At 38.7% G+C, this 57,153-nt stretch carries 63 protein-coding genes and 1 pseudogene (2 of these 64 only partly in view); 20 read left to right on the plus strand and 44 right to left on the minus strand.

The window, feature by feature from the left end; translation table 11 throughout:
- A protein-coding gene (locus tag A6E04_RS02290) for a LuxR family transcriptional regulator (RefSeq protein WP_017021700.1) crosses the window boundary here: on the plus strand, positions 1-304 show its 3' end. 443 nt of this gene lie to the left of the window's left edge; the window shows 304 of its 747 coding nt (coding positions 444-747); its start codon lies off the left edge, out of view; it ends in the stop codon at positions 302-304.
- Positions 305-408: 104 nt separating this feature from the next.
- Here A6E04_RS02290 and A6E04_RS02295 read toward each other — a convergent pair whose 3' ends face one another.
- Positions 409-1,254 carry a mechanosensitive ion channel family protein gene (locus tag A6E04_RS02295; protein WP_026025428.1) on the minus strand — a complete coding sequence of 282 codons (846 nt, stop codon included), beginning with the start codon at positions 1,252-1,254 and terminating at the stop codon, positions 409-411.
- A 165-nt stretch (positions 1,255-1,419) separates the two neighbouring features.
- Positions 1,420-1,602: a hypothetical protein gene (locus tag A6E04_RS02300; protein ID WP_017021698.1), complete on the minus strand. Its 183-nt coding sequence runs from the start codon at positions 1,600-1,602 to the stop codon at positions 1,420-1,422.
- A gap of 464 nt (positions 1,603-2,066) precedes the next feature.
- On the opposite strand from A6E04_RS02300, the gene A6E04_RS02305 reads away from it, so the two are divergent.
- The 6 genes from A6E04_RS02305 to A6E04_RS02330 all read left to right on the plus strand — a co-directional run bounded on the left by A6E04_RS02305 (position 2,067) and on the right by A6E04_RS02330 (position 9,348).
- Positions 2,067-2,591: a hypothetical protein gene (locus A6E04_RS02305; RefSeq protein WP_065609710.1), complete on the plus strand. Its 525-nt coding sequence runs from the start codon at positions 2,067-2,069 to the stop codon at positions 2,589-2,591.
- Positions 2,592-2,733: 142 nt separating this feature from the next.
- Positions 2,734-3,705, plus strand: a complete 972-nt coding sequence (locus A6E04_RS02310) for a hypothetical protein (protein ID WP_065609712.1) — start codon at positions 2,734-2,736, stop codon at positions 3,703-3,705.
- A gap of 338 nt (positions 3,706-4,043) precedes the next feature.
- Positions 4,044-6,596 carry a dermonecrotic toxin domain-containing protein gene (locus A6E04_RS02315; RefSeq protein WP_065609714.1) on the plus strand — a complete coding sequence of 851 codons (2,553 nt, stop codon included), beginning with the start codon at positions 4,044-4,046 and terminating at the stop codon, positions 6,594-6,596.
- A gap of 413 nt (positions 6,597-7,009) precedes the next feature.
- Entirely contained in the window at positions 7,010-7,747 is a 738-nt protein-coding gene (locus A6E04_RS02320; protein WP_065609716.1) for a nucleoside recognition domain-containing protein, read from the plus strand.
- Positions 7,747-8,214: a YjiG family protein gene (locus tag A6E04_RS02325; RefSeq protein WP_065592729.1), complete on the plus strand. Its 468-nt coding sequence runs from the start codon at positions 7,747-7,749 to the stop codon at positions 8,212-8,214. Before A6E04_RS02320 ends, A6E04_RS02325 begins: the two co-directional genes overlap by 1 nt.
- 9 nt (positions 8,215-8,223) lie before the next feature.
- Positions 8,224-9,348 (plus strand): M20 family metallopeptidase, encoded by a 1,125-nt coding sequence (locus A6E04_RS02330; protein WP_065609718.1) that lies wholly within the window; start codon positions 8,224-8,226, stop codon positions 9,346-9,348.
- 58 nt (positions 9,349-9,406) lie between these two features.
- Here A6E04_RS02330 and A6E04_RS02335 read toward each other — a convergent pair whose 3' ends face one another.
- The 3 genes from A6E04_RS02335 to A6E04_RS02345 all read right to left on the minus strand — a co-directional run bounded on the left by A6E04_RS02335 (position 9,407) and on the right by A6E04_RS02345 (position 11,431).
- Positions 9,407-9,976 (minus strand): cytochrome b/b6 domain-containing protein, encoded by a 570-nt coding sequence (locus tag A6E04_RS02335; RefSeq protein ID WP_017021691.1) that lies wholly within the window; start codon positions 9,974-9,976, stop codon positions 9,407-9,409.
- A gap of 99 nt (positions 9,977-10,075) precedes the next feature.
- Positions 10,076-10,861 carry a helix-turn-helix transcriptional regulator gene (locus A6E04_RS02340; RefSeq protein ID WP_065609720.1) on the minus strand — a complete coding sequence of 262 codons (786 nt, stop codon included), beginning with the start codon at positions 10,859-10,861 and terminating at the stop codon, positions 10,076-10,078.
- Positions 10,862-10,909: 48 nt separating this feature from the next.
- A complete protein-coding gene (locus tag A6E04_RS02345; RefSeq protein ID WP_023602894.1) occupies positions 10,910-11,431 on the minus strand; it encodes a YbhB/YbcL family Raf kinase inhibitor-like protein in 522 nt (173 codons plus the stop codon).
- A 426-nt stretch (positions 11,432-11,857) separates the two neighbouring features.
- Here A6E04_RS02345 and A6E04_RS02350 point away from each other — a divergent pair, with 426 nt between their 5' ends.
- A complete protein-coding gene (locus A6E04_RS02350) occupies positions 11,858-12,073 on the plus strand; it encodes a hypothetical protein (protein WP_017021688.1) in 216 nt (71 codons plus the stop codon).
- A 168-nt stretch (positions 12,074-12,241) separates the two neighbouring features.
- On the opposite strand, the gene A6E04_RS02355 is transcribed toward A6E04_RS02350, so the two are convergent.
- A complete protein-coding gene (locus A6E04_RS02355) occupies positions 12,242-12,709 on the minus strand; it encodes a hypothetical protein (protein ID WP_017021687.1) in 468 nt (155 codons plus the stop codon).
- A gap of 235 nt (positions 12,710-12,944) precedes the next feature.
- Between A6E04_RS02355 and A6E04_RS02360 the strand changes: the two genes are divergently transcribed.
- The 3 genes from A6E04_RS02360 to A6E04_RS02370 are packed head-to-tail and all read left to right on the plus strand — an operon-like array spanning position 12,945 to position 15,061.
- The gene (locus A6E04_RS02360; protein WP_017021686.1) at positions 12,945-13,331 is read left to right on the plus strand and encodes a nitrous oxide-stimulated promoter family protein; all 387 of its coding nucleotides are present in this window, start codon (positions 12,945-12,947) and stop codon (positions 13,329-13,331) included.
- Positions 13,331-14,212 (plus strand): LysR family transcriptional regulator, encoded by an 882-nt coding sequence (locus A6E04_RS02365; RefSeq protein ID WP_017021685.1) that lies wholly within the window; start codon positions 13,331-13,333, stop codon positions 14,210-14,212. The genes A6E04_RS02360 and A6E04_RS02365 overlap by 1 nt, the downstream gene beginning before the upstream one ends.
- Positions 14,213-14,227: 15 nt before the next feature.
- Positions 14,228-15,061 (plus strand): SGNH/GDSL hydrolase family protein, encoded by an 834-nt coding sequence (locus A6E04_RS02370; protein ID WP_023602892.1) that lies wholly within the window; start codon positions 14,228-14,230, stop codon positions 15,059-15,061.
- A gap of 57 nt (positions 15,062-15,118) precedes the next feature.
- On the opposite strand, the gene A6E04_RS02375 is transcribed toward A6E04_RS02370, so the two are convergent.
- Both A6E04_RS02375 and A6E04_RS02380 read right to left on the minus strand, forming a co-directional pair.
- Positions 15,119-15,778, minus strand: a complete 660-nt coding sequence (locus A6E04_RS02375) for an HAD family hydrolase (protein ID WP_065609722.1) — start codon at positions 15,776-15,778, stop codon at positions 15,119-15,121.
- Positions 15,779-15,953: 175 nt separating this feature from the next.
- Complete coding sequence (locus A6E04_RS02380; RefSeq protein WP_065609724.1) at positions 15,954-16,568, minus strand: LysE family translocator; 615 nt, start codon at positions 16,566-16,568, stop codon at positions 15,954-15,956.
- Between the two features lie 78 nt (positions 16,569-16,646).
- Between A6E04_RS02380 and A6E04_RS02385 the strand changes: the two genes are divergently transcribed.
- The gene (locus A6E04_RS02385) at positions 16,647-17,171 is read left to right on the plus strand and encodes an outer membrane protein (RefSeq protein WP_017021681.1); all 525 of its coding nucleotides are present in this window, start codon (positions 16,647-16,649) and stop codon (positions 17,169-17,171) included.
- Between the two features lie 94 nt (positions 17,172-17,265).
- Here A6E04_RS02385 and fruA read toward each other — a convergent pair whose 3' ends face one another.
- From fruA to fruB, 3 genes are read right to left on the minus strand one after another with little or no spacing between them, the layout of a single operon-like run.
- The gene (gene fruA, locus A6E04_RS02390; protein WP_065609726.1) at positions 17,266-19,005 is read right to left on the minus strand and encodes a PTS fructose transporter subunit IIBC; all 1,740 of its coding nucleotides are present in this window, start codon (positions 19,003-19,005) and stop codon (positions 17,266-17,268) included.
- A gap of 30 nt (positions 19,006-19,035) precedes the next feature.
- The gene (pfkB, locus tag A6E04_RS02395) at positions 19,036-20,013 is read right to left on the minus strand and encodes a 1-phosphofructokinase (protein WP_065609728.1); all 978 of its coding nucleotides are present in this window, start codon (positions 20,011-20,013) and stop codon (positions 19,036-19,038) included.
- A 3-nt stretch (positions 20,014-20,016) separates the two neighbouring features.
- Positions 20,017-21,153 carry a fused PTS fructose transporter subunit IIA/HPr protein gene (gene fruB / locus A6E04_RS02400; RefSeq protein WP_065609730.1) on the minus strand — a complete coding sequence of 379 codons (1,137 nt, stop codon included), beginning with the start codon at positions 21,151-21,153 and terminating at the stop codon, positions 20,017-20,019.
- A 270-nt stretch (positions 21,154-21,423) separates the two neighbouring features.
- Here fruB and cra point away from each other — a divergent pair, with 270 nt between their 5' ends.
- The gene (gene cra / locus A6E04_RS02405) at positions 21,424-22,401 is read left to right on the plus strand and encodes a catabolite repressor/activator (protein WP_065609732.1); all 978 of its coding nucleotides are present in this window, start codon (positions 21,424-21,426) and stop codon (positions 22,399-22,401) included.
- Positions 22,402-22,500: 99 nt separating this feature from the next.
- On the opposite strand, the gene A6E04_RS02410 is transcribed toward cra, so the two are convergent.
- From A6E04_RS02410 to A6E04_RS02460, 11 genes are all read right to left on the minus strand, one after another.
- The gene (locus A6E04_RS02410; RefSeq protein WP_083198880.1) at positions 22,501-22,896 is read right to left on the minus strand and encodes a hypothetical protein; all 396 of its coding nucleotides are present in this window, start codon (positions 22,894-22,896) and stop codon (positions 22,501-22,503) included.
- Positions 22,897-23,307 (minus strand): hypothetical protein, encoded by a 411-nt coding sequence (locus A6E04_RS02415; protein WP_065609734.1) that lies wholly within the window; start codon positions 23,305-23,307, stop codon positions 22,897-22,899.
- Positions 23,308-23,310: 3 nt separating this feature from the next.
- Complete coding sequence (locus tag A6E04_RS02420; RefSeq protein ID WP_065609736.1) at positions 23,311-23,637, minus strand: hypothetical protein; 327 nt, start codon at positions 23,635-23,637, stop codon at positions 23,311-23,313.
- A gap of 1 nt (position 23,638) precedes the next feature.
- Positions 23,639-24,853: a hypothetical protein gene (locus A6E04_RS02425; protein WP_065609738.1), complete on the minus strand. Its 1,215-nt coding sequence runs from the start codon at positions 24,851-24,853 to the stop codon at positions 23,639-23,641.
- Positions 24,850-25,686 carry a DUF4123 domain-containing protein gene (locus A6E04_RS02430; RefSeq protein WP_065609740.1) on the minus strand — a complete coding sequence of 279 codons (837 nt, stop codon included), beginning with the start codon at positions 25,684-25,686 and terminating at the stop codon, positions 24,850-24,852. Before A6E04_RS02430 ends, A6E04_RS02425 begins: the two co-directional genes overlap by 4 nt.
- Positions 25,665-27,758, minus strand: coding sequence for a type VI secretion system tip protein TssI/VgrG (tssI, locus tag A6E04_RS02435; protein ID WP_065609743.1), 2,094 nt, complete (start codon positions 27,756-27,758; stop codon positions 25,665-25,667). The genes A6E04_RS02430 and tssI overlap by 22 nt, the downstream gene beginning before the upstream one ends.
- A gap of 139 nt (positions 27,759-27,897) precedes the next feature.
- Positions 27,898-28,416, minus strand: a complete 519-nt coding sequence (locus A6E04_RS02440) for an Hcp family type VI secretion system effector (protein ID WP_017021666.1) — start codon at positions 28,414-28,416, stop codon at positions 27,898-27,900.
- Between the two features lie 233 nt (positions 28,417-28,649).
- The gene (locus tag A6E04_RS02445; protein WP_065609745.1) at positions 28,650-29,276 is read right to left on the minus strand and encodes an alpha-ketoglutarate-dependent dioxygenase AlkB family protein; all 627 of its coding nucleotides are present in this window, start codon (positions 29,274-29,276) and stop codon (positions 28,650-28,652) included.
- A gap of 63 nt (positions 29,277-29,339) precedes the next feature.
- Positions 29,340-29,954 carry a nitroreductase family protein gene (locus A6E04_RS02450; RefSeq protein WP_023602878.1) on the minus strand — a complete coding sequence of 205 codons (615 nt, stop codon included), beginning with the start codon at positions 29,952-29,954 and terminating at the stop codon, positions 29,340-29,342.
- A gap of 33 nt (positions 29,955-29,987) precedes the next feature.
- Entirely contained in the window at positions 29,988-30,512 is a 525-nt protein-coding gene (locus A6E04_RS02455; RefSeq protein ID WP_023602877.1) for a YybH family protein, read from the minus strand.
- 116 nt (positions 30,513-30,628) lie between these two features.
- Positions 30,629-31,612 carry a zinc-binding alcohol dehydrogenase family protein gene (locus tag A6E04_RS02460; RefSeq protein WP_065609747.1) on the minus strand — a complete coding sequence of 328 codons (984 nt, stop codon included), beginning with the start codon at positions 31,610-31,612 and terminating at the stop codon, positions 30,629-30,631.
- A gap of 162 nt (positions 31,613-31,774) precedes the next feature.
- Between A6E04_RS02460 and A6E04_RS02465 the strand changes: the two genes are divergently transcribed.
- A complete protein-coding gene (locus tag A6E04_RS02465) occupies positions 31,775-32,674 on the plus strand; it encodes a LysR family transcriptional regulator (protein WP_065609749.1) in 900 nt (299 codons plus the stop codon).
- A 56-nt stretch (positions 32,675-32,730) separates the two neighbouring features.
- Here A6E04_RS02465 and A6E04_RS02470 read toward each other — a convergent pair whose 3' ends face one another.
- The 6 genes from A6E04_RS02470 to cyoA all read right to left on the minus strand — a co-directional run bounded on the left by A6E04_RS02470 (position 32,731) and on the right by cyoA (position 39,451).
- Entirely contained in the window at positions 32,731-34,524 is a 1,794-nt protein-coding gene (locus tag A6E04_RS02470; RefSeq protein WP_065609751.1) for an ABC transporter ATP-binding protein/permease, read from the minus strand.
- A 142-nt stretch (positions 34,525-34,666) separates the two neighbouring features.
- Complete coding sequence (gene cyoE, locus A6E04_RS02475) at positions 34,667-35,539, minus strand: heme o synthase (RefSeq protein WP_023602873.1); 873 nt, start codon at positions 35,537-35,539, stop codon at positions 34,667-34,669.
- 9 nt (positions 35,540-35,548) lie between these two features.
- Positions 35,549-35,878, minus strand: coding sequence for a cytochrome o ubiquinol oxidase subunit IV (gene cyoD, locus A6E04_RS02480; protein WP_023602872.1), 330 nt, complete (start codon positions 35,876-35,878; stop codon positions 35,549-35,551).
- On the minus strand, positions 35,878-36,486 hold the full coding sequence (gene cyoC / locus A6E04_RS02485) for a cytochrome o ubiquinol oxidase subunit III (RefSeq protein WP_065609753.1): 609 nt from the start codon (positions 36,484-36,486) through the stop codon (positions 35,878-35,880). Before cyoC ends, cyoD begins: the two co-directional genes overlap by 1 nt.
- Complete coding sequence (cyoB, locus tag A6E04_RS02490) at positions 36,476-38,518, minus strand: cytochrome o ubiquinol oxidase subunit I (RefSeq protein ID WP_065609755.1); 2,043 nt, start codon at positions 38,516-38,518, stop codon at positions 36,476-36,478. Before cyoB ends, cyoC begins: the two co-directional genes overlap by 11 nt.
- A gap of 9 nt (positions 38,519-38,527) precedes the next feature.
- Positions 38,528-39,451 (minus strand): ubiquinol oxidase subunit II, encoded by a 924-nt coding sequence (cyoA, locus tag A6E04_RS02495; RefSeq protein WP_023602869.1) that lies wholly within the window; start codon positions 39,449-39,451, stop codon positions 38,528-38,530.
- A 657-nt stretch (positions 39,452-40,108) separates the two neighbouring features.
- Between cyoA and A6E04_RS02500 the strand changes: the two genes are divergently transcribed.
- Genes A6E04_RS02500 through A6E04_RS02515 form a run of 4 tightly spaced genes read left to right on the plus strand, consistent with a single transcriptional unit; the run spans position 40,109 to position 42,385 of the window.
- Positions 40,109-40,843: a DUF1538 domain-containing protein gene (locus tag A6E04_RS02500; protein ID WP_017021663.1), complete on the plus strand. Its 735-nt coding sequence runs from the start codon at positions 40,109-40,111 to the stop codon at positions 40,841-40,843.
- The gene (locus tag A6E04_RS02505) at positions 40,840-41,625 is read left to right on the plus strand and encodes a DUF1538 domain-containing protein (protein WP_065609757.1); all 786 of its coding nucleotides are present in this window, start codon (positions 40,840-40,842) and stop codon (positions 41,623-41,625) included. Before A6E04_RS02500 ends, A6E04_RS02505 begins: the two co-directional genes overlap by 4 nt.
- A 14-nt stretch (positions 41,626-41,639) precedes the next feature.
- Positions 41,640-41,990: a P-II family nitrogen regulator gene (locus A6E04_RS02510; RefSeq protein WP_012551569.1), complete on the plus strand. Its 351-nt coding sequence runs from the start codon at positions 41,640-41,642 to the stop codon at positions 41,988-41,990.
- A complete protein-coding gene (locus A6E04_RS02515) occupies positions 41,987-42,385 on the plus strand; it encodes a CBS domain-containing protein (protein WP_012551570.1) in 399 nt (132 codons plus the stop codon). The genes A6E04_RS02510 and A6E04_RS02515 overlap by 4 nt, the downstream gene beginning before the upstream one ends.
- Before the next feature lie 60 nt (positions 42,386-42,445).
- On the opposite strand, the gene A6E04_RS02520 is transcribed toward A6E04_RS02515, so the two are convergent.
- Positions 42,446-43,573, minus strand: coding sequence for a DUF3103 domain-containing protein (locus tag A6E04_RS02520; protein WP_065609759.1), 1,128 nt, complete (start codon positions 43,571-43,573; stop codon positions 42,446-42,448).
- A 143-nt stretch (positions 43,574-43,716) separates the two neighbouring features.
- Here A6E04_RS02520 and A6E04_RS21080 point away from each other — a divergent pair.
- Positions 43,717-43,863, plus strand: a pseudogene (locus A6E04_RS21080) (ABC transporter ATP-binding protein); the annotation flags it as partial.
- Positions 43,863-44,330 (plus strand): transcriptional regulator, encoded by a 468-nt coding sequence (locus A6E04_RS02525; protein WP_065609761.1) that lies wholly within the window; start codon positions 43,863-43,865, stop codon positions 44,328-44,330. The pseudogene A6E04_RS21080 and the gene A6E04_RS02525, both read left to right, overlap by 1 nt.
- 60 nt (positions 44,331-44,390) lie before the next feature.
- Here A6E04_RS02525 and A6E04_RS02530 read toward each other — a convergent pair whose 3' ends face one another.
- From A6E04_RS02530 to A6E04_RS02605, 15 genes are all read right to left on the minus strand, one after another.
- Positions 44,391-46,022 carry a methyl-accepting chemotaxis protein gene (locus A6E04_RS02530; protein WP_017021659.1) on the minus strand — a complete coding sequence of 544 codons (1,632 nt, stop codon included), beginning with the start codon at positions 46,020-46,022 and terminating at the stop codon, positions 44,391-44,393.
- Positions 46,023-46,134: 112 nt separating this feature from the next.
- Positions 46,135-46,425: a hypothetical protein gene (locus tag A6E04_RS02535; protein ID WP_017021658.1), complete on the minus strand. Its 291-nt coding sequence runs from the start codon at positions 46,423-46,425 to the stop codon at positions 46,135-46,137.
- 24 nt (positions 46,426-46,449) lie between these two features.
- Positions 46,450-46,809: a hypothetical protein gene (locus A6E04_RS02540; RefSeq protein ID WP_017021657.1), complete on the minus strand. Its 360-nt coding sequence runs from the start codon at positions 46,807-46,809 to the stop codon at positions 46,450-46,452.
- Positions 46,810-47,591: 782 nt separating this feature from the next.
- On the minus strand, positions 47,592-48,413 hold the full coding sequence (locus A6E04_RS02550; protein ID WP_017021655.1) for a tyrosine-type recombinase/integrase: 822 nt from the start codon (positions 48,411-48,413) through the stop codon (positions 47,592-47,594).
- 337 nt (positions 48,414-48,750) lie between these two features.
- Complete coding sequence (locus A6E04_RS02555) at positions 48,751-49,635, minus strand: metal ABC transporter substrate-binding protein (RefSeq protein ID WP_017021654.1); 885 nt, start codon at positions 49,633-49,635, stop codon at positions 48,751-48,753.
- A 52-nt stretch (positions 49,636-49,687) separates the two neighbouring features.
- Complete coding sequence (locus tag A6E04_RS02560) at positions 49,688-50,563, minus strand: metal ABC transporter permease (protein WP_017021653.1); 876 nt, start codon at positions 50,561-50,563, stop codon at positions 49,688-49,690.
- Positions 50,563-51,327 carry a metal ABC transporter ATP-binding protein gene (locus A6E04_RS02565; RefSeq protein WP_065609765.1) on the minus strand — a complete coding sequence of 255 codons (765 nt, stop codon included), beginning with the start codon at positions 51,325-51,327 and terminating at the stop codon, positions 50,563-50,565. Before A6E04_RS02565 ends, A6E04_RS02560 begins: the two co-directional genes overlap by 1 nt.
- Entirely contained in the window at positions 51,327-52,250 is a 924-nt protein-coding gene (locus tag A6E04_RS02570) for a metal ABC transporter solute-binding protein, Zn/Mn family (protein ID WP_065609767.1), read from the minus strand. The genes A6E04_RS02565 and A6E04_RS02570 overlap by 1 nt, the downstream gene beginning before the upstream one ends.
- 22 nt (positions 52,251-52,272) lie before the next feature.
- Complete coding sequence (locus A6E04_RS02575) at positions 52,273-52,836, minus strand: DUF6162 family protein (protein ID WP_017021650.1); 564 nt, start codon at positions 52,834-52,836, stop codon at positions 52,273-52,275.
- The gene (locus A6E04_RS02580) at positions 52,833-53,150 is read right to left on the minus strand and encodes a hypothetical protein (protein WP_065609769.1); all 318 of its coding nucleotides are present in this window, start codon (positions 53,148-53,150) and stop codon (positions 52,833-52,835) included. The genes A6E04_RS02575 and A6E04_RS02580 overlap by 4 nt, the downstream gene beginning before the upstream one ends.
- Before the next feature lie 57 nt (positions 53,151-53,207).
- Positions 53,208-54,038: a DUF4198 domain-containing protein gene (locus tag A6E04_RS02585; protein ID WP_139078738.1), complete on the minus strand. Its 831-nt coding sequence runs from the start codon at positions 54,036-54,038 to the stop codon at positions 53,208-53,210.
- 50 nt (positions 54,039-54,088) lie between these two features.
- Entirely contained in the window at positions 54,089-54,571 is a 483-nt protein-coding gene (locus tag A6E04_RS02590) for a DUF2271 domain-containing protein (RefSeq protein ID WP_244886241.1), read from the minus strand.
- A 75-nt stretch (positions 54,572-54,646) separates the two neighbouring features.
- The gene (locus A6E04_RS02595) at positions 54,647-55,291 is read right to left on the minus strand and encodes a PepSY-associated TM helix domain-containing protein (protein ID WP_065609775.1); all 645 of its coding nucleotides are present in this window, start codon (positions 55,289-55,291) and stop codon (positions 54,647-54,649) included.
- A 159-nt stretch (positions 55,292-55,450) separates the two neighbouring features.
- Positions 55,451-56,701 (minus strand): tetratricopeptide repeat protein, encoded by a 1,251-nt coding sequence (locus A6E04_RS02600; RefSeq protein WP_065609777.1) that lies wholly within the window; start codon positions 56,699-56,701, stop codon positions 55,451-55,453.
- Positions 56,698-57,153, minus strand: partial view of an energy transducer TonB gene (locus A6E04_RS02605; RefSeq protein ID WP_065609779.1) — the 3' portion only. It continues 156 nt past the right edge of the window; the window shows 456 of its 612 coding nt (coding positions 157-612); the start codon falls outside the window, past its right edge — the gene reads right to left on this strand; its stop codon occupies positions 56,698-56,700. Before A6E04_RS02605 ends, A6E04_RS02600 begins: the two co-directional genes overlap by 4 nt.

Genomic DNA, 57,153 nt, shown 5'->3' on the forward strand with positions numbered 1-57,153 from the left:
CTGTCTCTTTTCTACGGCTTGTATGTATATACCCCTTATTATCCCAGCTCTTTTAGATAGTTATTACCGGATTAACAAAAATGATACTGACTCAACTCATTATTTAACAAAGCGAGAAAAAGAATGTTTAGCGTGGGCTTGCGAAGGGAAAAGTACGTGGGAAATATCGATCATTCTTGGATGTACTGAACGTACTGTCGCGTTCCATTTGACCAATTCACAAACAAAACTTGGCACTAATAACCGCTGCCAAAGTGTATCAAAAGCAATATTAACAGGAGCGATGAACCCAGCGTATTCATAACCTTGCTTCCCTAATTTCTTTTTACATACAATTCGGCCTACTTAACTTAAGTAGGCCGAATGCAGTAAAATTACATGACTCGTTAGCAAGAATAAGTAACGATGCTAGTCTTCTTTTTTAGGAAACGTTTTTTCATACATCTCCATAAAATCTTGGCGGATAAGCTGTTCTAAATGAGAGGCTTTTTCCGTTGGGCAGAAAATAACGTAATACACTTTTTGCTCCCCTGTCGATGTGCTAGCAATATGGATATGTGGCTCAGAGCCAGGTAAATCAACCCCCGCATGCTTTTCAATAACGCCATTATAGCGTCGAGCCACCTCAATAAAATCTTCACAGTGCGTATCTATTTTTTCTAATAAATCGGGCAAGGTTGGGTATAAATTAACAAAATCTCGCACACAAATAGAAAACTTATGATAAACATAACGCTTCATGAAATTAAGATTTTTAACGGGGTAAGTGAAGAACATACTATTAGGTAAGGTGGCGGTTTTTCCGGTGTAATTATACTGTCCGTGGTGTAAATCGATTTCTTGTATTACTGTCGCCATCATATTGTGCTCAATAACTTCCCCACACAATGTTCCGACTTCTATCCAATCACCAATTCTAAAAGAGCGAGAACTTGCTCGCTGAATCGATCCGGTAAAACATAGAATGATTTCTTTAGACGCCACCACTATCGCCACTGCTATCGCCGTTACCGATAAGGCAAATTCATTTATTTCTGACTTCCATAAAATGAATAAAATAATAACAATAAAGCTGAATGAGCCGTTTTTCGTGCGTGATATCCATTTACGCTGATCTTCTGTTAAGAAAGCAATATCACCACGGATCCGTTTAACCGTAAAATGACGCACAAGTAAAACAAGGCTAATGATAAGAAGACTAAATACCATTTTGTGCGCCAATAAAAAATCAATGACAGTTATCAGTTTTTCCACGTTCACCTCGACACCTTATTCTTTAATCACCATGGTTTTTCAATCAGTCAGTAATTGAGACCAGTTTAATAAGGTAAATATCCCACAGGTAACGTTAGAATTCATCTTTCCTACGCGATTTCTTTCTCTTTATTCACGTTAATTCAATTTGATTACTGAATATGCTCAATAATACGTCACATTCGAGCATTCGCCTTCAATGATTCTTGCTTCTTTGTCGACTTTTTTACTGCGTGTTTTTAACATAATAAAGCCGACCACACTAAATCCAATGGCAAAGATCAGACTAGATACCAGAACAAAAAAACCTACGAATAAAGCAAATATCGTCGCTATCATTTGTTTCATATTTTTACTCTCTTTATAAATGAAGGTTCACTCTACCATTCCATTTCTGAATAGAAGATGAACAAACCAGAGCTCTTATTATACTCGAACTGAGATGTTGTAAATTATCTCCTTTCTTTCCATTTTCATTCTAACTAGCCTTTGTTTAAACCATTTATTTTATATAAAACAACAAGAAGAAGATAACCTTAAAAAATTGATTATAAATGCGTTAAATGAAAACGACTCATTACCTTTGACAAAAATAAAAACGCACCAAGAGCCAATAAAATGGCTTCTAACAATATTACGTTACCTCAAAGATGTGTGATCACACAAATTATCAACGTAGCGAATATCGCACGTTAAATTAAGACATTACCCTATAGCCACAAGATAATAAATGAGATACATTCCCATTGGCATCGTTCCCATAAATGCGGACGATAAACCCCACATACTGAATAACAAGAAAAAGGACACCTATGAAACGCTTAATATTATCAACAATTTTAATCACTTCTTCATTTTTTACTTTTGCTAATGAGCATGTATTTACGTCTGAACAATGGAAAGAAATAAAAACCGATGACCCTTACTGGGATTACTTAGATCAGATCTGTACCGAAAAACACCCAGGCTCTCGACCACCTAATGTCGCAGATATCATTGCTTTTACTAAGGAATTTAAAAAAGAATCTCAACGACCACAACTTTATACTTTCCTCAGAGAAACATTTGGCTTTGCTGATTCGAGCGACCCTAAAATCCAATCTGCTTTTGAATTAAACGGCAAGCACCAAACTATCGCTTTGCCTTTTTATTTTCATGATCAAATTTCGTTCTACAATCCAACGACTCTTTTTTCTATCGCACTGAATGAAGACGATGAGTTAACCGCTCAGCTCCCACTGGTTGATGCCACAGGTGCTCGATCAAGCCTAATAACATTAGCCCCTTCTCTAGGTGAAGCGAAAACGTTCTGTATTTTAGAAAACGAAAATAGTTAATAAAAAGCACCATCAATGGTTCACATCAACAACATCATTTCCATATTACATTGATCAAAACAAAAGAAATCAGCTAAAGGGGGGAGCACCATTATCAGATGCCCTGTTAACCATTTTTCATTATTAACTAAGAGTAAATACCATGAATCTAAAATGCGCCGTTGCTGCTGTCGCTTTTGTGATAGCACCTCAAGTTTATGCTTATGATCGCTATTCTATTTTTGAAGATTATGTCGATCAACAGTCGGTCATAAGTAACGATTTACGCCTACATAGCTTTATTAAGATCGTCGAAGATAAGGAAAGTTCCGTCGGAGAGTACCGTTATAATGAAGAAAATAAAATCACTCAACGTAAGTATCTAGACAGTATTTTTAACTACGAATATAACCCTGATGGAACAGTGAAAGTAGCAAAGGCTCTGATGAAGCACAATAACCCTAACTCTCATATAAAGCATACAAAACAAAACTTTATCTCTGAATACGAATATCAAGAGCTCAACAATACAAAGGCCGTTAGCATTGAACGTAAGAAAGTGTTTAACGATCATGTTTCTAATTTAGAAGGAGCACCAGAAACAACCTATACCATTAAATATAAATACAACGATGATGGTAATTTAATAAAACGAGTTCAAAAACCAGATGACCGTTTAGATAAATCGAAACTCGTTTACCGCTATTCCTATTACTCTAACGGACGCCTAAAAAGAGTAAAAGAAATTAAAAAACTGAATCATACCGTTTTGGATAGAAATACCCTGAAGTTGGAATACTACAGTAACGGCGAGATCAAAAAAGCCACCCATGAGAAAAAAGACCATATTATTAGAATGGTCGAGTTGGATTACATTGATGATGGTTCATTGATATATGGCGTTCACTACGTGGATCCAATAAAAGAATGGAAAGTTGATATGGACTTCTTTGGACTTGCTTTCCTGCCGATTAAATATCTTAAAGAAACCAGCGGCGATAACGTCACACAATATCAATACAGCTATCAAAACACCGATGGCGATCAATTACCTGATGCTCTCGATGTAAAGCTCACGCTACCAAACAACCATATCATTGATCTTAAATACCGCTTTGAAAACCATCGCCCTTAGAGCCGTTAATTAGAAAACTGATAACAATAAAGTCGTTTAACTTTCGGCATTATTAATGATTACGACAAGTAATCTCATTGGAATTTGCTGCCAAAAATAAGCCGTAATAACACAATAAATCATAAGAAAACCTCATAATATAAAGGTACACATCATGAATAAAATTATGCTCACCATCCTCTTTCTTGCGTCTATTTTTACATTTAATGTCTCTGCAGAAGAAGATCCAGCGACATATTACCAATGTTATTTTAATCCCATTTCTTGTTTCTAACCGTTGTAATGAATAGAAATGTTACCACCTCTAAACCACATTCATTCTTTAATTAGGATCACTCATGAAATCAAAAGCAATTAAAACATTACTATTGATCGTTATATTCGCTGCTTTTTATATTTCTTTTCAAGTGAAAGCAAATGTAGAGCCCATAGACCAAGTCCCTAGTCATCGTTTCGATACAGCGTGGCGACTTCATTTTGTGCGCGACTACGCCGAGTTGATGAAAACAATCCCAGATCCTCTTGCTGTTACGTCCAAAGAACTCAAAGCCGCATTAACAAAACATGGTTATTCAAACATTGACCCTGACGCTATTTTCTATAATGAATTTAGAGGAGCGATGAGCAGTTCACGCAGTTATAATGGGTGGGCACACCATGAAACCCCTTCTAAATCTTACACGGTAACTCAAGCCGTCATGTTAAATGTCTTCAATGAATTTAGGGACTCGTTCCCTGATACAATCAATCTAGATACGGGAATATATACCGAAGGCGCAGAGGGCGTCATGTTCGATGAGCGTAATGAAGTACGTCTGCTCTCGTCTGCATTATGGGATATCACCTATTCAGATTTAGACATTCAAACGTCTTACACTGCTGAGTTAACTCGATTTTGGGCTAATAATAGCGAACGCTATACTCAACTGATGCGTGACAGCTTTGCTTTTTCAGCACATCAACAGTATCAACTTGGTTTACTAGAACAAGATAATTACCAACTCGTTCTTACTCTGTTAAAACCAGCTCGCCCTGCAAATATTCACGTTTATCGGTTCGATATTTATGGGTATGACGCGACAGACATGTTGTTAATCGAACAAGCAGGGCAATCTGGAGGCGTATTATACATTCCGGGAAGTGAGCAACCCTTTGTTGCTTATCGTACAGAACGTCAATTGAAAAAAACGATGTATAAACGACTCCAAGATCCTGCGAATAAGAAAGCGTTACTCAACCACTTTAGCCTTTATTTACGTCAAGATGGAACGACATATTCTGGTGTAGACAGTGCGTTAACTCAACTCGTTAATGGCAATTGGAATGACCGTTATTTTATGATGAAACACCACCCTGTGACGGGCAATGTCTTTGCCAGAATGACTGAATTGCGAAAAGCACGCATGAGCAGTGATGGAGACACCATGATAAAATCGAATGCCGAGTCTCAGCGTGATTATATCTTGTCTATTGCTAACAGCTTGGTCATCCTTTTCCCAGTCGTTGACATATTAATTCCTGAACTTGGTATTCCCTTAACTCTTTCTTTGAGTAGCACTCAATTTGGACTTAGTTTAGATAAAGCAGTCAATGGCGATTCGTTATCTGAACGGCTGACAGGAACTCGCATGAGTGCCGTTAATGCCGCCGTTCTTGGCACCGCCACCATACTTCCCGTGATGGTAAAATATGGTCAATCACTCGCCCTTTCTGCTGAAAAAGAAATTAGCTTACTGCCCAACCGAGTTCTTTTAAATGAGGGGGTTTCTGCTCACACTTTGAATGATTTTACATCAATGCCTCGAATTGTGATTCATCCTCAAACAGGCGAAGAGTTACTCGGTGTTCAGTTAACAGAGAGTGGCAGAAGTACCTTATTAAGAGCCGATGGATTTGGTTATTTTAAAGAAATAGATCCATTAAGTGGGAGACTGATCAACGATAGTCGTGTAGTTCGAGCACTTAATATAGAGAATAATGAACCTCAATGGCTTGAACGAGGTGGTTTAAGAGGAGGAAATGGTGGCAGTGGAGATATCGAAACCAATGAGATCTCTTCAGATTATACGCCAAACCATAGCCAACAATCGGAGATCTTACTGCCAGAAGATCTACCAGAGCCTCAAGGCATTGGAGGCTCTGGATATGCAGATATGACAGGGGGACGAGATCTTGAAGCTTACGAATTAGAGCAGCAAGTCAACCCTTATGGTTATCTATCTGATACAAAAGCATTACACCGCTTAAGCACTGAAGCGCAAAAAGAAATTCAGAACCTCCCTTTTTACAGAGGATATCAATCTGAATTAAATGGGTCGCGCGTGTTCCGTGGTGATACACGACTACCTGATGAAATATTCCATTCAGGTTTCAATCGTAGAATAGAACCCGTTGAGTATGTTCAGCTCGCTCATCATACTCGTGGTATCCGTGGTGTTATTTCAACCAGTACAGAACAATCTGTTGCAGTCAATTATGCTTTAGATAGTCAGCGTGGGTATGTTTATGCGATTGAACTTAATCACGGCGGAAAAACGGTAGATACGCTATTACGAGACGAATCATTGAATGAAATAGCGACACTGAACATTCCACCAGAAGACATCATGTTTGCTGTTGGGCCATTTAATAGTGTTAATTCAAGCTATCGAGAAGTCGTTGAAAACGCCGCTTATCGCACTGCAGAAGTCCGAATAAATCCACATTCAACCGCCTCAACAGAAGCCGCAGAACAAGCTTTTGAACGCCTTAAAAGCACGCTGAAATATGAATTAAGTTCAGGGATGTCATTCGCTGACCGTTACGCCAATCGCAGTGACTTGTTATGGTACGAAGATGAAATGCTTGAAAACACATTAAACAATGAGTTGTCATTACCCGTAAATCATTAACCAAATAAGGTGATAACAATCAACCAAACGATATGTAGCACTGAGTAATTCTCTCATTATTTAACATACCTTAAACGCCCCTTATTTGGACTAGGGGCGTTTAATTATCCCCTTACTATTTACCACGATCCCTTGCTAAGGGATTATCCTCCTTTCAATAAACTCATTATTAATGAATCGACCTTGTACATTTACTAATCAAAAACACAATAAACTAACGAATCAACATAAAAATCTACATTTTCAGATAGATCACAAAATAATAATCTAGTTATTAACTAAATTGTTTTTAGAAATGCTTATTGATTCGTATCAAGTACTCTAAAAATAAATCGCTCAGAATACCCCTAAATGGTTACTAGTTTAATTATTCACTTTTTACATCTTATCTAAAAATTATAATTGAGGTATTTATGACGCAACCGACTGAGCAAGCTCGTAAGGTCACTATAGGCAGCTACTTAGCACTTGCCTTCGCAGTAGTGTTCTTTTCTGGCTTAATGACATCTAACGAATGGTATGGAGTATTAGACTTCACGACGTTGAATGGTTCTTTTGGACAAGTGGCTTATTCCGTTTCTGAAACGGCAGATGGCGTACAAACAGCAACAACATCATTACGCGGTAAAGGCGGTAGTGGTGCTCGTGACGGTTTCATTTTTGCATTAACTCTTATTCCTACCGTTATGTTTGCATTGGGTATGATTAACGTTCTTGAGCATTACGGCGCACTTGATGCGGCTCGTAAGCTGCTTACTCCTCTTCTACGTCCTCTAATGGGCATTCCTGGTAACTCTGGTTTGGCTTTAATCGCCTCATTACAAAGTACCGATGCAGGTGCCGCAATGACTCGCCAGTTAAAAGATGAAAAGCATTTAACCAAGCGTGAAACCGATATATTCACTATGTTTCAATTTACAGCCGGTGCTGCCATTGTTAACTTTTTCTCTTCAGGCGCGGTTCTATTTACATTAACGAATCCTGATGGTTCTTTAGCGGTTCCCTCTTCTATTGGTTTAGCCGTTATTGTGATGTTTGCGTTTAAATTTGTGGGTGCAAACCTATTCCGTATTTACCTAAATATTACAGAAGGTAAAGAAGATAAAAACAGTGATAACAACGATAAAAAAATGACTGAGGAGACAGTATAATGAGCGACGTTAAAGCGAAAAAACCAATGGTGACAGACATCTTCGTTGAAGGCGCAAAAAAAGGCTGGGTTATTGCAACGACGTCTACTGTTCCTAACGTATTAATGGCATTTGTTATCATCAAAGCGCTGCAAATTACGGGCGCGCTTGATTTAATGGGCACACTGTTCTCTCCTATCATGGCTATCTTTGGTTTACCGGGTGAAGCTGCTGCAGTATTAATTGGCGCATGGATGTCAATGGGTGGCGCAGTGGGTGTGGTTATCACACTATTTGACCAAGGTATCTTAAACGGTACTCACATTGCGATTCTTGCTCCTGCAATCTACCTAATGGGCTCACAGGTTCAATACATGGGTCGCATCATGGGTCCTATCGGAACTGAAGGCCGTTACATTCCAGTAATGATTGCTATTTCAGTATTAAACGCATTTGGTGCTATGTTTGTTATGAACATGATTCTATAAGGATTGATGATGAATTTTTCTCTAAACGATTATCTAGAAGAGCTACGCCCTCTTATCAATGTGGATTGCGGAACGTACACCGTTGAAGGCATCGAAGTGATTGCTAACCACATGGCGGCAAAATACGAAGCGATGAACGGCTGGTCTGTAAAGCGCATCGATTGTGGTAAAGCAGGTTTTGGTCTTGAAGTTCGCAACAAGCCAGACGCTGAACACATTGATGTGATGATGATTGGTCACATGGATACGGTTTTCCCTGTGGGTACGGCGGCTGAACGCCCAATGTCTATGGATGCTGAAAAAGCCTACGGTCCGGGTGTTTCTGATATGAAATCTGGCCTATTGAACGTGGTATACGCACTTCGTAATCTAGACCAAGCCGTATTAGATAAGCTGTCGATTTGTGTTTGCATGAATCCAGATGAAGAGACTGGCTCATTAGATTCAGTTGATTGGATCCAAGAAACGGCGAAGAAAGCGAAAAACGTATTAGTCGCAGAAGCGGCTCGTGCGAACGGTGGTTTAGTTAAAGCACGTAAAGGCATGGCTAACTACAAAGTAACGTTCAGTGGTAAAGCAGCTCACGCAGGTAATGAACCAGAAAATGGCCGCAGTGCAATCACTGAAATGGCAAACTGGATCTTAGCAGCCAATGCAATGACGAATTTTGAATCAGGCACTACGCTAAACGTGGGTGTTGTTTCTGGTGGTGCTGGTGCTAACATTGTTCCTGATTCTGCAACAGCAGTGATTGATGTGCGTTTTTGGGATAACTCAGAATACGATCACGTTGATACGACATTAAATGGCATGACTCAAACTCCATTTGTTGATGGCGTTTCTATCACAGTAGAACGTGAAGCATACAAACCATCAATGGTGCCATCAGTACAAACTGAAGCACTAATGGCAGTGGTTGAACAATCAGCACAAGAGCTTGAGATTGATATCAATTGGCAAGAAGTCGGCGGCGGCTCTGATGCCAACAACACGGCTATTTTAGGTATTCCAACACTTGATGGTTTAGGTCCTATCGGCGCAGGCTTCCACAGTGCTGATGAGTACTTACTGCTTGAGTCAATTGAACCGCGCATTAAGTTATTGATGAGTGTGTTGACGAAATTAGCCAAGTAATATCTAGCTGATAAAAATAAAAACAGCGAGCCTAAGTGCTCGCTGTTTTTTTTGTTTCTTATTTTCGTTGAGATCGCCACCAATCAGCTAAATGCAGTAAGCCGAATAACCCATGACCATAAAAATAAGCCTCAATGAAACCCACGCTGGTTTTATGGATCTCAAGTAATTGCGGACTGAAACTGAGATTGCCATTACTCGCCGAAATGTACCACATAGCACCAGTTACTAATGCCAACAGTAACGCCAATAATCCCAATCCCTCAATTGTTGCCGCTAACCCACCTGGGCGCACCTCTGGTAAGCGAAATGTACTCAAGGTTTTAATGTCTTTCTTAATCTCAGAGATGTCTTTATATAGCCAAGGATAAATATCAGACATTTTTCTACGCTTAATAATTTTCCATGAGAAAAGCAACGTGATTGGGATTAAAAGCAGACCGCCATAGGCATGAATATGACTGACAACATTAATCTCAGTCCATAATGTATCTGAATGAACATGCATAAAATTAGAAGTAATTATCTGTAATAATACCCATAGCATAACGAGTATATGAAGTATTTTTTCTGAGGTTGGTAGTCGCTCGAATAATACGTTAAAACCATCTTTTAAATGTAAGCTCATAATGTTGCCTTTTAGCCATTAAATCAAACTTAAGTGAGAGACTCGATCATAGTCCTTTAATGGTTAAGTGCACTAAAAATTTTGAAGTTAACACCATGTTCAGTGAGGGATCGTCTTCATATACTGCTTTGGCGTTAGACCAAATTGCTGGTGAAAACGTTGGCTAAATCGACTTTCTGATTGATAACCGCACTGCAATGCTAAATCCAGTTGGCTTTGTTTTCTTTCTTGCATTAAAGACAAGGCATGAGTCATCCTCACATTCGATAATACCGTTCTAAAATTCGTACCATCATGATGCAATCGACGAATAAGCGTGGCACGGCTCATTGAGAACGCATGGCTCACATCTTCTAATTGATGAGCTTCTGCAGGATCTTTGGAAAAATACGCACTCAACTCATTTTGAAAAGAAGCGTACGATTCAGAGAAAAGCACATGCAACACGCCTAACTCAGCTAATTGTTGATAAAATGCCAGTAAATGTAATTTTTGAACGTTAGAACTCAGCGCTTGCTTACTCATATCAATCAACATCGAAAAACCATAAGCTAATCCAGAAGACACCTTAATCGCATTCGTATGCAAACGATGAGTTTCGTGCGCTTTACTCTCTTCAAGCATGTCTTTAGAAGGCGCTAACAAAAAACACAATTGCACCGAATAAAAAGGCTCATGTGATGGTTTATTGATAAAATTCAACTCTTGATTTGCAGACGTGAGTAACCAAGATTGAGTATCGATATCATAAGATTCTGTATTTTGAAAAACCGTCTTTGTTCCTGATTTCACCCAAATAATACTCGGAGCATAAATATGGACGTTACGTAGAGGTTGATCATTCACCCCTGAATACGTTTGTATTTTAAATAACGCGTCATTCATTATTATGCTCCTCGTTTTATGACTTTCTACAAATGTTCTAATAAAACACTATTTACGCACATAAGTTGCTGTTAAAACGGCTTTACCTAGAGCCATGCTATTTAGAGTATAACCGACAACAGCAGGTGAAATATCCGCAGGTAAATCAATTTTTGCTTTTGGTAATGCCCACACAGTATATTGGTATCTGTGCATTCCATCACCCGCAGGAGGACATGCGCCACCGTAGCTCATCGTACCAAAATCATTCTTAGTTTGTAGCACATCTTTCATTGGTGAACCTTGAGCAACACTGCTTACATTCGCAGGAATGTTAAGCGCTAGCCAATGCCACCAGCCACTGCCTGTTGGTGCATCTGGATCAAACAACGTAATCGCGAAACTTTTAGTACCAGCAGGGGCATCTTTCCAGCTCAGTTGAGGCGAAATATTCGCTCCCGTACAGCCCATACCAGAGAAAGTAAATTCACTGTTCATCAATTGTCCTTCATGAATATCTTTACTTGATACTTCAAACGCTTGGCTAGAAAAAGACGCTAAAGTAAGTAACACTAATAATGCTTTGTTCATAATAATTTCCTTTACTTTTAATAATAGAGTTAAGTAAGTACAGGGTTATTATTAGATATTTAGCACACCCGCAATTACCAGAAAGTATCAAATATTAATAATAATCAATCAAATATGATACTTTTCGTTTTATTTTTAAATAAAGTGATTAATTGACGATTTTTCATCCGTAAATTAAAGAAACGATTTGATATTCTTTTCGCTTCTCTATCAATTACCTGCTTATCTATAATTTCAGTCTTTACGTTTTATTCTAAGAACTTACGTTAATTCCTTTAAAAAAAACGTAATTAAAAACAAAAAAAAGATCAGCAATGGTAAGTGACGTACATCTAACTATTTGGATTTTTACCTATCAACTGCATCGAATAGGAGTATTGTAATTATTCAAATATTTCGATTAAATATTAATGATTAGAGGTAGTTATGAGTTTATTTTATGTTGATAAGAATGTGCAAGATAACGGAGATCATGAAATTCACACCGCAAACTGTACTCACAGTCCTGGTATAACAAAATGCGAACCACTTGGATATCATACTGCCTGTAGCACGGCATTAAATGCCGCTAAAGCAATCTACCCACAATCAAATGGCTGCTATTATTGCTCGTATTCAAGCTACACGTCTGAAGATAAATAAGTTCGATAACAAAACATGCTAATTTACTAAGAGAGTTCAAAGTATTAACCACTTTGAACTCCTCCGGCATTGGCTGTAAGACTCAATTCTTAGCGAGTTAACCGCCACAATCTACATTCACCCATACTACTTTCACCCATACCTTTTCTGATACTCTACCCGTGATGATCAATCCTGCCTATTTCGAATATCAATGGTATACATCATCGTTGAAGATTCCGCATCTCCAGCAACCGGAGGCGAAATAACGCCAAACGCGGTATTTTCAAAAAAGAGATAAAATAATTTACTGCTCGAACCACCGTCATTCAACCCTAACCAACCTGAGCTTTGTTTTCCTGATAATGGTGGGAAAGCATAGTAAAACGACAATAACGCATTCCCAAAATCTTTATCCTGCGTATCACTTTCCCAATATTGATAACCACCTTCATCAATAATGTATGATTCAGATAAAAGGTGACTGATATCTTGTACTGATATATTCGCTTGTTGATTTGGCTCTAACGTAAATTCCACCACCTTGTAATCATTACGATTGATAAGTATAGAATCAATTTCGTTATCGTCTTCTGTATCACAAGCCGCCAACAGCCCTGCAGTAACAATGATGCTTAATAGCTTACTTTTATTCATGAAATAAATACTTAAGTCCATTTAAAATAGTATAGCTAATGATAACTGCATTTGATAAAAAAAAGCCACTTAGTCATTAACTAAATGGCTTTTTAGCGCATACACTTAGGAGCAATATGCTTTGGGGATGGCATTATCTTAAGTCAAACTCATCCTTTAAAAAAGTGAACACTTCACCCAATATCATTTCCCCTTTATACTGAGTTAACGATGCTTTATTAAGAATGAGTGATGTATGAAAACCAGTGAGATTCTGCTTGGAAAACTCAACACTGAGTTTAAGACCGTATCTGCCATGATTGAGATTTATTGTAAAAAGAATCATCGCTCTCATTCATTATGCGAAGAATGCCAAGCCTTAATGGATTACGCCGAAGTCCGCTTAGATCGCTGTCCTTATGGGGAAGAAAAACCCACGTGTAATACCTGCCCTATTCATTGCTATAAGCCAGAGCCAAAAGAACAGATGCGTCTTGTGATGCGTTTTTCTGGCCCAAGAATGCTATTAAAACACCCAATATTGGCTATCCGTCACTTACTGTCAGAAAAACGCACCGTGAATCCAAAACCCTCCCCACATTGCTCTAACCGTCATATACGCTTACAAGAAGGTGACAAATAATGCATTGGACTCTTGATCAATTAACGGCATTTGTTACTTCAGTAAAATGCGGTTCTTTCTCTGCCGCTGCGCGTCAAATGGGGAAAGCACAATCTCGAATTAGTACCGCAATTTCAAATTTAGAAACCGACCTTGGATTTGAACTTTTCGACAGAAGTGCTCGCTTACCGGTATTGACTCAAGACGGCGAAGACATGTTCATTGAAGCTCAAGCAATTTTAGAGCAATGTGAACGCCTTCAGGCACGAGCAGACACCGTCGCGACGGGACAAGAAATCGCGTTAACCGTAGCAATAGATGAGGCGGTTCCAATTGACGTATTTGAAGATTTCTTTCAAAAAATATCAGTGAAATTTCCATTATTAAAATTAACCATCATTAATGGGTCTCAAGATGATATTGCTCGATGGGTTGATGAGAAGAAAGCGGATTTGGGTTTTCTTTTTCGAATAAATACGTTGTCTGATTCTTTAGAGTATTTGTCTCTTGGCTTTTTCAATCAAGCGCTCATTGTGTCGCCACAGCATCCATTAGCTCACTGTAAAAAGCCGACATTAATTCAGTTAAACCAACATCGCCAGCTCGTTATCCGTGATCGCGTTGGCCACTCTCAAGAAAAAGCGATTTCAGCAAATCATTGGTACATAGACAGTTACTATTACATTACCGCATTGGTCATAAGAAACGTCGGATGGGCGTTAATTCCGGAGCATATTTTAGAGTCTGTGTGGTATAAAAACCAAGCGATTAAATTATCTACTTATCATGTCCCACAAGCCCTAAAAATAGAAATTGGCATGGTTAAGCGCAGAGACAGTGGCATGGGAACTGTGATGGAATGGATGGTCACGGAAATTGAACATACTTTTGAGAAATTATAAAAAAGACAAACACTTATGAAAACACAATTAAAAACCTATTTACTTAACAATGATTGCGTTGACTTATATGATCTTTTTCATCAACTGCAACCCACTTCAATTTATGCAATTATAAACACGCTACATACACTAAAGTGTGAATTACAATTAACCACAAAATTAAGCCCTCTTGTCTCTCAAATCGATGGGCTATTACCAAAATTAAACGCAATGAACGATCCAAGCGAGCAAGTTGCACTGCTTCGTAAGGAAGTCGATATAGCTCAACGAGGCCACAGCATGAGCCGCTACATTCACTTAGTCGATTCACACCAAACCTTCACACCTAGCGTTGATGTCGTATTGTTTGGTGACTCAATAACGGAATGGGGTCCGTGGCAAGATGTCTTTACTGATATCCCCCATGTAAACCGAGGTATTGCAGGGGACACGACCGTTGGAATGTTGCGCCGAATAGAAACAACTCTCGCCGTAAACCCTAAATTAATTTCGGTTATGGCTGGGATAAACGATTTAGCGCAAGGCTTTTCAGTGGATAGTGTATTTGAAAACTACCAAACCATGCTGACGTATTGGCAAAAAAACAACTGTACGGTGTTGGTACAAAGTACCTTGTATTGCGGTTATCGCTTAGTTCATCTCAACCCTCAAGTGACTGAATTAAATCATCGTTTAGAGGCTTATTGCCAACAGAATGACGTTACTTATTTAAACGTAAATGCCATTTTAAGCCCTGATGGATTTTTATCTAATGACTATACCTGTGATGATTTACACCTCAACGCATTGGCTTATTCACAATGGATAAATGAGCTTAAACCCCAATTAAACACATTACTAAATCAATAATGAGCATAAAAAAACCCGAGAGAGCAATATTGCTGTCTCGGTTTTTTTCGTTTCTATTTACACTCGCAGTGTTTTTAAATCAGCCAATACATTAATCATGGAAGGTAGGATTTTATGCCCAAGTTCTATAACTTCAGTACTTGGCTCAACAAGATCAGGGATTTGATATGTGATCATATTCGCAGCCACAGCAGCACGAGTACCGTTATTTGAATCTTCAAATGCCAGACAAACATCAGGAGCAATGCCCAAACGCTCTGCGGCTAAAAAATAAATTTCAGGATGCGGCTTACCATGTTCAACTTCACAACCTGTCGCTAGAGCATCAAAATAGCCATCAAGTCCAGCTAACTCTAGTTTTTTAATCGCGATATCATGCTGTGTAGACGTAGCAACAGCCATTGGTACGTTATTCGCTTTTAGCCAATCTAATAGCTCAACTACCCCTTCTTTTACAGGGATAGCTTGATGTTTAACCACCGCAGTATAACGTACTCGCCACTCTTGATTTAACGCAGGGTAATCAACACTTGGCCCATAGCCTTCACGGAAAAGTTGCTCAATACGTTTTGCATTACAGCCTATAATTGAAAGATACAGATCTTCAATAAACGGAACATTTTGAGCCTCACATGCCTGTTTAAAAATAGACATACACACACGCTCGGTGTCTAACAGCAGTCCATCCATATCGAAAATTGCAGCTTGAAATGTCATGGGGAAACCTTATGTATTAATAACAAAATAATAGAACAACATGACATATAGCAATAATACATCATGTTCAATATGCTTTGGGAATGCGCTATATTAAGCCAGATCAAGCATCAAAAAAAGTGAACACTTCCTTTAATACCCTTCCCCTTTCGCATTGAATTCAAAACGTAATCCATTACGCATAAAAAACAACACGCAATGCTAATAATATTAAAACCACACCAGATAAACGATCAATCCACTGCGCTTTACTTCTTAGCTTATCAACAATTTTTGGGGCTGATAATAAACAACTAATTAATGTATACCATAAACCATCGATGATAATTGGAGTGATAACAATAATCGCTTTATCTATTGGTGTATTACCCGCAGCAACAAATTGACTGAATAACGCCAAAAAGAACAAGGCTATTTTAGGGTTCAATAATGAAATTAACAGACCTTCTTTCGCCGACTCAAGCAACGTAACCTGCTCACCTGATTCCAGTTTTGCAGCGATACCACCCGTTGAGCGTAAAGCGCCATACCCTAAATACGCAAGATAAGTCGCTCCTAAATAACTGATCGCTTTAAAGACTACTGGCGATTGCTGCAATACCACAGCCAAACCAATCACCGTGATAAAAGCATAAATACCAATACCAATAGAATGCGCCCATGCCGCTGCAATTCCGTTAATACGGCGACCAGATAACGTATGTTTTGCAACCGTAGCTAAACTAGGCCCTGGTGACATCGCACCGAGCATTGAAATCAATAATAATGAAAACCAAATAGTTAATGTCATTTCTTCCCTTAAATTATCTTTACAACATCGTCTCATTCACAATAAAATCTCACCTTCGGTTACAAAGACGAGTTTACAATGAAAAGATTCATACCACTTTTATTGCTAGGTGCGACAACATCGGCACAAGCAACAGACACTTTACACCAAATCTATATTCAGCCAAGTCTTGCTAACCTGAAAATTGATGGTTCCCATGTGGATGGTTTAATGACTCAAGTGGGTTATAACTACCATTTTGCGCCAATGGTGGCTCTGGATCTCAGTTATTACATGACGGAATCAATGGATAATGTCACAAGTAACAACGACAGTGCCGCTGTTGATGGCGCTTCAATTGCCGCGAAGATGTATTTCCCAATGTCTTACTATGGCTCTTTCTATGGAAAGATGGGACTAAACCGTACTAACGTTGAATATAAAAATACGGTAGGTAACCAAACCATGAAACAAGACTCAACAACCACTAAGCCTTACGTTGCTGTTGGTGGTGTAATGAAATTATACCCATCAGTCACGTTCAATGTTGAATATCAATATATTGACTTAGCGTCTGGCGATTACCTTTCGGTTATTGGTGCAGGTGTGAACTTCATGTTCTAGGACTGCTTTGATGTTAATCTCTGCATTAATATCAAAAAAAATGGGCGCTTCCAATTCTCATTGGAAGCGCCCATTTTATTTTTAGTTATTCTTTTTATGCAGCGACTACTTCTTTCGCATCCGCTTTATTTTTCAAAAAAGCGTAAGTGAAACCAGTTACCGCAGTACCTGCAGCTATCGCTACCAAGTACATGAACACGGGTGTAATCGCATTTGGAATAAGAAGAACAAATAAACCACCGTGTGGCGCGAGTAACTGAGCACCAAACAACATAGACAGACCACCCGTTAATGCACCACCTGCCATACAGCTTGGGATAACACGCATTGGATCTTTCGCTGCAAATGGAATCGCACCTTCAGAAATAAAACATAAACCAAGCACGAATGACGCTTTGCCCGCTTCACGCTCGCCCGCTTCAAATTTATTTTTAGCAAGAAATGTCGCTAAGCCCATACCAAGTGCAGGAACCATACCTGCGGCCATAATTGCGGCCATTGGACCATAAGTTTGTGACGCTAACAGACCAACACCAAACGTATAAGCGGCTTTGTTTACTGGACCACCTAAATCGAAACACATCATACAACCAAGGATAACACCCAGTAATACCGCGTTAGTTGAACCCATGTTGTTTAAGAACTCAGTCAGTGCAGACATGATGCCTGCTACTGGGCCACCAACGATGTAAACCATGACCAAACCGGTGAACAAACTCGCTACAAACGGAATGATTAGAATAGGTTTTAATGCTTCCATTGATTGAGGAAGAGACACTTTATCTGCAATGAATTTTGCTGCATAACCCGCAATGAAACCGGCAGCAATACCACCAAGGAAACCAGCGCCTGTTGAGCTCGCCAACATACCACCGATTAAACCCGGCGCTAAACCAGGGCGGTCAGCAATCGAGAACGCAATGAAACCAGCAAGAACAGGGATCATCAAGGCGAAGGCTGCTCCACCACCAATGTCCATTAACGTTGCTGCAATCGTACCGGGTTCTTTAAACGCTTCAATACCAAACACAAACGAAAGCGCAATCAACAAACCACCTGCAATTACAACAGGAAGCATGTGTGATACCCCTGTCATTAGGTGTTTGTACATGCCTTTACTCTCTTCTGCTTGAGAAGATTGAGCCTTACCAGACGCTTGGAAAACCGTTGCCTCTGAAAATGCTTTATTCATTTCTTGTTCTGTTTTCTTCAGAGCAAGTCCCGTACTTGTTCTGTACAAACGCTTGCCATTGAAACGCTCAAGAGGCACTTCAATATCCGCAGCGATGATAACAAGATCCGCATCCGCGATATCTTGATCAGTCAGCTGATTTTTAGCACCCACGGAACCGCGTGTTTCTACCTTAATAAGATAACCTTGGCGTTTACCTTCTTCTTCTAGTGCTTCTGCTGCCATGAAAGTATGGGCAACACCCGTTGGACAGGCCGTAATAGCAACAATCTTTTTAACTGCATTTGAATCAGCAACAACCTCGTTGATTGTCGTTACTTCTGAAGCCGTTAGCTCGGTTGCTGTATTTACTGCGTTTTCTAACCACGCTTGTGGGTTAGTCGTGCAATCAGAAATTGAACCTTGATGTACTTTTTTGCCTACAAAGCGTGTCGTATCAATATCGGTACTCGTTGCAATAATAATTGCATCGACGGTATCAATAATCTCTTGAGTTAATACATCAACAGGTAACACACTTGATTGACATTCAATCGAGGCTTTCCAATTTAGTTTCGCTGCTGCTTGTTCTAATAAACCAGCGGCGATAATGCTGTTTGCTACACCACTTGGGCATGCTGTTACGATAGCTATATTTTTCATATTCTGTCCTTAATCTATGACTAAACGCGGTTACACGTTTGAAGAAATAGGGTTGTGTAGGGTTACTTGTTGTTGTAATTCTTTTACGTCTTCGACATTAGGTACACCAACGCCAACCTGCGATACAGCTAAAGCTGACAGAGCGGTAGCAAACGATAATATTTGAGCACGTTCCCACTGATTAACATGTCCCCAACACAAACCGGCAACTAACGTATCACCCGCACCAACGGTACTAACAACGTTCATTTTCGGTGGTTGAGAGTAGATCCATGACGCATCAGATTCTTCATTTCCCCCCAGCCACATCACGCCTTTTGAGCCCAGTGACACGACAACATTCTCAATACCTTTATCAGCAAGATCTTGAGCCGCTTGTTGACACGCTTCGGGTGTATTTAATTCACGTCCAACAAATTCAGACAATTCTTCATCGTTCGGTTTAATCAACCACGGATGAGCATCTAAACCCGCCGCTAATGCAGCACGACTGCTATCAAACATCACTTTCTTGCCCAGTTGATGCAATTTTTCAATCCATGTTGCACACAACTCAGGAGAAACACCTTGTGGTAAACTCCCTGCAAGCACAAAAAACTCATGCGTTTTTGCTAGCTCAAATAAACGTGATTCAAATTCAGCAATCGCTTGTTCTGATACGTCGACACCAGGGAAATTGATGTCACTCACTCGGCCATCTTGCTCAACAAGTTTCACGTTAATGCGTGTTGCACCATCAACACGAACAAATTGATCGTTTGCGTTCATTTCTTCAAATAATTGACAGAACAGCTCTTCATTATCACGACCAAGAAAACCGGTAACAGTAACTTCAGCACCTAAATCAGACAGCACTTTTGCCACGTTAACGCCTTTCCCTGCTGCATGAAGTGAGCCTTTACTCACTAAACTTACAGAACCGATAGATAACGCATCTACGCTACCCGTTAAATCCAAAGCAGGGTTTAGCGTGATAGTAACCACTTTGTTTTTTTGAATAGACGTCATTAATTAACCCTCGCCCAAACCAGATTCGATGGCAGCACCAATACCCACTAGTGCTTCTTTTGCATCAACGCCATCCGCCGTAAATTGCAGTTCATGGCCGTGCTTCACACCTAACGCAATCACTTTCATTAAGCTTTTTGCATTTGCTGATTTACCATCCCCATTAAGATTTAATACTGTAATTTTTGATTCGTATTTCTTCGCTTCAGATACAAGCATCGCTCCTGGACGAGCATGCAAGCCATGTGCATTCTTTATTGTAAATACTGCTGTGTTATCCGCGCTTACTTCCGCAACGATTTCTTCAGAAGAGGTTGCGAACATAGCTAATAACTGCTCAGAATTAGCAGATAATAATTGATCTTGTTTCTGTTCAAACACCATTTTACTAATAATCGATAAAAACGATTTGTGTGAGGCATTACAAGACGCAATAGCAATTAACCCTTTCACCGCTAATCCATTAAACTCACACCCATTAGCAGTCGTCACAATCGACATACCAGAGCGTTTAACGCCTTTGTCAGTACTCACTAACCACAAACCATTACCTAAGTGAGTCGGCTCTTTTGTTACTAACTCTGCAACAAATTTATTTTCAGCATTACCGCTGTTTCTTAATAAACCACCGGCAACCGCACTCATTTGAATCATGTCACTTGCCGGAAAAAGCAATTGAATTAATGACGCATCAAAATCGGCTTCAAACTGAACTTCACCATTAAGCAAAGCAATAATATCGGCTTCGCTTTTCGCTTGTTTCAGTTTTTCTTCAACACCATCTGCCGAAAGCACTTTCGTCAGTTGCTTTAAGATACCTAAATGTTCATCTGATTTAGCAGCAATACCAATCGCGACATAAACCACATTGCCATCGCCCCAATTAACGCCTTGAGGAAAGTGGTGAACAGCAACGCCTGTTTTGTTTACTAGTTCACGGGTATCTGTTGTGCCGTGTGGGATGGCAATACCATTACCCAAAAACGTTGAATTTTGTTGTTCACGGTTTAGCATGCCTTCTACATACTTTTCAGCAACTAATCCTTTCTCTGTTAATTGCTTTGCGATTGCCTTGATGGCTGTTGTTTTATCCGCTGCCGCTTGTTGCAACGTAATGTCATTCTTTGTCAGTGTCAGCATGGGTCTTCGCCTCTCGCTTAATGTATCAAATCAATATGGGTTGCTTTATATTTTGCTGAATCGTTTCAGCAAAACATTAAAAAAAAGTTCAGCAAATATTTCCTATTCAAAAATAAGTCATAAGAATAAAAATAGCGCAAATGTCACGCTTTTCAAATTTGCTGAATCCTTTCAGCTTTTATACTGAAACGATTCAGCATATAATTCAACCCATAAAATGATTGGATCTAAATTTATATGATCCGACCCACAGAATTAAGGATCTTCACCATGACATTAGATCAAATAGCCAAACTTGCTGGAGTTTCTAAAACCACTGCAAGCTATGTCATTAATGGTAAAGCGCAAAAATACCGCATCAGTGAGAAGACGCAGCTCAAAGTAATGGCTGTCGTTGATGAACATAATTATCGCCCAGATCATGCCGCTTCAGCTTTACGTGCCGGCAGCAGTCGCTCATTTGGATTAATTATTCCTGATCTTGAAAACACCAGTTACGCAAAATTAGCAAAGCTATTGGAGTTCAATTCTCGTAAAGCTGGCTATCAAATTTTAATTGGCTGTTCAGATGATGACCCTGAAACGGAAATGAACGTCGCACATACGTTAATCAGCCGTCGTATCGATGCTTTATTTGTAGCCAGTTGTTTGGTAGATGGCAGCGACTACTATTTAAAGATACAAGAACGAGGCACTCCAATCATCGCAATTGACCGTTCATTAGATGATGAGCACTTTTGTTGTGTAATTAGTGAAGATTTTGATGCGGCGTATGAATTAACTCAATCGGTGATTAACGAGAACGTAAAATCAATTGGTTTAATTGGTGCTTTACCTGACTTAAATATTTCTCGCCAACGTCATTCTGGTTTTGACGCCAAAGTGACAGAAAAAGGACTCTCAAGTATCACCGGTTATGGTGAGCACTTTAATAGTGAGTCAGGCAAAGCGATATTTGAGCAGTGGATAAAAGAAGGTACAATTCCAGATGCAATTATTACCACCTCGTATATTTTGCTTGAGGGTATATTGGATGTACTTATTGAGAAGCCAGAGTTGATGGGAACCGTAAAACTCGCTACCTTTGGTGATAATCGTCTACTGGATTTTTTACCGATTAAAGTTAACTCTCTACCACAACAATTCGAACTGATTGCAGACAGTGCATTAGCGTTAGGCTTAAATGCTTCGGCAAAACGTTATCAAGCAGGAATTGAGTTAATTCCAAGGAAGATTGTTATTCGTTGATAATTATACTGGTTGTTGCGGCAGCCAGTATTTACGACTCCTCCAAGTTTTAGTCCCTTACTGAATTTCATCGATTGTTTATCCAACTCGGGATCACTGTTAATAAATATAATTAAGAAATTTAGCCAAAAAGCCAAAAATAAAGACCCCTAACCAACTCCATATACCGCTCGCATTCCACCACATAAAGACTTTAAATTTCTTTGAGTCTGTTGATGCTCTTTTTCTAATAAATGGATAAGCAATACAATAATCAATGAATCGACTACCAACATCCCAAGATGCTTGGTATTGAGGTCGCATATACCCATTTCTGTCATAATATTTATCAAGATCTTTTGCTAATTGCTTATCAATAAAAATAATATGTTTAAAGCTCCCTAAGGAAATTGTAGGTAATATTATAATCGCGCTCACAGCCCAAGCCATAGCTAAAGCAGCAAAAAAAACAGCAGGAATCATTATCAAAAATTCAAACCACATCACATCCAACATTTATTCCATCACCCATTCATATATGTCATAAGCAAGATCTCCACCAGCCTTACCCGCACTACCACCGATACCGCCACCAACAGAACCTCCGGCGATGGCACCAGTAATAGCAGCAACAGCAAGTACAGGAGCTGAGGCTGTAACGCCAATAAATAAAGCAATACCAGAAACAACTACGACCCCAAGTCCAGCACCTACAGAACCAGCTTTTATTCCTCCAACGGCCCCACCAACAAACCCAGCGACTTCACGAGTCGTTGTCTTACCACAATCACCAGAGCTATCAACCTTACACGCCTGATAAATATTATCAATTGCACTATTCGCACCAATCAATAAACCTACATATCCCAACCCTCTAGAGGCTAAAATACCTATCGCTATATTTCCAATACGTTTCAAACGACGCATAACTTACGCATAAATATAAGCAACGATCACCACAATAAAAAACACCCAATTCAGCCACATAAATAAATCAAACGTAATTTTTTTATTTTTCCTTCTATGTCTAATGAATGGATATACAAGACAAAAATAAGAAAATAAACCACCAGCACCAATGCTTACCATTGATATATAATGCTTCTTTTTAAAAGATTCAGACTCTTTTGCCAAATCATCTACTAATTGGTTTATATGTTTTTTATCTCCTAGGCTATAAATAATCAAATGATACCCAAATGGAAATATCCATATTAACGCAAACAAAGCTATATATGACACTATGTTTTCAATCATTTTAAATACCTTTTAAAACGCCGTCAATTGCGAATGAATTAAATCGACTATCAAGTATGTATTCCTCTATTTCATCATTAGCAATAGATTCAATTTTTGAATCTATATTATTTAAAATGCTTTCCAATGGTGATAGTTTATATAAATGTTTAACAGCAGATTTCGATATTCCTGAAGAGATAGTGCCACCAAAGAATGCAGCACCGCCAACGATGACCATAACAATAGGAGCAGAAGCAATGCTAAAAAATGTAATTATACTACCAGCAGCAACACCAACGGTACCACCAACCCAACCACCAACAACACCACCAGTTTCAATGACCGTACTTCGAACGCATGATTCAAGACCCTCACAGTCTTGAGTTACGTTATATACACCACTCATTACACTCAATCCTACAGCTACATTACCAGCAGATTCTGCATGTTTAACCCATTTAGCCGTATTAGCAATACGCTTACCTAACTCACTAACACTACCTTCCTTCAATATTTCATCAGCATTATGGATAAGAGACTTTGTTGAATTAACCCCTAAGGTCTTCTTAATACTTTTATTCACTGGAATATTAAGTGTTTTCTGAGTTAATTTATCTAACTGTTTATCCAATATTTCTTTTAATGTTTGGCGCTGCTGCGTAAAACTAGAACGGTCAAGCTTTTTAGATAACATATTCAGGTATAGTTCATCCAACTTAGCTAATGTTGAAGATACATTTTCCAAATTCTTTTTCATTGCAGGAGCTACGGTTCCGATAGCGGTTCCCATATACGAAAAACCATCCGTTGGCATACCTGCATTCCAATATTCAATCAATTTGTTTTCAATAACTTCGAAATAAGTTTGATGAACTTGTAATTGTTCTTCCGTCAGTTTACATAGCCCTTCACTTGCAACCCTACATTCTTCTTTTAATACTATTAGTTTATCAATATCCTCTTTCTTAACTGGCTCCATTGTTAATAAGATAATCATTTCACCCTGGCGAACAGGCTCATTCAAGTGAGTATTATACTTTTGAATAAGGGCTTTATGTTTATCCAATGTTTTTTCTGTATATAGGCCAGAAAATAACTCTTCTTGCGTTTGGGTTTTATCTGCCTGCATCCAGCCTAGATAAAAAATCTCAGTCTGACATACTGGCGTCCCTTCACCGCTTACCACGTAATCATTTCCATTGCTGAATTTTTCATCAGGTAAAGTAATCTTCATGATATTAGCTCCTGATTTTTCACTTGTTGATGAATTCCTTTTATCCGCTCAGTTAATGAGATGTCATTTTTCTCTAACTTTATGCTCATCCATTGAGGCTCTTTTTCTAAGCAACCCGTGTCAATTCTCATGCGTAAATAGCCTTCGTATTCTTGTGCCATTGTTGGATTGTATTTATCCGCATCTAAAAGAATATCCATCGCTTGATGTGGTGGTGGTAAAATCGGTTGATATTGATGAGATATATCTTCTAATAACTGGGACTTTCTAATCTCATCCATTAAAGCAAGCTGCGTATTATCAATTACGATTGAATGCATCTCTTCCACTTGAGTGCTAGGTACAGTATTTTGAAATACAAACCAAGAGCCATATTGATGCCATTGAATAGATAACATCCCATTAAACATTTGAGAGAGCTGTTGTGGCTTTAATGCGATTAACACACTTGATATCACCCTAGGATCAAAAAATCGTAATGTCGCTTTATTTCCCGATTCTTTAATAAAGGTATAAGCATATAAAGCCTGCTGCTGAAACGCTTTAAAATCGAGAGAAGATGAAAATAAACTCCCTGATGGCTGTGCAATAAACCGATTCAAAAAATCATCATGACTTTCATTACCCGTTAATTTGATAATAATTGGGCTGCGCGCTTTTAACTCATGGCCTAACAGATAATCCCATTCAAGAACTGGATTTTGTTGGTAAACATACACTAACAGATCATCAAATAGGCTAGGTTCAATAATAGCGTATCTATGACTGGTCATTGCTTGATATTCAAGGTGTCTGACTATTGAATATTCATCTAGTTTGCATGTACGGAGCATATTCCTTCTCCATCACAATGACACTCTTCAACAATTGCACTTCCTGTAGTGACTTGCTGCTGATAATTGGCAACTTCTAACACTTCACCATCATAAGATGTCGCATTCACAGCATTAGAAACTTCTCCAGCCAGCTCAACCTCTTTTCCCATAGGCAATACTGCTGCTTTTCCTGCATAACCGCTGCCACTTCCTGCGCTACCGCCGGAGTTAAGATTGATAGCCGAGCCAATTAAGTGCACACCCGCAGGGTCTATCTTTACAACACTGCCACCAGCTTTGATGGTAATTTCAGTTCCTGCCTCTATAACAATTTTCTGACCTGCTTTGACATGTAATTCTGAACCAATATCCTCAAGTTTTTTCTTACCCACTTTAAGGTGTTGAGAACCATTTGTTTGATGGTGGTCATTACCTTTAATCGTTATAAACTGGTTACCGTCAATCGTCATATTCTTGTTGTTTTTTATCTCTTTAAACTGATTGTTATGTATTACTTCATGATCATCATTGAATATTTCGATCGTTCTATCGTTCTTAATTTGAACATCAACATCTTTTCCGGCGTGAAGGTAGATTTGTTCATTATCTTTTTTGTCTTCAAAGCGTAATTCATTAAAGTTATCTCCTCCAATAGAACTTGATGTCTTAAACGTACTGCGCGTTTTATGCTCAGGTAATGCGTAAGGGGGTTTGTTCTCTCCATTATAAAGAGAGCCTGTAATTATCGGTTTATCGGGATCACCATGAATAAAGCTGACGATAACCTCGTGCCCTATTCTTGGTAAGATAAATTGACCGTATTGATTGCCTGCCCAACCTTGCGATGCTCTTAACCAACAACTGGTCTTTTCATTTGCTTGCCCATTTCTATCCCAATGAAATTGAACCTTAACTCGACCATGCTCATCACAATAGATCTCTTCGTTCTTAGGCCCAGTAACAATGGCGGTATCTACGTTATGGATTAATGGTTTACTTTGAGGTTGGAGTTTAAAAGGTTGGATCCAAGGTATGCAGTGAAAATTGGCATAGTATTCAAACGCACCATCAGCCAACTCTTCGAGTACTTGCGGCTGCTTACCAACGTGATAAACCTTCGTTAACAACCATAAATCATTCCATTCTGGATTAGGGTGTTCTTGAATCGGTTGAAAATACCCTACGGTTAATTGAGCGCAATCACTCTTTCCTATAAGTTCAATATTCTCAACTCTATGCTGCAGTAAATTCAAAGCCGCTTGTTTGTTTGATGAACCTTGATCCGTAGGATATTGATAGTGCTCTAATGCTAATTCAGACGCATGATTCTCTGCCTCATCAACGTGAGCCTCTTCAATAAAATAGTAGGACGGTGTATGGAAATTAAAATCACGAACAGAAGTCTTACCAACACCAATCTTTTTCTTTTTGATCAATGATGTAATGGTATTACCGTCTTTAGTCATTCCGTTATCAGCAACAACACATAAGGGATCAAGCTCAATATGGATCTCTTGGCCATCAGAGATAATCAGCATTGAACCGTCTTCATTATGTTCAAAAAATGAGGTTAATCCTTCTTCTGCCATTAAGCGGTGAATAAATGAAAAATCAGATTCACCATATTGAACACAGTATTCACGGGGTTCATGTGCATTAAAAAGATCTATCTCATATTGGTGGCTTAAAATACCAGCCTGGTGGTATACCTCTTTAATAATATCTAACACGGTTTTATTTTGAAATATTTGAAAATTGGTTCGATATTTTAAAAGAGAAAAGACAGGGACAAGAGTCAATTTATACGAGCTATAACGACAAGACGTCGTTAATTGTTCTATGGATTCAACCACGCCATGAACATAACGAGGAAGGCGTTCTTTTGCATTATTATTTTGATAATGTAGTACTAATCGCGCGGGAAGTTGAAGCCATGTACCTAAGTTAAGAGCCGGATCTTCGCATACAAATGTCACATCAAACGAGTAAGCATCACCAAGACTCTCTTGCCCTTCAAATTCATACACTTGTAATAATATATCGATAGTAGCCACATCGAGTTCAAATTTGGCTTGATTAGCACCCTGCATAATTGTCCTTTTGTTTCGTCCTGAAACACTGCTGATACATTACTGCTTTTATTTATATCTAAACGCAAAAAATGGGAGAGCCAATATCATAAACAGCTAGGGGCGTTTACGGTATCGACTCTCCCAAAAATGCGAGTTACTACGCTTTCATTGCTGTACGCCAGTCATCATTACCTGAAGTACCAGAGACTTCATGTGTCCAATCAATCGCACGGTACGTCATAAATACGTCTTCTAGATGAGTGAAATGTGCTTGGCTTGGATCTTGACAGTTTGGCATTGATGCGGTGATATCAACGATAATCGCGTCATGCAAAACAGTAGTGAAATAATGCTCTTGAGTACCCGTTGCAGAAGTGCGATACCATTTGATTTCTACCTTTGGTAATCTTTCACCAGACGTTAATGCGTTATACATTAGTGGTGATGCTTTATCGAATACCTTAGTAATACGTACAGGCTTATGCACACGTTGACCCGTTGGTTGGCCAGATTGTGGATCTCGAGGCAATAGCACTTGATGTTCAAAACCTTGAACTAGCACTTCATCTTCATGCCCTTCTTGGTAAATATTACCTACTGAATCTTCAGTAAATGTACCGGCAGTGATCAGTCCTTGTTTTTCGCCTTCGATGCGCATATAAGCTGGGGTTGGCATACTATCTTCCTTTTAAAATAAATAAGTAAATGATTCACAATGCTTATAGCGAAAGGTGTGCCATTTTTATTTATGTTAAAAATCAAATAGATAAATAATTCACTCTGTTAATCGCCCCTTTATATTCTTGAAAAGCAATCAAACCATTTTTAAAAACAATCAAACTAAATTTCATGCCATTTAAAATAGAATTTCATACCTATAATTGTATTTAAGAGGCAATTCACACTAATTTAGTTGCTATCATTTTTACCTAAAGATCGAAACGTTAGATTAATACGCGCGCTCATGGCACGCTTTGTTTTAGGGATCGCGTGTTTCCAGTGATCTTGTAAACAACCGTCCATTAGCACTAACGAGTTATTTTTTAAATCGATACTAATATTTTTATATTTATGTTGATTATGCTTAACTAAAAACCGTCGGGTTTCCCCTAAACTGTACGAAGCAATCGCGGGGTTTTTACCTAAAATCGCTTCATCATCCGCATGATAACCAACCCCATCGTTTTCATTTCGATATAAATTAGCCAATACGCAATTGAATTTATATCCAGTCTCTTTCTCAATTTTATTTTTTAACACCATAAGTTGAGATGTAAAAGGGACCGCTTTTGTTAACGCTTGATAGCCTCCATTTGCAACGACACCGTACTCTCCATACCAGCACGTTAATCGCGGTTGTTTATACTCTTTGCCAAACAACGTAATCGTTTCTTCTTTCCAGTCACTGTTGATTTGTAATTCATTAAACAGATTCGTTGCTTCATCTTCACTTAAAAAATTGTCCCAATAGGTAATATTCCCATCATTATTCAACAGAGTTAGGGGCGTATTTTCAAAATCAAATGGCAACAACATAAGTATCTCCAATAAAAAAAGCAAACCGATTCAATTTGCTCTTTTTATTATAATCATCAATAGCTATAAAATAGTAAGAACTTCGTCCAATGGACGTCTTAATTTTTGTGCCCAGTTATCTTCAATCGCATAACCGACGGTTATCAACATCGTTGGTACTGAATTATCTGATAATCCAAACGCCTTTTTTACCCCTTCGGGATCAAAACCAATCATTGGACAAGATGATAACCCCATGCCTTCAGCCGCAAGCATCAATGTCATTCCCGCTAGCGACGCCGAACGTATCGCTTCATCTCGCTGAAAGATAGAATTATTGGTATACATATTTGAAGCTGCATTAACCCAACCATCAACAATCCCGGATGAAATAATCCCTTTCTCCAGAGAAGGCGCTAACGAATGAGCCAATAATTCTTGTGGATGTAAAGTACCGCAAACAATAAAAGTCACCGACGACTCTTCTATTTTTTGTTGCCCATAAGCAAGCGCCTTTAGCTTCACTTTTGCGTCTTTACTTTGAACAGCAACAAACTCCCAATTCTGTAAGTTAAAAGCCGAAGGTGCTTTTGTTGTTAACGTCATCAACGTAATAATCTGCTCTTTAGTCAGCGATTTACTCGGATCATAATTATTGATTGAACGTCGATTATTTATAATGTCAGTTATATTTTTCATATCTATAATTCCTTATAATTAAAGTGCTGAGTACTAGCTTTCACCCTGAACAGGATCTGTATTAAATGCATATACTGCAATTTTCCATTCACCATTAACCTTTCTCATTACAAAAATCTCTCTATTCAAATCAATTAATGTATGTTGGTTATCCAATTCGGTAACCACCGCACCTCGATGATGATGCGTTCTCACATAAGCACTATCACCTTTTACATTTATGCTATCAAAGGCAAAATCTGTTTCAAATTTTTCATTCTGAAATAAATTACTATATTGATTAAAGCGTTTTTCAGTCGTATCAGCTGTGCGCTTACCATTCCATTGAGAATAACTTTCTGGTGCAAATAATTCGAGAATCGTTTTTGTATCTCCCGAATTCAATGCAGTTTGGTATTGAATTACCGTATCGTATACACGATTTTGTTCTTTTGTAAGGTTATTTAAGTCCACTTCTGCTGGTGATATTTGATGAGTATTTGGTTGAAATTCAGTTTTCGCATAAGTGATAGGAGATAGCACAAGTAAAGCACTAAGTATTAATGTTTGTTTTTTCATTTCATTTACCTTCTTAATGGTGTTTAAAGCCCATTTAATTAGACTTCAAACACGTAAATATTTGGTTATACATCAAAGTTCACATCTTAAATAAGACGCGAACGAGTGATAATTAATTAGTGTTTCACCACAATTTTACCGACCGTTTTATTGCTATCCATTAGAGCGTGCGCCTCTTGGATGTCTTTTGCTTCAAACACAGCAGACGTAATGTCGGGCATTTGACCTGTATATACTTGATCTGCAATCCAATTTAATGGCGATTCATCAAGGGGTAATGCTTCTGTTCCTAGCATTCCACTTTGGAAGAAGCTCAACTTAATCGAGCTTGGTAAGTCACTCATTAATCCAAAATTTTCAATGACTGGTGAACCACCCAATAAACCAACGACCGTCACTTCACCCCAAGATCGCAGTGCTTTCATCGTATCTTTCACCGTTGATGCACCCACCACGTCTAATGCTTTATCTATGCCTTGTGGATACAGCGTTCTCACTGTTTCAGCAATATCACCCTCATCAATCACGACGTGATCCGCCCCGAGGTCTGTCAAACGCTTTACATGACTCGCTTGACGAGTAGTGGCGATAACCGTTAACCCACGCGCTTTGGCATACACTAATCCCGCCAAACCTAATCCTGATGTCGCACCTCGAATTAATAACGTTTCACCCGATTGCACATTCAATGTTTTATCCAACGCTCCCCAAATAGTTAAATATAATTGTGGTAATGACGCCAATTGAACAAAACCAATATCACTCGCAATACGCTGCACATTGCCTTTATTTACAGTAATAATTTCAGCATAGCTGCCATGTCGAGAAAACATCATTCCGCCCATTGCCGTCACCACTTTATCACCGGGTTTAAAGGTATTCGAAGGGTCTTCAATCACCTCTCCTGCGGCTTCAATACCAGGTGCTTGTTCTGCGTTAATTTGACCAAACGCGCCATTGCGGTAATACGTTTCTGCTTTGTTTAAGCCAAATGCCTTTACGCGGATTTTCACTTCACCAAGCGCGGTAGTTGGCTCAGTCACGTTACGAATGTCTAGAACTTCAGAGCCACCGGCTTGCGTTACGATAATTGCTTTCATTTTTTTATTCCTATTCAATTAATAATTTGTCTGTCTCGTTTCGATGTAGAGACTATAACCAGACTGAATAGAAAAAATTAGAGGGCGTTTTAGGAATGACTTTTCCAATTATCGTGGTAATGTTAATTTAATTGCCACGATAAATAACATGGATACTATCGAATGGATCTCAACTCTTTGAATATATTTGTAAATGTAGTTCAACACGGTTCTTTCTCTGCGGCTTCTAAAATTATGAATATTCCAGTAGCTACAGTTAGTCGACGAGTCAGTGAATTAGAAACCCAGTTAGATCAACAATTACTGATACGAACAACTCGAAAATTATCTGTTACCCACGTTGGCCAATTGCTTTATCAGCGCGCCTCTTCAGGGCTAAATGAAATATTTGATGCCGAACAAGCCATCAATGAAGAGCAAGAATATCTAAAAGGTCAATTGCGTATCTCTATCCCACCAGCTCTTTATGTTTTTGACGACATGTTCCATCAATTCAATAATACCTACCCATTAATTCAATTGGATATTTTCAGTACGGTTCGTAAAACAGATTTTATTGATGATGACGTAGATATTGTTATTCGCGTGGGAAAAGTGAATTATCAATCGGCCATTGCGAGGCATTTAGGTAAGTACCGTCACGTGATGGTTTGCTCACAAAAATTCCTCAATAAATACGGCATCCCAAAAGATCCTACGGCACTTGCTAACTTACCAATTGCCGCATGGCGATTTGGACATGGTCCTATAACTTGGCAGCTAGGTGAGCATTGCATTGAAATTACCCCTAAATTTTCATCCAGTGATTATGTTCATTCCCTCTCAGCTATTCGCACTGGTGAAATGCTAGGAGAATTACCCCCAATGCTTGCGAATCCACTGCTGAGATCTGGCGAATTTGTTGAAGTGCTTGCCGAATATCCTTTACCTGAAGTGGATTTACACATCATCTACCCTTCAAGGAAGCACTTATCTCGCTTAAGTAAAGTGTTCATCGATGACTTTATTCAGTTTTGTCGTACCCATCAAAAAGGCGACTCTCTGTTTAATATTTCACTGTAGATATAAACTAAAATCCGTTATTGCAACAAAACCAAACTATCCAGAACTCAAGTTAACTAATGCGTATTCTTAAATTGTAACTTCACCAAACGTTGGTACAAATCGCAACTGTTTAGTAACGATTGATGATCCCCAACATCAACCAATTGTCCTTTATCTAATACTGCTATTTGATCGGCATGTTGAATAGTCGAAAGGCGGTGGGCAATAATTAACGTAGTTCTACCCTGCATTAACGCCTCTAAAGCTTGTTGCACATGCTGTTCACTCTCACTATCTAATGCGCTGGTCGCTTCATCAAGTAATAATATATTAGGATCTTTTAGAATGGCTCTTGCGATAGCAATACGTTGTCGTTGACCACCAGAAAGTCTTACCCCTCGCTCTCCCAGAAAACTGCTGTACCCTTCAGGTAAATTCATGATGAACTCATGCGCATGTGCCTTTTTAGCCGCCTCAATAATTTGTTCATCTGTAGCATGTGGATTACCATAACGAATATTGTGGAAAACATCATGACTAAACAGTGCAGGCTGTTGTGGTACAAGTGCCATTTGTTTACGAAGTTCTTGTGGGTCAAATTGACGAATGTCGACACCACCGAGTGTTACCCGACCTGATTGTGGATCATAAAAGCGTTGTAATAATTCAAACAGCGTCGTTTTACCTGCACCAGAAGGACCAACAATCGCAAGAACTTTGCCTTCTTGTGCTTTCAATACTAAATCATCAACTGCAGCTTGATCGGGCCTTGAAGGATAATTAAAAATAACATTCTCAAATACAACGTCAGAAGAAAGTGATTGAGGGGACATCATATTTTGACTAGGAGCCACAATATGGCTTTCTACTTGGAGTATTTCAATCAGCCTTTCTGTTGCGCCTGCTGCTCGTTGCAATTCACCTAAAACCTCTGAGATATTCGCCAATGAAGAAGCAACTATGATGGCATAAAAAACAAAGGCACCTAAATCACCAGCCGACATAGAACCGTTAATCACATCGCTACCACCGACCCAAAGCATGCCAGTTATCGCACTAAAAACAATCACAATGACACCTGAGATCAAGATAGCACGCTGTTTTACACGTTGACGTCCAATTTCGAATGCTTTTTCTACTTCATAAGAGAACGATTTTCTTTCTTGCGCTTCGTAACTGTAACTTTGAACCGTTTTAATGTGCTCTATCGCCTCCCCCGCATAACTTCCAACATCGGCCATTGAATCTTGGCTTTTGCGTGATAAAGCTCTCACACGACGCCCATAGACAAGTATTGGTATAAGAATGAATGGTACAGCGACTAATACAATCAATGTTAGTTTTATGTTGGTCGTAAATAACATAATCATTGCACCAACACACATTAATGCACTGCGCATCGCCATCGAAAATGAAGACCCAATGATACTCTGTAGCAAAGTCGTATCAGTAGTGATGCGTGACATAATGTCGCCACTGCCATTGATTTCAAAATAACTGGGATGCAAGGTAATCACATGATTAAATACCGCAAGTCTAATATCAGCACTGACTCGCTCTCCCACTGAAGACACTAAATAGAATCGAAAAAAAGTGCCAATTGAAATCAGCACTGTTATCGCAAGAATAAATTGGATCGCACTTTTTAACTCTTGTATCGATTGTTGAGAAAATCCTTCGTCAATCAGGATTCGTACACCATGGCCTACAGATAAAGTCAGTGAAGCGGTACATATTAACGCGACCAGTGCTGCAGCGACTTTCCCTTTATAAGGATGAATAAACGTCATTAGCTCGAATAAAATACCTAGATTTTTACCTTTGGAATAAGATTGAGCGGTACCATTTGGCGTAAATTGAGTTTTCATAAACACACCTTGCGTTTACCCACTTCAATTGAAGTGAGTATTGAAATTGAATCTTTTGCTCAATTATTAGTAAGAAAAGGGACAATTTTAGGACTATCATTCAGCGATTAGGATCTCAATGAATGAATAGTTAACCCATTGATTAAAATGTAATACTGAAAGGAAGTAACTCAATGCCCAACACAGTACTAAAAGCGGTAATCACCAATAATGAGGTCTTAAATACCGATTTAGACCATTGAACATAGTTAGACTCATCCATATTTCTGTACGTCACTTTAAACCAACCATAACAAGAGATCGCAACAACGGCTAAATACTCATACCCAGTATGTCCAAAAGCATATAAGCCAAGTGCAACAACAGAAAAAACCAGCACATAAATCATAATATGTTGACGTGCTTTTTGAATGCCTTTTACCAATGGCAGTACCGGAATATTGGCTTGTTGGTAATCTTTCATTCTAAACATCGCAATGGCATAAGAATGCGGCATTTGCCATAAACAGAATAAACCAAACAGCAACACGGCTTCTAAACTGAGGTAGTTAGTCACCGCTAAATAACCAACTAACGGTGGGATCGCCCCCGATACACTGCCAACAAGTGTGCCGTATACCGAGGTACGTTTGTACCACATAGTGTAAAAGAATACGTAGAATACATAACCTAACAATACCATGACCGCCGACAAAGGATTGGCCATTTTATACAATAAGCCCGTTCCAATCAGTAGCATTATAATCGCAAATAAAAAAGCGAACTCTATATTAATTGAACCTGTCACTATTGCTCGATTACGAGTGCGCGACATTTTAGCATCGATATCTCGATCAAAAATATTATTCACTACACAACCTGACGCAATAACTAAAGCAACGCCTAACATAGTATAAATAAGCAATGACAGAGTAATTGATTCAGATTTAGCCGCTAGAAAATAACCGGCTAATACCGAAATTAAGTTACCCATTATAATGCCGGGCTTGGTCAGTGATACGTATTCTTTAAACATATCCGCGCCCTACATCATCATATTGTTATTAAGGTTCCACATGATCCAAATAGAACCTGCAATCACAATAAACACAATAACGGCAGTAAACACAAAAGACAGCATATTAAAGCGCCCTTTTTCTGTGCTATCCATGTGAAGGAAATAAAATAAATGTACCACTAACTGTGCTATTGCTGAGAGAATCAAAACAACAATAGTCACCTCACGAGATAAAACCCCAGTGTAGGCAAAGTAAAATGGGATCATAGTTAAGATAAGAGAAGCAATAAAACCAGTAATATAACCTTTTGCCCCTAAATCTAGGTGATCACTGCCCGATACAGATTGATTAGCCATTAGATAACCCCCAACAAATACACAATCGTAAACACACAAATCCATACAATATCTAAGAAATGCCAGAATAAACTTAGGCAATAAAAGCGCCCTTTCATCAAGTCATTCAAACCTTTGGTACTTAGTTGGAAGTAACACACACTTAACCAAATCAAACCGAAAGTAACATGTAAACCGTGAGTCCCCACTAGGGTAAAGAAGGCCGATAAAAACGCACTACGCTGTGGTCCAAACCCTTCTCTAATCAAGTGATTAAACTCATACACTTCCATTGAAATAAAACCTAAACCAAGCAGCGCTGTAATTAATAACCAACGTTTTAAGCCTGCCAGATCTTCGCGTTTCATTGCAATAATACCGAAACCAAACGTAATACTACTAAGCAGTAATAACATGGTTTCAACGAACACAAATGGCAGTTCAAAAATGTCTTTTCCGCTTGGCCCACCGGCAGTGGCGTTAACAAGCACTGCATAAGTGGCAAATAAAGAGCCAAACAAAATGCAGTCGCTCATTAAGTAAATCCAAAAACCATATTGCTTCATTTCATTCGCATCGTGATGATCATGATCATCATGTTTATGCTCAGCCGTTGGATTAGCGTACATAATCTACCTCCATATCTTCATCATCGGCATGTGTATTTTGTTGTTTTGCTTTTCTTAATTTGGCTTTATTGGCTTCTTCAATTGCCTTAATTTCTTCAACTGATACGTAATAATCACGATCTTCATCAAAACTATGAACAATCGCGGTAACAATAATTCCGACAAAACCAATAGCCGCTAACCACCAAATATACCAAATCATTGCGAAACCAAAAATCAGAGACAGACCCGAGATGTAAATACCCGTCGCCGTATTTTTTGGCATATGGATTGGAGAATATTCTTCTTCAGTACGTAATGTAAATTCAACACCCGCTTCACCGCGTTGTTTTTGATACCAAAATGCATCAATTTCATCACCTTTCGGGATTTTCGCAAAATTATAAAACGGCGGTGGAGACGACGTTGACCATTCTAGAGTTCGAGCATCCCAAGGGTCACCGGTTAAATCTAGATTTTTTTCACGGTCTCGAATACTAACAATGTATTGAGTTACCTGACACGCAACACCACAGAAGATAACAAAAGTACCAAATGCAGCCACAGCAAGCAGTGGGAAATATTCAGGGTCGATGTGTTGGCTCAAACGACGAGTCATTCCCATAAAGCCCAGCGCATAAAGAGGTAAAAACGCCAATAAGAAACCGATGATCCAGCACCAAAATGCACGTTTACCCCATGTTTCATTTAACTTAAAGCCTGTCGCTTTCGGGAACCAATAACTAACACCAGCGAAACAACCAAAGACGACACCACCGATAATCACATTATGGAAGTGAGCAATCAGAAACACACTGTTATGTAATACATAGTCAGCACCAGGAACGGCCATTAATACCCCGGTCATTCCACCAACAGTAAAGGTAATGAAGAAACCAATCGTCCATAGCATTGGTGAAGTAAACTCCACACGCCCACGGTACATGGTAAATAACCAGTTAAAAATCTTAACCCCTGTCGGTATCGAGATTATCATAGTGGCAATACCAAAGAAGGCGTTCACATTCGCACCAGAGCCCATGGTAAAGAAGTGATGTAACCACACAACAAATGCAAGAATGGTAATAACCACCGTCGCCCACACCAGTGAAGTGTAACCAAACAACTTCTTACGGGAGAACGTAGCCACAACCTCAGAATACACACCAAATATTGGCAAAATAAGAATATAAACTTCTGGGTGTCCCCATGCCCAAATTAAATTAATGTACATCATCATGTTACCGCCCATGTCATTGGTAAAGAAATGGGTACCGATGTAACGATCCAAGGTAAGTAACGCAATGGTCACTGTTAATATTGGAAAAGAGATAATAATCAATACGTTGGCACACAATGATGCCCAAGTAAATACTGGCATTTTCATCATAGGCATAGAAGGCGCACGCATACGCATAATCGTGGTAAAAAAGTTCACTCCAGAAAGCGTTGTACCTATACCAGATATCTGAAGAGCCCAAATCCAGTAATCAACTCCGGTTCCTGGGCTTGCTTTAATACCCGAAAGAGGTGGATACGCCAGCCAACCAGTACGTGCAAATTCACCCACACCTAAAGATAGATTGGTTAAGATCACACCTACCACAAATAACCAAAAACTTAAGTTATTTAAATATGGAAATGCAACATCACGTGCACCTATCTGCAGCGGTACCACTATATTCATTAAGCCAATGATCATAGGCATCGCTACGAAAAAAATCATAATCACGCCATGGGCACTAAAGATCTGATCATAATGTTCAGGGGGCAAATACCCCGCTTCACCAGCAGAAGATAATAATTGCTGGCTCCGCATCATAATGGCATCCGAGAAACCACGAATGAGCATAATTAAGGCCACTGCAATATACATGAAACCAATTTTCTTATGGTCAACCGAGGTGAACCACTCCGACCATAAATATTGCCATTTACCATAATAAGTAATGGCTGAAACAACGCTAAGTCCCACAATAGCGATTACCGCTAAAGTCACCACGATAATTGGTTCATGGTATGGTACGCTGCCGAGAGAAAGTCTTCCTAACATACTAATTTCCTATTCTTTGCTATTTGCCATGTCCATATGATGTTCTTTACCCATGCTTTTCTCGCTTGAATTTAAAGAACCCCTATATTGTTTCACCACATCAGAAAACAAATGGGCTGGAACACTAGAATAATAAGTCACGGGCACGTTTTCACTTGGCTTTGCCAGTTCACGATACGCATCAAAATCGCTCATCACTAACGCACCGTCTTTGTGTTTCAAGCTCTTAGCCCATTCCCCAAATTCCTTACGAGTTTCTGTAACATGCGCAGTAAATTTCATACCGGAGAAACCAGCACCGCTATAACTAGCAGAGATCCCTTTATAATCATTAGCTTCATTAGCAATTAAATGAACTTTCGTCATCATTCCGGGCATCGCATAGATTTGACTGCCCAAACGAGGAATAAAGAATGAATTCATAATATTATCTGATGTGACTTTAAACTGAACCGGAACGTCTTTTGGAAAAGCGACATAATTCAATGTAGCAATGCCTTGTTCTGGATAGATAAATAACCATTTCCAATCCAGTGATATCACTTCTATTGTCATGGGTTTTACATCGCTAACTAATGGCTTAGATTGCTCTAATTCATGCGTAGTGCGCCATGTAATAATGCCTAAAATAACAATGATAATGATCGGTACAGCCCAAACAATCACTTCAACTTTAGTAGAGTGTGCCCATTCTGGTTCGTACTTTGCTTCTGTATTCGATGAGCGGTATTTATAAGAAAAATAAACCGTCATCAAAATCACCGGAATAACGACAATCAACATTAATAACAGTGCAGTGATAATGAGTTCTTTTTCTTGAATACCAACAATCCCTTTAGGATCAAGTAATGCAGAGTTACATCCTGATATAAACAGAATTGAGCCTAGCAATCCTCCTCGTGACAGAATATTTTTATATTTTAAGACTTCCATTCTCAATCTCAATATTAAAAGTTGAAGACATATCTATATGTTACTCGCTTTAATGAAAATCTAATTTTTAGCTATAAATATCAAGTTTAAACGCTATTTTCGACGGTTCATTCCCTCTATCTAAAGTAACCATAACCGTTTATAAATTTGCATTAAAAAAGTTCAACATAAATAATCGTTATTACGAACACGCACACAAAAGTGTAACAGTTCGAAATTAAATGTAACATTATGTTACAACTAAAAACAAGTTTGATTAATGGTATACCTGTCTATATTTGTTGGTGATAACGCTTTTAAAAAGCGTTTTTTTATAGTTAAAGAAGATTAATATTCGTCAAAAACTGTAATATATGCATTTAATACAGACTAATATTAAGGTGAAAACTTGATATAATTAAAAATAAACACGGGCGTTAAATTTATATATTAGTGATATTTTTCAATCATCTCCTGACAACTCTCAAGGAAGCACTTAACTCGATTAAGTAAAGTCTTCATCGATGACTTTATTCAGTTTTGTCGTACCCATCAAAAAGGTGACGCTCTGTTTAATATTTCGCTATAGATATAAACTAAAATTGGGGGTTGCTCACACTCTTACGTTAATTCGTACAGTATAAAGAATATACAGATGCGAATTTAAAGGGAGAGTCAGTGAACGCCATTAAAGCCATGTTAACTGCCATGCTTGGAAGCTTTCGTGATCTTCTCCCAATTATTCTGGTCATCGCTTTCTTCCAACTCGTGGTATTACAAGAGCCCCTACCAAACCTTGGTTCTATTCTCTTTGGTTTGCTACTTGTTGTATTGGGTTTAACCTTTTTTATCTTTGGTCTAGAGATGGGCCTATTCCCTATTGGCGAATCGATGGCACAAGCCTTTGCCAGAAAAGGGAGCGTTGGTTGGCTATTGCTTTTCTCTTTTTGTTTGGGGTTTGGAACCACCATTGCAGAACCCGCCCTCACCGCGGTTGCAGCAGAGGCTGCTGAAGTCGCCGCAGAAGGAGGCATGATCCCGCACACAGAAGATGAAATGGACGATTATGCCAATGGATTACGATTAACCGTTGCTCTCTCTGTTGGCTTTGCCATAGTCATTGGGGTGTTACGGATTTTAAAAGGCTGGCCAATTCATATCATGATCATTGGGGGTTACATCACGGTGGTTGCCCTTACTTGGTTTGCCCCTGAAAACATCATCGGCATTGCTTATGATTCTGGCGGTGTCACAACATCCACAATTACTGTCCCCTTAGTTACCGCGCTTGGTGTCGGATTGGCCTCAACCATTAAAGGCCGCAGCCCGATGTTAGATGGTTTTGGGCTCATTGCTTTTGCTTCATTACTCCCTATGATTTTTGTCATGATATACGGGATGGTATTAGCATGAATAATCTCATTCTGTTCATCGATACTTTCCTATCTACCATCCGTGACGTATTACCGATTGTGGTGATTATTTTTGGCTTTCAATTTGCCGTGTTAAAAAAGCCAATTGCCAATTTACCTAAAGTTATTCTGGGATTCTTCTATGTGATTTTAGGCTTATCCCTATTTTTAATGGGATTAGAACTCGCGCTATTTCCACTCGGTGAATCAATGGCAACGCAATTAACTGCCCCTGACTTTATCTATGAAGGTAAAGACCTATTAATCCAAACGTTTGATTGGGTCGATTACTATTGGGTCTATATTTTTGCTGCCACAATTGGTTTTAGTACTACTATTGCTGAGCCATCACTCATTGCTGTTGCTATAAAAGCCAATGCGGTTTCTGGTGGCAGCATTAGCGTTAATGGATTAAGAATTGCTGTTGCTCTGGGTGTCGCTTTTGGTATATCGCTGGGCAGTTATCGTATTGTTGTGGGTGATCCTATTCATTATTACATCATGGTGGGCTACGTCATTGTGGTTATCCAAACCTTTTATGCGCCTAAGATAATCATTCCATTGGCTTACGACTCTGGTGGTGTAACGACCTCTACAGTAACCGTACCTTTAGTTACCGCGCTTGGGCTTGGGCTGGCCTCTACCGTTCCCGGAAGAAACCCGATGATTGATGGCTTTGGGTTAATCGCCTTTGCCAGTTTGTTCCCCATAATTTCAGTAATGGCTTATGCACAGATCAGTGCCTATAGAAACCGATCAAAAAATACCGAATTAATCGATTAATCAGGAGAAAGCCTATGCGCTTTAAATTGTTACTCGCTTTTGTAGAAGAAAGTAAAACAGAGGCGGTTCTTGACGCCGCCCGCAATGCTGGAGCAACCGGTGCAACCGTTATTAATCATGCTCGTGGTGAAGGGTTGAATAAAAAAACCACCTTCTTTGGGCTTACATTAGAAGTACAAAAGGATGTTTTATTGTTTGTCGTTGAAGAGCACTTAGCACGATCTATCTTAGAAACGATAAATCAAGTCGGAGAATTTGATACCGAATCAGGTCAAGGCATTGCGATTCAAATCGATATTGAAGACGCCGTAGGGGTCGCTCATCAAGTAGAAACACTCACCAAGGCTGTTGGGGAAAAACTATGAATAAAATAAAAGTAGAAAACGTCATGTCTAATACTTATGTCATGGTTGATGGGTTAATGACGGTAGCTGAAGGTATTCAACTGGCAAAACAAAAGCAAGTAAAAGCACTCATTGTAAAAAAACGCGATGAAGAAGATGAATATGGAATTGTTCTGATGAATGACATCGCCAAAAAAGTACTTGCTCAGAACCGCCCTACCGATCGCACCAACATTTATGAAATCATGACAAAACCTGCTTTATCAGTCTCTCCGGATATGAACGTAAAATATTGCGCTCGTCTTTTTGAACGGTTCGGAATTAGTCGTGCTCCGGTGATAAAACACGGTGAAATAGTTGGCATGGTCAGTTATAACAACATTGTATTAAATGGTATGGCAGAGGTGAATCCCTAACCAAAATAGACGTACTTCGGTGACTTAAAGACGATGAAGATCTTTAAGCCACCGAACCCATTACTCTGTTTTTTGAATGATCAGTGGTGCAAAGTCGGCAACCGCATTATTACCGGCACCAGAATGATCGGTGTATTCCGTATCTTTCATTATGGTATAAAATACATCAACAAAATCATCGTCATTAATGAATAAATCATCTGGAAGCAACGCAATAATTGCACTTGTCATTTGAGGAATGATTAAATAAGCCTGCGCTTCTTTATCAGGTATAGTCGCTAAAAAATCACTTGCCGCTTTTAAGATAGTTTGCGCTAATTCTTTGTAATCCGTTTTATCATCTTGTTCCATCAAGATAATATCCGCCGCACCCCAACGATAACGCTGCCAAAAAATCATGATTTGATTTGCAGGGTAAGATTGCTCGGCGTAATCAAGATACGGCATTTCAATCAGATCAATCGTTGGTTCATCACGATCAGGACTGACACCAGAAACAATCGCATACACTTCGGCTTTACCAGAGATCCATGGTTCATGATCATCCTTTAGCTGAATTTTTTTCAATATAGTCGTATTGATTTCCGTTGGCTCTGCTGGTGCACTTTGCATCATAGAGTAACGAGCGATTTTTTGTGCTTTCGGCTGTTCTTGTAATGCTTTTAACTCATCACGCATTAACGCCAAACCAGCTTTCAGTTCTTCGCGGTTATTGGTATCAACCACTAAAACAGGACGCTCTGGAATATCATAAATATCTAGGTAATGGACGTTGCCATCAACATCAAATGCTTCAATGTATTGCCATTCACTTTCTGCCCCTTCAGGTTCAAAAGCGAATAATGGACTTTGCCCCGCCTGCCAACGAGCAAGCATGCTTGGGTCAGCAAGACGCAATTCCAACAATTCGTCAGTATATTGCTGTAACCCGCGAGATTCGATCTCAGTATCATTAGCCGCACTCATTGCTGCCATAAAAGTTCGAGCTTGAGGCTTGGGTTGAATAGGTAAATCAGATAAAGAGGCACTTAATTGGTACTGATTAATCGTACCTTTTAAGCTCTTCTCTAATTGAGGAAAAGCACGACTCAGCTCCTGAGCTAAGTCACGTTTAGACACTTCATCTTGCGCATTCGCTGAAACAGGAGTCATCAAACAAAGTACGAGTAGCGCTGTTAATTTGTTCATACAGCATTCCTTTTTATAATTATTGTATGTATTTACATCCGTTTACATTTGTCCTTAAGCACACTGTAACAAAACCACGTAAAAATTAAAGTCAATACTCTAAAATAGATACTTAATACAAGATCTCACTATTGAAACAGTTAAATTTACCTTTTGGTAATTTAGTCAAAAGTGAACCAAACTATTCGATAGAAGCGAAAGAAATACGAAAACGCAGCAGTATTGTAATAGAAGGGTGTAAGCAGGTTGGCGACAACCATTTCGTTAAACATTGGGATGAGGCAGCATAATGACATTAGATACTTGGTTAATCTCGATTTCTAATTGGTATGAAGCAAAGCAATATGACCAAATAGAAACGCTTGAAACACTCTTATACTCTGCGCCTAATTCGGTGTGGGGGCCAACATTGACTGACGAGCAAAGTAAAGCAATAGCCTGTTGGTTAGATGGGTGTTTAAGAGTATTTGAGCACACCAAGTATAATAATACGAAGAAAGCATACCAAATGTTGCAATACGCCAGCGCTAAGTTAGAGGTGGCCGCCTTTAACTCTGCAACGGATATTGATATTAAAGATTGGTGCTTAAAACGATTACAACACCTCACGGTACTCAGCTTGGAGTTTTGTAATCAACAACAAGACCAATCCACATGGCATGAGAAAGCCCACTCATTAATTGAAATGCACGTTAAATTAATGGTGAGCCTTTCTTGGAATGAAAGTAGCGCACCAAATTTAATATCCCCCCATTAATACCTTATACAAAGACAATAAAAAAGCAGCAGATTAACCCCTGCTGCTTTTCTTTTTTATTTAACTCACCTTAAAGAAAGACAACTCTTCGCTTTGTTTTACAGCCAATAGCGCTAATTCTTTCGCAGCTTGTTGTGTCTGATTCACTGCCGCTACATTCTCATTTACTAAGTCGAATGTTCTCGTGGTATTTTTAGCGATATCTTCCGTCACATTGTATTGCTCTTGTGAAGCCGTAGCCACTAAGGTATTTATATCTGAGATGGCTTGAACAGATTGAGCAATATCATCAAAAGAAGCTTTCACATTATGAGATAATGCCACTGACTCTTGAATAGAATTAACATTTGCTACCATATTGTCATTTGCTTTTTCTGATTGCGCTTGCAGTGTAGAAATAATGCCTTGAATATTTTTAGTCGACTCTTGAGTTTTAGCCGCTAAGTTCCGCACTTCATCGGCTACCACCGCAAAACCACGACCTTGTTCCCCAGCACGAGCTGCTTCAATCGCTGCATTCAAAGCCAGTAAATTAGTTTGCTCAGAAATAGAACTAATCACATTTGTTACTTCTCCAATATCAATCGCGCTATTTTTTAGCTCTTCGATCATATAAGCCGTTTCTTGAACCGATTCATTAATGTTTTGAGTTAATAAAATAGATTGCTCTAGCGCTTTATTTCCTTCAGTTACATTATCAATTGCTTTTCTTGTTTCATCTTCAGCTTGAACCGCATTCGATGATACCTCTTTTGAAGTACTTGATAATTCACTAATCGCCGTCGATATTTCTTCTACTTGAGCTAATTCACTTTGAGTATTTTTAGCGGTATTTTGCATAACAGCAGTCAACTCTTCAGAAGAAGAACTCGTATTATCCGCTGAAATAGTGAGTTCATTAATAAGATTTGATAGCCTTCCAATCGATTTATTGAATTCTTGTTTAATTTTAAAAAATTCATTTCTAGATGGAACAATAGGCAACGGTTTTAAAACACCATCCGCCAATAAAGCAATAGCCGACGACATTTCATTAACGTTCTTATTGATAATATTATTTATAATAAAAAATAAAACGGCAGAACAAAAACAACCTATAAACGTTAAGATTAATGTAATTGAAATTAATCCACTTAATGATTCATCCAACAACTCTGTTCTTTGAGCAAGGAATTTTTTTTCTTCAGCAGAAATTTTATCAAATACGATTCTAATTTCATTAACATATTTTTCTCCATCTGCTTTATCTATAAACTCTAGAGCTTCACTTAAACTTTTAGTATTCCGAATTTCTATCCCTTGATCTATAACGTTTTCTTTCCAATTTGAATAAGTTTTTATAAGTGCATTTAATCTATTCGTTTGATCTGTCGTAGGATTATTAGAAAAAAAGGTGGACAACGTCTCAAGATCTGAATTAATTGAACTTACTCCTATCTCATAAGGCATTAGTGATGATTTTTCATTAGTTAACATATACCCCCTGAAACCGGTTTCTATGTTAATCACTTGCTCTAAAGAATGCTGAACCAGTCCCATAATCGTGTATGTTTTTTCTACTGCGTCGCTGTTCTTTTTAATCTCTTCATTTGAATTATCTACAGAAACATAAATAGACATAAATGAAATGAATGTCACAAAGAAAGCAATAATCATGAGTAGTTTAGTTGGTAAATTTGCTAGCTTATTCATTTTAACCTTATAATATATATTTTATAATTTGATGCGTCATCACGTTCTCTTTACAAATAACTAAGACTGCACATCACTTTTTTATTTAATGAAAACATAAAGAAAATCGAACTTAATCGGTTAATAATCGAATGAAAAAACAGAATAAAATCATTAAAAAAATAGCCATATAATATTGCTTTGATTTTTTTATTAAACCATTACTTTTCGCTTTCCTCTGGGGTATTTTCCTTAACAAAAGATCATGACCATGACTTCTTTTAAGGTTGTGTTTCATCCACCCCATATCTTCATCACAAACTTCAAACGTGCAATAAACATCACAGCCACTGACTAAATTATTAGTACATAAATCTAAAAATGATGTTTCAGAATTAGCGACTAATATGTGTTTATTACTCATTATCTATATTCCTTAATTAACTAACTAAAAATCCATAGAAAAATTAAAATTATAAAGACTAACCTCTATTTCTTTTTTGCAATCGCGATCAAACTCCAGAACCAATACCCTTCTGTTATACAGGCAATACTTTACATTCACACAAATAATGACAGTTTCGATTTCTTCACCACTAAAACATATCGGTTTTAATTCTATATGACGATGTAATTTAATATTTACAAAGTGATCTTTTTTAGAAAAATAAAATGATTCAACCATAAATTCGGAAAGAGAACATTGGTGTTTTTTCTCTCCAGAAATAAACATCATATCTTCAGATTCAAGTCTAATAACCCCAGAATAATTAATGATCATTTTATTCAAATCTTCAATGTAAAACATAAAATCATACCTTAAATAAATAATTTTAATTGTGAATGTGGCTGCTCTCGATATATCTATAGATTATTTTTTAAAAAGCACATTAATGAATTAGCTGTATCTAATTTATCAAAAGTACCGTTATGTTTAATACTTCTATTCCGATTGCTCATCTTTAGCGATTTTTCCATTTTCAAATATGAATACAGAGTAAGATTTTTTTTAGATTGAATAATGCTATTCATATTTACGTGATCCATTTCTATGGGATCAAATGAGTTATCAGTTCGATAACCAGATTGATATACAAAATAACTATCGATTATTGACTCTAGAGATAAGTAGCCAAAAACATTGACCGCCTTATGAAATCGGCCGTAAACCCTTTTTCTCAACATGTCCATAATTAGAATTCACCGTAATATCATGAATAAAAACACAATTCCAAGACGTAACAGTACACCTCAAAATAAACTACTTTAATTTAAGGAAATATGAAGCCGTATATTAATAAAATCCTACTTAACAAATGTAAGAGATTGTTAGATAAAGATAAGAAAGTAAGATAGGCAGTGGTTTGCAAAGATAGGAGGAAATAGTTTAGTATAAAAAATAACGTTAATACACCGAAACAACTTAGTCGTAACCAATTGATATTTAATAAATAATTTATGAAACGAACCGTTTCTTACATCTGTTAAATAAAGCCGTGTTTAAAACACATATGCATACATTTTTAATATGAAATACATTTAACTCATTATAAATGGTTAATATTAAGGTCATTATTTGTGGTCTAGTTATCATATGCGAGTTTTTCTCGATAAATAGACAATTAATTTTTTTTGAGCCAACTCAGTCTCATCTTTGGATAAACCTATATAGCGTAAACTCATGCTTTCAGATTGATGTCCAATAACGGTCATCAACAATCCAATATCTTTACCCGTAGCAAAATACAAATGTCGAGCGAAGCTCTTCCTTAATGTATGACACCCTACCTTTACATCAACACCAATCTCTTTCAATATCGCAGTCAATTTAGAAAAAACATACCAACAAGCTTGTCGAGTCAACAGTCCCTCCCCTCCTTTTGCACGATTACTTGAGAGCGTCTGACGATTAAAGATATAGTCATTAGCTAGCTCTTTATACTCTTGTTTTCGTTGTTTAAGAGTTATTAGAATAGATTCACTTAAATAGAAAGTTCGTGTCACAGGTGAAGCAGAGTCTATTGCGTGCTTTACTCTTTCATTCACTGTCGATTCCCAAGATTTAGGGATGAAAGAAACAATCAGCTGAGGCGGGGTAATATAGATAATACTCATTTTTTTGGACAACCCCCTAGCTTGATAATGAAAAAGCAATTCTTCCTTTACTTTTTTTAACACCCTCATCTTTGCTTTTGCTCTACGAGCCAATGTGCCTTTACTTTCAATGATCTCACACTGTCCATTTGATAAATTAATATTGCGATACTGTAATTTAAGAATATCACTAATCCTTAATCCACTTTCTATACCAATATTCCAAACAAGGGTAAAAGCAAGATCATGATTTTTTTTAAGATATCTTTCTGCATGTTTAAGATGTTTACGTGTTTTAATCGGTTCTACATAAGACATAGTTTTTCCTTTTTATAAACAATGACAGCGATTCAAAATAATAAAATAAAACAATTCCTCGATCCTCACAAAAAACGACACAACCCTATTTGTTAAAAACCATAAGAACATGGATAGTTTAGTGCTTTTCTGACTCTCATGTTAATCAAAAAATACGACTTACTTAAATTATGTATACGATGATAATCTAATCCGCCTATCTTTAGGAAAAACATCGTCATAATCCCTTGGTATTTAAACGACACTAAATAAAACCATAAAAAAAGCAGCAGGTGCTAGATCGTAACAATAAGCCCCTACTGCTTTTTTTAATTAAACTCGCTCAGTCTAAATAAGGCTATAAGACTAATTGCCATCTCTGTAATGGCGCTTTGCTGTTTATTCCTACTCTACCCCAACGATCAACCGCATCGACAACCAATACGCGATCCATTGGCAGTAATGCTTGCATCTGTTTGTTTGGTTTTTGAGTTGTAATAATCCAAACTGAATCGTCTTCTTCAATTAAGTCTTTCAACTGTGCTTTATCGTCTTCAGCCCACTCAAGAGCAGGTTTTGTTAAACGGTCAACCACAAACAATTGATTGCCAGAGGCAAAGTCTTCTAACTGCTCAGACAACAAAATAACCGAGTCGATATCATTCTCTAAAATCACTTTTTGCTGCTGGTTGATTAATTGACGTACCGACAACATAAACTGCTCTTGATTTTTTTGGATCTGCTCTGATTTATCAGGCCAAATACGTTGAAAATCATCACTCACAATCGCGACCATTCTGATTAAATTTGTTGGGTTTAACCATGCGTATTTTGAGGTCGTTCCATCAGATAAACGTAACGCTGCCACACCTTGTGCACGAGGAGTTATCGCTTGAGAGGCATCGACTTCAATAATCTGAATATTACTGTATCTTGCGTTCACATACAGAGGATCATCAGCCCATACAGCCCCAATCGTCACCACCGCTTGGGCTGTTTTTGCTGAATCTTGAACGGTTTTCGCCCCTTTATTAGCAAACCAATTGGGTAAACGCTCAATCCCATAACGATTTGGTGGTAAATATTTTGTCGTTAATGACGTCTCTTTTAATAGCTCGCTTGATAGCATATACGTCACAGGCGTTGCCGTTAATACATCTGCTGCCATTACTGCTTTCATGCTAAATAGAGATGCTGTACATACACTAACAACCGCTATCCATTTCATTAAATTCTGTTTCATTTCTTATCCTATCTATACCCATATTCTTCGATTATTGTTGAGGTCTACTCTGTTAATTCTTACGAATAATTCGGTAGGTGGTCGCAAGTAAAAAGAAGAAGGCTGAAACAATAATAATTGCTGCCCCAGAAGGCACTGGCAGCTCTAATTCCATTGGTAATACGGTGCCAATCAAGCACGATATTGTCGCTAATAACGCAGACATCAAGACAAAACTGCCCATGTTCTTAGTTAACAATCGAGCCGTCGCACCAGGTATGAGCAATAGTGCACCAACTAAAACCGCACCGACAATTTTTACCGATGCAATTGTTACAAGGGTAATCATCATGACAAATAAGTAGTCATAAAAATTGGTTTTGTAACCACGAACTCTGGCAATATCAGGGCTAATACAAGTTAATAAAATACGATTAAACGTCGGAATTAATACCACCACAATCAATAAGCAACTGCCTGCTAGAATCGCAATGTCTTGGTCCGTAACCGTTAAGATAGAACCAAACAATACGTTCTCTAGCATGTGAATATTAATTTTACGTGCTACGTACATCAGTAATGCAGCGCCCACAGCCAATGCCAAGGCAAGGAACACCCCAACTAACGTATCGTAAGGCACATTGGTGCGGTTTCTTACAAAATGCAGCAACAAAGCAAAGATCATACAGAAACTAAATAAGCCGATGATTGGGTTCTCTGCGGGCTCTCCCAATAACACGCCTAACGCGATACCCGTTAAGGCGGCGTGACCAACGGCTTCAGAGAAAAAGGCCAAACGCTTTGCAATCACCAACGTTCCCAACCCACCTAACAATGGCCCTAAAAGGATAGCAGCAACAATAGCATTAACCATAAAGGCATACGAAAAACTGTCACTTAAAAAGCCTTGCTCGACGCCATATAACGCCCACTGACGAAACAGTTCCATTATGCAGCCTCTCCATTGTTAGTTTTTGATGCATCGTACTGAGCACTTGCCCCCGTATAATGATTGAATAATCGCTCAATTTTCTCAGGTTTTAATACTTCTGAATAACAACCAGAATCAACCAAATTACGATTAATAACATGCACATGTGCTTTAAGGCGACGAACAGCGGTGACATCATGATGAACGGCTAATACGGTTTTACCTTGCGCGATAAATTCATGCATTAAGGATTCAAGATAGCGAACCCCGTGTTCATCCATTCCTGTGGTTGGTTCATCAAGAACGAGTAGATCAGGATTATCCAGTAACGCTTGTGCGAATAACACGCGTTGTTGCTCGCCACCAGAAAGTTGACCCATGCGGCGATCGGCACGGTTAGACATTCCAACGCGCTCTAACTGCGCCATTGCAAATGCTTCTTGGCTGCTTTTCTTGCGCCATAACGCACTTAAAAATAAAGGCACTCGCGTTTGATTCAATAAAATGAAATCTTTCACCGTTAGTGGCAAGCTAGATTCAAAGACTGCTTTTTGTGGCACATAACCAATCACGCCTTTCTGCTCTGGCCATTCAATATTGATTTCACCTTGAAACGCGGTTAATCCTAAAATTGAACGCAATAACGAGGTTTTACCACCGCCATTAGGCCCCATCACCACATGGCATTGACCGGCGTCAAAGCGTTGGTTAACGCCATCTAGAATGGTATTTTCACCATAAGTGAGCCCAACATTGGTTAACGAAATTGCTGGTCCTGACATTATTTAGCGTCCTTATCAGCGGCAAATTTCATGGCTTCGATTAAGGTGTCTAAATTTGATTTCATTTCGATTTCAACTTTGTCATCTTCATAAGGCCCGTGCGTCATGTGTGAAAAACGATACAGCTGAACACCAGTCGCCTCTTCGATTGTGTCGACAAAACGGTTTGGCATGTTCAATTCATAAAATAAAACATCAATGTCAGATTCACGGATCTTTTCAATCGTGCCTTGCAGTTGGCTCGCACTTGGCTCTACGCCGTGAGCGGGTTCAATGACTGCTGCCACATCCACACCAAACTCTTGAAGAATGTAACCATACGCATTGTGCGTAGTTGCGACCTTCATCCCCGCCGTATCTAATTCACCCAGAGAGAGCATTGCATCACGCTTCATTAATCGGAATTTTTTCGCGTATTTACGTGCATTTTTACGGTAGAACAAGGCATTTTCAGGATCAATTCGAGATAGTTCATTGGCAATGGTGTAAACCTTTTGAATTGTTGTAGATAGACCAACAAATGTGTGTGGGTTCACCGCCCCTTTACCGACCGATTGCCCCATTGCTGGCAACAACGGAACATCTTTATTCGCTTCTAATACCATTAATTCGCTGTTGTTTGCTGCCGAAATTACTTTTAACGCAAAGTCATCATGGCCAATGCCATTAACAACAATCACATCCATTTTATTTAAACGTTTTAAATCGTTTGGTTGAGGTAAATAATTGTGCGGATTAAACCCAGCATCAACCAAAGGAAGAATTTCTGCTTTGTCACCCACGACCGCTTTCACATAACTGTAATAAGGCTGTAAGGTAATACCAATCACCAAAGGTTTTGTTGTCGACATCGCCGACGCAGAAAACAAAGAGAGTAAGCTAAGCAGAACAAAAGAACGTACGTATAAAATAGATTTCATCATTATTATTTATCTTTTATTGGTATCAATTTAAATGGGAGTCATGAGCAGGGAAGATAACTTGTACCCACTGCTGTTGAATGAGTTCGCTTTTATTCCAAGAGATTGAATCAGGGGAGATAGACGTAGACATCAATTCAGGATGCAGCCAAAGCTCAATATCATCGCCTTTCGCGTTAAAAATGAATGACGCAGACCCTTCTTTTTTAGAGGTTAAGCCTAAATAAATGCCATTGCCTAAATGCTGCCATTGGTGCTTTCCGCGACGCTCCCAGCTTTGGTCTTGTACAAAAGGAGGCAACCACTCATCGGCTAAATAAGCGATATCTGGCCATGTATTTTCTTCTGTTGATTCAGCCTGAATATCGTAAATTTCTTCATAGGCTAAACGTAGCTCAGCAATCATAGCTAAATCGTCTTGCGCTAAATCGGTGATAAGAACTTGGTGTGATTCAAGCTTTACGCCTTCATCGTTCGATTGATGATATGGCAACGCGACCACCGCAATAAGCAAAATGCACCCAATAATGAGTGCGATCCATTTGCCTTCTGCGCTTCCATTATCTGGAGTAACAGATTGAATGATCATTTCTCTGAGATCTCGACAACATCGACTTCAACAGGACTTTCATGTCCAGAATCAAACACCAAATAAAAATCCGTTTCAGGATGAGTAAATTCCGCAATTGAGCGTTTATCTGTAGTGACTTTTGCAATCAAATTATCATCGTAATCGTACATATTCACATCATAATCAACGGCTTTGCTGCCATCACTGTAGCCTGTTTCACACAGCACTTGATTCGATTCAAACCAACAGCTCATTAATGGAAAATGAGCAAAACTCGCAGAAGAAAAAAGAAGAGAAGAAACAAAAAGGGTTTTCAGGTTTACTTTAGTCATGGATAAATCTCGATAAAAAAGCACCACAAACCTTTATGGAAAGTGGTGCTAACTGCATTATTGAAGTAGAGCTTCAAACGTTAAGTGAACATTTACACTTGCTTGTTCTGCAAGTGGGTGGTCTTTCAATTCACCTTTATAATTTGATTTCATTAGGTAACGACCCGCAGTTTCAGGAGTAAAAGTAATTTTTCCCTCTTTATCACTCACTACGTCTATTTGCTCTTGATGATTGCGGTATAACGTTCCTTCACGAGTAATATCAGCCGTTACACCTGCTTGAGGTTTACCATTAAAGAAGAATTGGAAAGTCACTGGCTCGCCTTCAATAATGTCAGACGGGTGAGTTAATGGTTTAAGCTCTAACAAGGTATTATCAAGCTTCATCGCTTCTGTTGTTGGCTTGCCCACCGTTACATAGCTTTCAGCACGAGTGAAACTCACTTGACTTACCACATCACGCGATTTTTTAGGCAGCACTAAATCACGGTCGGCTTTGGTCGCTTTAATCCATTTAACCGTATCACGACGACCCGCTTTATATTGGGTGTAGTAAGTTGGTTCATTATTGATACGAACTTTATGTGTGCCTTCTTCTTCAAAATAGAAATCAAACATTGAGCGACGTTTGCCTTTAACGACAAAGTTTGGACGCTCGGTACGACCATCAGGCATAACCACTTGTGCTTGATCACTGCCCGCTGGTTTATCAAATACAAACGTACCGTGTGAAGCGGTAACATCGAACGTAAGCCAATCACCACCTTCTTTAGAAACCGTAAAATGAGAAGGCAATACCCAACGAGGGTGAGCGTTCGCAGTCGTAGCAACCAGTAAACCAGCTGCCATTACGCCAGTTAATACTGCGGCTTTGAACTTACTGTTCATTAATGTTGTTTTCATAATATGTTTAATTCCCTGATAAATAGACATCTAAATTATTTTTTATAATGGATGGTGATTTCGCCAGTCTCTTCTGTTGGCTTTAACTGATAAGTCATATCACTATTACCGAGTGTCATTTTTTGACGTAGGTAATTACGGCCACCATGTTCACGTACGACTTCAATGTGTAACGTGTAATCACCTTGCTGTAAGGCTTGACCAGAATCATCTTTACCATCCCAACTAAACTTATATTTCCCTGCTGGACGAGTTGCTGATGTAACTGCATCGATTAACTCGCGATCATAACGACCAACTTTTCTCCACCAGCTTCTTAAATCTTTTAGCCACTCATCTTTACCCACCCACAGCTCGATCGTTTTAACTGATTTACGTTCGCTGTTTTCAATCCACACCGCTACATAAGGGCGTGCATACATGGTTGTTGTAATCGTCGGAAGTTCAAAAGCAACGTCAACTTTTGCACTCTCAGAAATAGCCGCTGAATTAACAAAAAGAGGCGTTGTTAATACCATTGCAGCAATTGAATGACGTAAATAGGTAGAGAGTGAAGCCATTGTGATGTCCTTATGGATACAAGATTAAAAGGGTTAAGGTACGGCAATAAAATACAATGCAAGCGTGATTGATGAACCTAATGCCATCCACTTCATTGATGTCATCAATGTTCTTTTTTTCGGTAAAATTAAGCACACACCCGTAAGTACAAAAAAGACCATTAATAGTGCGGTAATATCAATAAATGCCTTCCAGACCTCACCGCTGTTTCGTCCTTTATGTAAATCGTTCAATAACGCGATAACGCCATAATTTGAGCTTTCAATGTCTGCTACAGATGTTGTTAAATCAATATAAACAGAGGCGTTATAACCTGGGCCTTTATAATTTAAAGACAATTCACCCTCAACTAATTCACCGTCTTCAATCTCGGTAAAAACATCGACATTAGAAGGCGTTCCAGAGAGGTCGGAATGCTGATTTAAGTAATCAAGCAAAACGGCAGTATTAGGCTTATTCCACAGAACTTGCTGTTTTTCATCTAGAGCAAAAAGCACATCATGAGGAATAGAAAGAGTGGTATTTTTGATGTCTGGTGAACTGCTAACAAACCAATCAGGGCGATTTAGCGTGATCCCTGTGATCGAGAAAAATAAGACAACGAGTAAAAGCGCCATTGATACGTAAACATGTAAGCGACGCGCCCACAATTGTACTTGTTTGTTTTTAAGCAGCATGAATAAAACAGGATCGAGTAAGAATAATAGACGCTAATGTAATTGATAATGATTTGCGTTGACATTCAATTTACATTATTTACGTTTGTGGATTATTGACTGTCTATTTTATGGACGATGGAAAAGCCCCCATCATTCGATAAGGGCATTAAATACAAGTTACACCGAGTTATTGGCTGTCTTTCGTAACTGAGACAAATACTTTATCCACCCTTTCGCTTCATTTGAAGGGGTAAAATCATTGGCTCTTTTTGCATGAAGTAACGCTGAATCTATTTGGTTCAATTTGTAATAGGCTCTGACTTTCGCTAACGCGATATCTTCTGTTTTTTTGTAATCTTTTACTTTATCTAAGGTTTTCAAGCCCTGTTGGTGGCGACCTTCTTGAATTTGTAATTGGGCAACTTGCCAGTAGTAACGAGTATCCACTGTTGCGGCTTTTGACCACATGACTATCGCTTTATCCCACTCTTTTGCTGCTTGCCAATAACTTGCTTGCATTGTCAGTAGATCAATATCACTTTGTGCTTCATCTAGCTGACTAAGTACGTAAGCCGCCTTTTCTGGAATACCGCGTTGCGCATAAAGTTGAGCCAATAACTTCAGCTCTGATTGACTCAATTCTATCCCTTGTCGTTGAGCAAGAACCAAGGTATTTAACGCCTCTTTAGGTTGATTTAAGCGAAGTTGAATACTTGATAACTGCTGCCACCACGTCGCTTTATTTGGTTCTAATTCCAATAAGCTGTTTAATGTTGGGATGGCCGATTTCCATTGTTTTAATTGTAATTGTGCGCCTAACTTAAGCACTAACGATTGGCTTTTTTCGCTTTCTTTCTTATATTTAGCAACACGTTCATGCTTATTTAATGTAGAAAGGACCTTTTCCCATTGAGCCAGCTGGTAATGCGTTTGAGAAATACGGAACCATAAATCCCCTATATTCTGCTTTTCAGGGAGTGTTATTGTTAATTGGTAATAATGAGGTAAGGCATCAGAAAAGCGTTGCTCAGTAAGTAGAAGATCCGCCAACATACGCTGAGTTACCCATGCCTGCTCATCGGCTAACTGCTTACTATTCACCGCTTTTGAAAGATAACTAACTGCTGAATTACTATTGCCTGATTGCCAATGGAACACACCCAACATACGTTGAATATAGGCTTTATCGTAATCGTTAGAAGGCGTGAGTACTGCCAATACATTAATCGCCTCTGTCATCTTCTCTTGTTGTTGTAATTGCAATGCTCGCTGTACTTTCGCTGCGTTATATTGACTCAATTGTTGTGCTTGAGAAACGCAACTAAATAGAAATGCTAAGCAAAGTAAGAACACAGAACTCAGCGTTAAAATAAAGCCACGTAAAGATCTCAACGAATCTGAAGTATGAGATAAAGATAATTTCATCATTTTGCTAACGTAAACTCCAATTTCACAGTTTGTCCAACTTGAGCAATGGCTTTCCCATCAACCACTTTTGGTTGATATTTCCATTTTTTCAACGCTTTAACTGCTTCTCTTTCAAACATTCGACGTGGTTTGGCGTCCGTGATTTTTACATCCGTCGGACGGCCTTGTTCATCAATAGTAAATGACATAACAACAAACCCCTCGGCCCCTCTTTTCATCGCCTTTGAAGGATAACGAGGCTCAACACGGTACAAGGGCATCGCTTGTTGGTTACCTGTAAAATCGGCGAAACTCGGCACATTTATCGCTAAGCCTGAAATACTTGAATCAAGACCGATTGGCGGCATATTACTTTGCGGCGTTGCCATCGACGTTTGTGTTTGAGACGCCATTGGTTTTGCTTCTGGTGGCGTCTCTGGTTTTTCAGGCACACGACGTTGACGGCGTTGAAC

This window comes from Aliivibrio logei (genome assembly GCF_001691055.1).
Taxonomy (GTDB): Bacteria; Pseudomonadota; Gammaproteobacteria; order Enterobacterales; family Vibrionaceae; genus Aliivibrio; species Aliivibrio salmonicida.

Excerpts from the sequence above, each read along its gene's own strand:
- fruA (WP_065609726.1), bottom strand. The coding sequence starts at position 19,005 with ATGAAAAATATAGCTATCGTAACAGCATGCCCAAGTGGTGTAGCAAAC.
- A6E04_RS02445 (WP_065609745.1), bottom strand. The coding sequence starts at position 29,276 with ATGTTGTTGCCATTTGATTTTGAAAATACGCCCCTAACTCTGTTGAAT.
- A6E04_RS02570 (WP_065609767.1), bottom strand. The coding sequence starts at position 52,250 with ATGATGAAATCTATTTTATACGTACGTTCTTTTGTTCTGCTTAGCTTA.
- A6E04_RS02345 (WP_023602894.1), bottom strand. The coding sequence starts at position 11,431 with ATGAACAAAGCATTATTAGTGTTACTTACTTTAGCGTCTTTTTCTAGC.
- A6E04_RS02430 (WP_065609740.1), bottom strand. The coding sequence starts at position 25,686 with ATGCTCCGTACATGCAAACTAGATGAATATTCAATAGTCAGACACCTT.
- cyoC (WP_065609753.1), bottom strand. The coding sequence starts at position 36,486 with ATGTACGCTAATCCAACGGCTGAGCATAAACATGATGATCATGATCAT.
- A6E04_RS02305 (WP_065609710.1), top strand. The coding sequence starts at position 2,067 with ATGAAACGCTTAATATTATCAACAATTTTAATCACTTCTTCATTTTTT.
- A6E04_RS02375 (WP_065609722.1), bottom strand. The coding sequence starts at position 15,778 with ATGACATTTCAAGCTGCAATTTTCGATATGGATGGACTGCTGTTAGAC.
- A6E04_RS02310 (WP_065609712.1), top strand. The coding sequence starts at position 2,734 with ATGAATCTAAAATGCGCCGTTGCTGCTGTCGCTTTTGTGATAGCACCT.
- A6E04_RS02450 (WP_023602878.1), bottom strand. The coding sequence starts at position 29,954 with ATGAAAAATATAACTGACATTATAAATAATCGACGTTCAATCAATAAT.
- A6E04_RS02505 (WP_065609757.1), top strand. The coding sequence starts at position 40,840 with ATGAATAATCTCATTCTGTTCATCGATACTTTCCTATCTACCATCCGT.
- A6E04_RS02525 (WP_065609761.1), top strand. The coding sequence starts at position 43,863 with ATGACATTAGATACTTGGTTAATCTCGATTTCTAATTGGTATGAAGCA.
- A6E04_RS02560 (WP_017021653.1), bottom strand. The coding sequence starts at position 50,563 with ATGGAACTGTTTCGTCAGTGGGCGTTATATGGCGTCGAGCAAGGCTTT.
- A6E04_RS02520 (WP_065609759.1), bottom strand. The coding sequence starts at position 43,573 with ATGAACAAATTAACAGCGCTACTCGTACTTTGTTTGATGACTCCTGTT.
- A6E04_RS02575 (WP_017021650.1), bottom strand. The coding sequence starts at position 52,836 with ATGATCATTCAATCTGTTACTCCAGATAATGGAAGCGCAGAAGGCAAA.
- A6E04_RS02300 (WP_017021698.1), bottom strand. The coding sequence starts at position 1,602 with ATGAAACAAATGATAGCGACGATATTTGCTTTATTCGTAGGTTTTTTT.
- A6E04_RS02515 (WP_012551570.1), top strand. The coding sequence starts at position 41,987 with ATGAATAAAATAAAAGTAGAAAACGTCATGTCTAATACTTATGTCATG.
- A6E04_RS02510 (WP_012551569.1), top strand. The coding sequence starts at position 41,640 with ATGCGCTTTAAATTGTTACTCGCTTTTGTAGAAGAAAGTAAAACAGAG.
- A6E04_RS02425 (WP_065609738.1), bottom strand. The coding sequence starts at position 24,853 with ATGAAGATTACTTTACCTGATGAAAAATTCAGCAATGGAAATGATTAC.
- A6E04_RS02565 (WP_065609765.1), bottom strand. The coding sequence starts at position 51,327 with ATGTCAGGACCAGCAATTTCGTTAACCAATGTTGGGCTCACTTATGGT.
- A6E04_RS02535 (WP_017021658.1), bottom strand. The coding sequence starts at position 46,425 with ATGAGTAATAAACACATATTAGTCGCTAATTCTGAAACATCATTTTTA.
- A6E04_RS02420 (WP_065609736.1), bottom strand. The coding sequence starts at position 23,637 with ATGATTGAAAACATAGTGTCATATATAGCTTTGTTTGCGTTAATATGG.
- cyoE (WP_023602873.1), bottom strand. The coding sequence starts at position 35,539 with ATGTTTAAAGAATACGTATCACTGACCAAGCCCGGCATTATAATGGGT.
- A6E04_RS02365 (WP_017021685.1), top strand. The coding sequence starts at position 13,331 with ATGCATTGGACTCTTGATCAATTAACGGCATTTGTTACTTCAGTAAAA.
- A6E04_RS02355 (WP_017021687.1), bottom strand. The coding sequence starts at position 12,709 with ATGAATAAAAGTAAGCTATTAAGCATCATTGTTACTGCAGGGCTGTTG.
- A6E04_RS02335 (WP_017021691.1), bottom strand. The coding sequence starts at position 9,976 with ATGAGCTTACATTTAAAAGATGGTTTTAACGTATTATTCGAGCGACTA.
- A6E04_RS02600 (WP_065609777.1), bottom strand. The coding sequence starts at position 56,701 with ATGATGAAATTATCTTTATCTCATACTTCAGATTCGTTGAGATCTTTA.
- A6E04_RS02550 (WP_017021655.1), bottom strand. The coding sequence starts at position 48,413 with ATGTCTTATGTAGAACCGATTAAAACACGTAAACATCTTAAACATGCA.
- A6E04_RS02595 (WP_065609775.1), bottom strand. The coding sequence starts at position 55,291 with ATGCTGCTTAAAAACAAACAAGTACAATTGTGGGCGCGTCGCTTACAT.
- A6E04_RS02460 (WP_065609747.1), bottom strand. The coding sequence starts at position 31,612 with ATGAAAGCAATTATCGTAACGCAAGCCGGTGGCTCTGAAGTTCTAGAC.
- A6E04_RS02590 (WP_244886241.1), bottom strand. The coding sequence starts at position 54,571 with ATGGTATTAACAACGCCTCTTTTTGTTAATTCAGCGGCTATTTCTGAG.
- A6E04_RS02330 (WP_065609718.1), top strand. The coding sequence starts at position 8,224 with ATGAATTTTTCTCTAAACGATTATCTAGAAGAGCTACGCCCTCTTATC.
- A6E04_RS02530 (WP_017021659.1), bottom strand. The coding sequence starts at position 46,022 with ATGAATAAGCTAGCAAATTTACCAACTAAACTACTCATGATTATTGCT.
- A6E04_RS02315 (WP_065609714.1), top strand. The coding sequence starts at position 4,044 with ATGAAATCAAAAGCAATTAAAACATTACTATTGATCGTTATATTCGCT.
- A6E04_RS02455 (WP_023602877.1), bottom strand. The coding sequence starts at position 30,512 with ATGAAAAAACAAACATTAATACTTAGTGCTTTACTTGTGCTATCTCCT.
- A6E04_RS02540 (WP_017021657.1), bottom strand. The coding sequence starts at position 46,809 with ATGTTTTACATTGAAGATTTGAATAAAATGATCATTAATTATTCTGGG.
- pfkB (WP_065609728.1), bottom strand. The coding sequence starts at position 20,013 with ATGACGTCTATTCAAAAAAACAAAGTGGTTACTATCACGCTAAACCCT.
- A6E04_RS02320 (WP_065609716.1), top strand. The coding sequence starts at position 7,010 with ATGACGCAACCGACTGAGCAAGCTCGTAAGGTCACTATAGGCAGCTAC.
- cyoB (WP_065609755.1), bottom strand. The coding sequence starts at position 38,518 with ATGTTAGGAAGACTTTCTCTCGGCAGCGTACCATACCATGAACCAATT.
- A6E04_RS02410 (WP_083198880.1), bottom strand. The coding sequence starts at position 22,896 with ATGTTGGATGTGATGTGGTTTGAATTTTTGATAATGATTCCTGCTGTT.
- cra (WP_065609732.1), top strand. The coding sequence starts at position 21,424 with ATGACATTAGATCAAATAGCCAAACTTGCTGGAGTTTCTAAAACCACT.
- A6E04_RS02385 (WP_017021681.1), top strand. The coding sequence starts at position 16,647 with ATGAAAAGATTCATACCACTTTTATTGCTAGGTGCGACAACATCGGCA.
- cyoA (WP_023602869.1), bottom strand. The coding sequence starts at position 39,451 with ATGGAAGTCTTAAAATATAAAAATATTCTGTCACGAGGAGGATTGCTA.
- A6E04_RS02465 (WP_065609749.1), top strand. The coding sequence starts at position 31,775 with ATGGATCTCAACTCTTTGAATATATTTGTAAATGTAGTTCAACACGGT.
- A6E04_RS02360 (WP_017021686.1), top strand. The coding sequence starts at position 12,945 with ATGAAAACCAGTGAGATTCTGCTTGGAAAACTCAACACTGAGTTTAAG.
- A6E04_RS02555 (WP_017021654.1), bottom strand. The coding sequence starts at position 49,635 with ATGAAACAGAATTTAATGAAATGGATAGCGGTTGTTAGTGTATGTACA.
- A6E04_RS02325 (WP_065592729.1), top strand. The coding sequence starts at position 7,747 with ATGAGCGACGTTAAAGCGAAAAAACCAATGGTGACAGACATCTTCGTT.
- A6E04_RS02370 (WP_023602892.1), top strand. The coding sequence starts at position 14,228 with ATGAAAACACAATTAAAAACCTATTTACTTAACAATGATTGCGTTGAC.
- tssI (WP_065609743.1), bottom strand. The coding sequence starts at position 27,758 with ATGCAGGGTGCTAATCAAGCCAAATTTGAACTCGATGTGGCTACTATC.
- A6E04_RS02440 (WP_017021666.1), bottom strand. The coding sequence starts at position 28,416 with ATGCCAACCCCAGCTTATATGCGCATCGAAGGCGAAAAACAAGGACTG.
- A6E04_RS02340 (WP_065609720.1), bottom strand. The coding sequence starts at position 10,861 with ATGAATGACGCGTTATTTAAAATACAAACGTATTCAGGGGTGAATGAT.
- cyoD (WP_023602872.1), bottom strand. The coding sequence starts at position 35,878 with ATGGCTAATCAATCTGTATCGGGCAGTGATCACCTAGATTTAGGGGCA.
- A6E04_RS02585 (WP_139078738.1), bottom strand. The coding sequence starts at position 54,038 with ATGAACAGTAAGTTCAAAGCCGCAGTATTAACTGGCGTAATGGCAGCT.
- A6E04_RS02350 (WP_017021688.1), top strand. The coding sequence starts at position 11,858 with ATGAGTTTATTTTATGTTGATAAGAATGTGCAAGATAACGGAGATCAT.
- fruB (WP_065609730.1), bottom strand. The coding sequence starts at position 21,153 with ATGCTGACACTGACAAAGAATGACATTACGTTGCAACAAGCGGCAGCG.
- A6E04_RS02470 (WP_065609751.1), bottom strand. The coding sequence starts at position 34,524 with ATGAAAACTCAATTTACGCCAAATGGTACCGCTCAATCTTATTCCAAA.
- A6E04_RS02580 (WP_065609769.1), bottom strand. The coding sequence starts at position 53,150 with ATGACTAAAGTAAACCTGAAAACCCTTTTTGTTTCTTCTCTTCTTTTT.
- A6E04_RS02415 (WP_065609734.1), bottom strand. The coding sequence starts at position 23,307 with ATGCGTCGTTTGAAACGTATTGGAAATATAGCGATAGGTATTTTAGCC.
- A6E04_RS02380 (WP_065609724.1), bottom strand. The coding sequence starts at position 16,568 with ATGACATTAACTATTTGGTTTTCATTATTATTGATTTCAATGCTCGGT.